Annotated in this window: 55 protein-coding genes (2 of these 55 running past the window's edge); 24 read left to right on the plus strand and 31 right to left on the minus strand. The window is 59.0% G+C overall.

Translation table 11 applies throughout. The annotated features are described in order from the left end of the window. From Q7U39_13550 to Q7U39_13610, 13 genes are all read right to left on the minus strand, one after another. Positions 1–992, minus strand: partial view of a hypothetical protein gene (locus Q7U39_13550; protein ID MDO9118977.1) — the 5' portion only. 70 nt of this gene lie to the left of the window's left edge; 992 of the gene's 1,062 nt are visible here — the first part of the coding sequence; the start codon lies at positions 990–992; the stop codon falls past the left edge of the window. Positions 993–1,191: 199 nt separating this feature from the next. Further along, a complete protein-coding gene (locus Q7U39_13555; GenBank protein ID MDO9118978.1) occupies positions 1,192–1,758 on the minus strand; it encodes a TIGR00645 family protein in 567 nt (188 codons plus the stop codon). Between the two features lie 122 nt (positions 1,759–1,880). After that, positions 1,881–2,543: a hypothetical protein gene (locus Q7U39_13560; protein ID MDO9118979.1), complete on the minus strand. Its 663-nt coding sequence runs from the start codon at positions 2,541–2,543 to the stop codon at positions 1,881–1,883. Between the two features lie 6 nt (positions 2,544–2,549). Next, positions 2,550–6,956, minus strand: a complete 4,407-nt coding sequence (locus tag Q7U39_13565; protein ID MDO9118980.1) for a PAS domain S-box protein — start codon at positions 6,954–6,956, stop codon at positions 2,550–2,552. Positions 6,957–7,163: 207 nt separating this feature from the next. Beyond that, positions 7,164–7,856: a response regulator transcription factor gene (locus Q7U39_13570; GenBank protein ID MDO9118981.1), complete on the minus strand. Its 693-nt coding sequence runs from the start codon at positions 7,854–7,856 to the stop codon at positions 7,164–7,166. Beyond that, positions 7,846–11,400 carry a PAS domain S-box protein gene (locus tag Q7U39_13575; protein ID MDO9118982.1) on the minus strand — a complete coding sequence of 1,185 codons (3,555 nt, stop codon included), beginning with the start codon at positions 11,398–11,400 and terminating at the stop codon, positions 7,846–7,848. Before Q7U39_13575 ends, Q7U39_13570 begins: the two co-directional genes overlap by 11 nt. Positions 11,401–11,771: 371 nt before the next feature. Next, a complete protein-coding gene (locus tag Q7U39_13580) occupies positions 11,772–12,452 on the minus strand; it encodes a response regulator transcription factor (GenBank protein MDO9118983.1) in 681 nt (226 codons plus the stop codon). Beyond that, the gene (locus Q7U39_13585) at positions 12,449–13,147 is read right to left on the minus strand and encodes a sensor histidine kinase (protein MDO9118984.1); all 699 of its coding nucleotides are present in this window, start codon (positions 13,145–13,147) and stop codon (positions 12,449–12,451) included. The genes Q7U39_13580 and Q7U39_13585 overlap by 4 nt, the downstream gene beginning before the upstream one ends. A 355-nt stretch (positions 13,148–13,502) precedes the next feature. Beyond that, complete coding sequence (locus Q7U39_13590; GenBank protein MDO9118985.1) at positions 13,503–14,057, minus strand: helix-turn-helix transcriptional regulator; 555 nt, start codon at positions 14,055–14,057, stop codon at positions 13,503–13,505. Between the two features lie 40 nt (positions 14,058–14,097). After that, positions 14,098–15,303 (minus strand): cytochrome P450, encoded by a 1,206-nt coding sequence (locus tag Q7U39_13595; protein MDO9118986.1) that lies wholly within the window; start codon positions 15,301–15,303, stop codon positions 14,098–14,100. A 67-nt stretch (positions 15,304–15,370) separates the two neighbouring features. After that, entirely contained in the window at positions 15,371–16,726 is a 1,356-nt protein-coding gene (locus Q7U39_13600; protein ID MDO9118987.1) for a beta-ketoacyl-[acyl-carrier-protein] synthase family protein, read from the minus strand. Then, on the minus strand, positions 16,723–18,045 hold the full coding sequence (locus Q7U39_13605; protein MDO9118988.1) for a hypothetical protein: 1,323 nt from the start codon (positions 18,043–18,045) through the stop codon (positions 16,723–16,725). The genes Q7U39_13600 and Q7U39_13605 overlap by 4 nt, the downstream gene beginning before the upstream one ends. 252 nt (positions 18,046–18,297) lie before the next feature. Then, positions 18,298–19,125 carry a LuxR C-terminal-related transcriptional regulator gene (locus Q7U39_13610; GenBank protein MDO9118989.1) on the minus strand — a complete coding sequence of 276 codons (828 nt, stop codon included), beginning with the start codon at positions 19,123–19,125 and terminating at the stop codon, positions 18,298–18,300. A 235-nt stretch (positions 19,126–19,360) separates the two neighbouring features. Between Q7U39_13610 and Q7U39_13615 the strand changes: the two genes are divergently transcribed. Next, entirely contained in the window at positions 19,361–20,446 is a 1,086-nt protein-coding gene (locus tag Q7U39_13615) for an IS630 family transposase (protein ID MDO9118990.1), read from the plus strand. A gap of 96 nt (positions 20,447–20,542) precedes the next feature. On the opposite strand, the gene Q7U39_13620 is transcribed toward Q7U39_13615, so the two are convergent. Then, positions 20,543–20,758: a hypothetical protein gene (locus tag Q7U39_13620; protein MDO9118991.1), complete on the minus strand. Its 216-nt coding sequence runs from the start codon at positions 20,756–20,758 to the stop codon at positions 20,543–20,545. Between the two features lie 109 nt (positions 20,759–20,867). Next, positions 20,868–22,061: a class I SAM-dependent rRNA methyltransferase gene (locus Q7U39_13625; protein MDO9118992.1), complete on the minus strand. Its 1,194-nt coding sequence runs from the start codon at positions 22,059–22,061 to the stop codon at positions 20,868–20,870. A gap of 146 nt (positions 22,062–22,207) precedes the next feature. Here Q7U39_13625 and Q7U39_13630 point away from each other — a divergent pair, with 146 nt between their 5' ends. The 19 genes from Q7U39_13630 to Q7U39_13720 all read left to right on the plus strand — a co-directional run bounded on the left by Q7U39_13630 (position 22,208) and on the right by Q7U39_13720 (position 40,663). Then, complete coding sequence (locus Q7U39_13630; GenBank protein MDO9118993.1) at positions 22,208–23,863, plus strand: thiamine pyrophosphate-binding protein; 1,656 nt, start codon at positions 22,208–22,210, stop codon at positions 23,861–23,863. 127 nt (positions 23,864–23,990) lie between these two features. Next, positions 23,991–25,112 (plus strand): sensor histidine kinase, encoded by a 1,122-nt coding sequence (locus Q7U39_13635; protein MDO9118994.1) that lies wholly within the window; start codon positions 23,991–23,993, stop codon positions 25,110–25,112. After that, positions 25,109–25,750 (plus strand): response regulator transcription factor, encoded by a 642-nt coding sequence (locus Q7U39_13640; protein ID MDO9118995.1) that lies wholly within the window; start codon positions 25,109–25,111, stop codon positions 25,748–25,750. The genes Q7U39_13635 and Q7U39_13640 overlap by 4 nt, the downstream gene beginning before the upstream one ends. Before the next feature lie 174 nt (positions 25,751–25,924). Beyond that, entirely contained in the window at positions 25,925–26,371 is a 447-nt protein-coding gene (locus Q7U39_13645) for a response regulator transcription factor (GenBank protein MDO9118996.1), read from the plus strand. A 51-nt stretch (positions 26,372–26,422) separates the two neighbouring features. Then, on the plus strand, positions 26,423–26,707 hold the full coding sequence (locus Q7U39_13650) for a hypothetical protein (GenBank protein MDO9118997.1): 285 nt from the start codon (positions 26,423–26,425) through the stop codon (positions 26,705–26,707). 13 nt (positions 26,708–26,720) lie between these two features. Continuing rightward, a complete protein-coding gene (locus tag Q7U39_13655) occupies positions 26,721–27,029 on the plus strand; it encodes a hypothetical protein (GenBank protein MDO9118998.1) in 309 nt (102 codons plus the stop codon). 50 nt (positions 27,030–27,079) lie between these two features. Then, the gene (locus tag Q7U39_13660; GenBank protein ID MDO9118999.1) at positions 27,080–27,481 is read left to right on the plus strand and encodes a response regulator; all 402 of its coding nucleotides are present in this window, start codon (positions 27,080–27,082) and stop codon (positions 27,479–27,481) included. A 360-nt stretch (positions 27,482–27,841) separates the two neighbouring features. Then, positions 27,842–28,234 (plus strand): response regulator, encoded by a 393-nt coding sequence (locus Q7U39_13665; GenBank protein MDO9119000.1) that lies wholly within the window; start codon positions 27,842–27,844, stop codon positions 28,232–28,234. 54 nt (positions 28,235–28,288) lie between these two features. Beyond that, positions 28,289–28,738, plus strand: a complete 450-nt coding sequence (locus tag Q7U39_13670; GenBank protein ID MDO9119001.1) for a hypothetical protein — start codon at positions 28,289–28,291, stop codon at positions 28,736–28,738. A 13-nt stretch (positions 28,739–28,751) separates the two neighbouring features. Then, complete coding sequence (locus Q7U39_13675) at positions 28,752–30,068, plus strand: TolC family protein (GenBank protein ID MDO9119002.1); 1,317 nt, start codon at positions 28,752–28,754, stop codon at positions 30,066–30,068. A gap of 53 nt (positions 30,069–30,121) precedes the next feature. Next, complete coding sequence (locus Q7U39_13680) at positions 30,122–31,315, plus strand: efflux RND transporter periplasmic adaptor subunit (protein ID MDO9119003.1); 1,194 nt, start codon at positions 30,122–30,124, stop codon at positions 31,313–31,315. Next, a complete protein-coding gene (locus Q7U39_13685) occupies positions 31,315–34,473 on the plus strand; it encodes a CusA/CzcA family heavy metal efflux RND transporter (GenBank protein MDO9119004.1) in 3,159 nt (1,052 codons plus the stop codon). The genes Q7U39_13680 and Q7U39_13685 overlap by 1 nt, the downstream gene beginning before the upstream one ends. Before the next feature lie 91 nt (positions 34,474–34,564). Continuing rightward, positions 34,565–34,933: a hypothetical protein gene (locus tag Q7U39_13690; protein ID MDO9119005.1), complete on the plus strand. Its 369-nt coding sequence runs from the start codon at positions 34,565–34,567 to the stop codon at positions 34,931–34,933. Then, positions 34,930–35,613: a hypothetical protein gene (locus Q7U39_13695; protein MDO9119006.1), complete on the plus strand. Its 684-nt coding sequence runs from the start codon at positions 34,930–34,932 to the stop codon at positions 35,611–35,613. The genes Q7U39_13690 and Q7U39_13695 overlap by 4 nt, the downstream gene beginning before the upstream one ends. Positions 35,614–35,670: 57 nt before the next feature. Then, positions 35,671–35,985, plus strand: a complete 315-nt coding sequence (sugE, locus tag Q7U39_13700; GenBank protein ID MDO9119007.1) for a quaternary ammonium compound efflux SMR transporter SugE — start codon at positions 35,671–35,673, stop codon at positions 35,983–35,985. A gap of 533 nt (positions 35,986–36,518) precedes the next feature. Beyond that, positions 36,519–37,787, plus strand: coding sequence for a glycosyl transferase (locus tag Q7U39_13705; protein MDO9119008.1), 1,269 nt, complete (start codon positions 36,519–36,521; stop codon positions 37,785–37,787). 12 nt (positions 37,788–37,799) lie between these two features. Next, positions 37,800–39,071: a glycosyltransferase gene (locus Q7U39_13710; protein MDO9119009.1), complete on the plus strand. Its 1,272-nt coding sequence runs from the start codon at positions 37,800–37,802 to the stop codon at positions 39,069–39,071. 40 nt (positions 39,072–39,111) lie between these two features. Continuing rightward, positions 39,112–39,819 (plus strand): mechanosensitive ion channel, encoded by a 708-nt coding sequence (locus Q7U39_13715; GenBank protein MDO9119010.1) that lies wholly within the window; start codon positions 39,112–39,114, stop codon positions 39,817–39,819. Then, a complete protein-coding gene (locus tag Q7U39_13720) occupies positions 39,797–40,663 on the plus strand; it encodes an HAD-IIB family hydrolase (GenBank protein ID MDO9119011.1) in 867 nt (288 codons plus the stop codon). The genes Q7U39_13715 and Q7U39_13720 overlap by 23 nt, the downstream gene beginning before the upstream one ends. 34 nt (positions 40,664–40,697) lie before the next feature. Here Q7U39_13720 and Q7U39_13725 read toward each other — a convergent pair whose 3' ends face one another. Further along, positions 40,698–40,892: a hypothetical protein gene (locus Q7U39_13725; protein ID MDO9119012.1), complete on the minus strand. Its 195-nt coding sequence runs from the start codon at positions 40,890–40,892 to the stop codon at positions 40,698–40,700. A gap of 159 nt (positions 40,893–41,051) precedes the next feature. Here Q7U39_13725 and Q7U39_13730 point away from each other — a divergent pair, with 159 nt between their 5' ends. Beyond that, on the plus strand, positions 41,052–41,561 hold the full coding sequence (locus Q7U39_13730; protein ID MDO9119013.1) for a hypothetical protein: 510 nt from the start codon (positions 41,052–41,054) through the stop codon (positions 41,559–41,561). 24 nt (positions 41,562–41,585) lie between these two features. On the opposite strand, the gene Q7U39_13735 is transcribed toward Q7U39_13730, so the two are convergent. The 6 genes from Q7U39_13735 to Q7U39_13760 are packed head-to-tail and all read right to left on the minus strand — an operon-like array spanning position 41,586 to position 46,199. Then, a complete protein-coding gene (locus Q7U39_13735) occupies positions 41,586–42,029 on the minus strand; it encodes a type II toxin-antitoxin system VapC family toxin (protein ID MDO9119014.1) in 444 nt (147 codons plus the stop codon). A gap of 4 nt (positions 42,030–42,033) precedes the next feature. Beyond that, entirely contained in the window at positions 42,034–42,303 is a 270-nt protein-coding gene (locus tag Q7U39_13740) for a hypothetical protein (GenBank protein MDO9119015.1), read from the minus strand. A 19-nt stretch (positions 42,304–42,322) separates the two neighbouring features. Beyond that, positions 42,323–43,468, minus strand: a complete 1,146-nt coding sequence (locus Q7U39_13745; protein MDO9119016.1) for an LPP20 family lipoprotein — start codon at positions 43,466–43,468, stop codon at positions 42,323–42,325. Beyond that, a complete protein-coding gene (locus tag Q7U39_13750; GenBank protein MDO9119017.1) occupies positions 43,465–44,955 on the minus strand; it encodes a hypothetical protein in 1,491 nt (496 codons plus the stop codon). Before Q7U39_13750 ends, Q7U39_13745 begins: the two co-directional genes overlap by 4 nt. A gap of 14 nt (positions 44,956–44,969) precedes the next feature. Beyond that, the gene (locus Q7U39_13755; GenBank protein MDO9119018.1) at positions 44,970–45,578 is read right to left on the minus strand and encodes a penicillin-binding protein activator LpoB; all 609 of its coding nucleotides are present in this window, start codon (positions 45,576–45,578) and stop codon (positions 44,970–44,972) included. A gap of 54 nt (positions 45,579–45,632) precedes the next feature. Next, complete coding sequence (locus Q7U39_13760; GenBank protein ID MDO9119019.1) at positions 45,633–46,199, minus strand: hypothetical protein; 567 nt, start codon at positions 46,197–46,199, stop codon at positions 45,633–45,635. A gap of 176 nt (positions 46,200–46,375) precedes the next feature. Between Q7U39_13760 and Q7U39_13765 the strand changes: the two genes are divergently transcribed. After that, a complete protein-coding gene (locus tag Q7U39_13765; GenBank protein ID MDO9119020.1) occupies positions 46,376–46,546 on the plus strand; it encodes a hypothetical protein in 171 nt (56 codons plus the stop codon). On the opposite strand, the gene Q7U39_13770 is transcribed toward Q7U39_13765, so the two are convergent. Then, positions 46,543–47,883 carry a caspase family protein gene (locus Q7U39_13770; protein ID MDO9119021.1) on the minus strand — a complete coding sequence of 447 codons (1,341 nt, stop codon included), beginning with the start codon at positions 47,881–47,883 and terminating at the stop codon, positions 46,543–46,545. The genes Q7U39_13765 and Q7U39_13770 overlap by 4 nt on opposite strands. A 252-nt stretch (positions 47,884–48,135) precedes the next feature. Between Q7U39_13770 and acs the strand changes: the two genes are divergently transcribed. Then, entirely contained in the window at positions 48,136–50,025 is a 1,890-nt protein-coding gene (gene acs / locus Q7U39_13775; protein MDO9119022.1) for an acetate--CoA ligase, read from the plus strand. A gap of 260 nt (positions 50,026–50,285) precedes the next feature. Next, complete coding sequence (locus Q7U39_13780; protein ID MDO9119023.1) at positions 50,286–50,756, plus strand: IPT/TIG domain-containing protein; 471 nt, start codon at positions 50,286–50,288, stop codon at positions 50,754–50,756. A 260-nt stretch (positions 50,757–51,016) separates the two neighbouring features. Here Q7U39_13780 and Q7U39_13785 read toward each other — a convergent pair whose 3' ends face one another. From Q7U39_13785 to Q7U39_13820, 8 genes are all read right to left on the minus strand, one after another. Continuing rightward, positions 51,017–51,805 carry a hypothetical protein gene (locus Q7U39_13785; GenBank protein ID MDO9119024.1) on the minus strand — a complete coding sequence of 263 codons (789 nt, stop codon included), beginning with the start codon at positions 51,803–51,805 and terminating at the stop codon, positions 51,017–51,019. A gap of 963 nt (positions 51,806–52,768) precedes the next feature. Next, on the minus strand, positions 52,769–52,930 hold the full coding sequence (locus tag Q7U39_13790) for a hypothetical protein (protein MDO9119025.1): 162 nt from the start codon (positions 52,928–52,930) through the stop codon (positions 52,769–52,771). 16 nt (positions 52,931–52,946) lie between these two features. Then, positions 52,947–53,249, minus strand: coding sequence for a HigA family addiction module antitoxin (locus tag Q7U39_13795; protein ID MDO9119026.1), 303 nt, complete (start codon positions 53,247–53,249; stop codon positions 52,947–52,949). A gap of 8 nt (positions 53,250–53,257) precedes the next feature. Beyond that, on the minus strand, positions 53,258–53,536 hold the full coding sequence (locus Q7U39_13800; protein ID MDO9119027.1) for a type II toxin-antitoxin system RelE/ParE family toxin: 279 nt from the start codon (positions 53,534–53,536) through the stop codon (positions 53,258–53,260). A 182-nt stretch (positions 53,537–53,718) separates the two neighbouring features. Continuing rightward, the gene (locus tag Q7U39_13805; GenBank protein ID MDO9119028.1) at positions 53,719–54,375 is read right to left on the minus strand and encodes a riboflavin synthase; all 657 of its coding nucleotides are present in this window, start codon (positions 54,373–54,375) and stop codon (positions 53,719–53,721) included. Between the two features lie 59 nt (positions 54,376–54,434). Continuing rightward, positions 54,435–55,604: an MFS transporter gene (locus Q7U39_13810; GenBank protein ID MDO9119029.1), complete on the minus strand. Its 1,170-nt coding sequence runs from the start codon at positions 55,602–55,604 to the stop codon at positions 54,435–54,437. Further along, complete coding sequence (locus Q7U39_13815; protein MDO9119030.1) at positions 55,601–56,407, minus strand: hypothetical protein; 807 nt, start codon at positions 56,405–56,407, stop codon at positions 55,601–55,603. Before Q7U39_13815 ends, Q7U39_13810 begins: the two co-directional genes overlap by 4 nt. Next, positions 56,404–57,671, minus strand: partial view of a prolyl oligopeptidase family serine peptidase gene (locus Q7U39_13820; protein MDO9119031.1) — the 3' portion only. The gene runs 49 nt beyond the window's last position; only the last 1,268 of its 1,317 coding nucleotides appear in the window; the start codon falls outside the window, past its right edge; it ends in the stop codon at positions 56,404–56,406. Before Q7U39_13820 ends, Q7U39_13815 begins: the two co-directional genes overlap by 4 nt.

A 57,671-nucleotide genomic window follows, 5' to 3' on the forward strand; every position in this document is an offset into this window, starting at 1 on the left:
GCGGCTGTTTCGAGCGTGGCGGCGACGGTTTCGTTGTTCGTGCCGAACAAGCCCCCGCCGCGCACGGCTTTTCCTGTCAGAGAGGTGACGACAGCTTCAGTTCTGAGGGCCTGGCGCGTCACGGTGGCCAGAGCTTCAAACGAAATGGGCGGGTGAGACGGATCGAAAGCCGGATAGGGGGCGGCCGTCGTCGGCAGACGGAGGGCCGTTGCCTGTTGCACGGCGGGAACACGGAAGGCGGCGTCGAAGAAGGCTTCCAGAAACAGGCGGGTGAGGTCGGCGCTGACCCGTTGTGAGTTGATGGGCGTCGTTGTCGGTTCAACGGCATGGGTCGCGTCAATCTGCGCGGTGGCGGAGAGGCCGGGAAACCGAACGGTGTTCCCCCCGCGGTCCACAAACCCTCGCGAGGTGACTTGGACGATCCCGCGCACCGTTCCTGCGGCGGCGTCGGGGGTAATGGCATAGCGCACGTCGCCGAAGTAGGCCTGGTTGTAGGCGAGGAGGAGTTGAGCAAAGAGCGAGGGGTCTCGCGCCAACGTATCCTCATCGAAATCGAGATGGGTCTGCCAGTGGCGGATTGCGTCGGTGAGCAGGCGGAGTTTGTCCAGATCCAATTTGCGACGAGAAGGGTCAGCGAAATCGCCTGCCATATCGGAAAGGACACGTAAGGATGCCGCGTTGCTTCCGGTTCGATCGAGAATCCGTTCAACCAACGCTTGCACGGGTGCCCGGAGTCTGCCGCCGATCGTGATAGGCGAACTGACCGATCCTGTTGCAGGGGGCTCTGTCGCAATACTGAGCGGCAGGCTGGTTCCGTCATGCGCTTGTCGGATGCAGGCCCGGAATTGTTCAGCCTTCACAGAATCGCCCGCGAGCTTTTCTTCAAACGAGGATCGATGCACATCGAGACTCCCTCGCAGATCAATGAGCGACGACGTGCAGGCGGTCAGAAGCGGAAGGGTCAGGAGTGTGATGAAACCAATGCGACGCATGATGGTCTCCAATCGTGGAGTCTAAGAATGGGGGCACGGTCGCAGATGAGACGAAGAGGTCCGCAAGAGCCATTCCGTGATGTGTCCCGGTGCAAAGACCGGAGAGTCAGGTTTTCACCGGTACGGTTCCGTGCAGATCGACCGGGCGCTCAACAATGGGTCGGGAGTAATACAGCCTTGTATGGGTTTCGATCCCGGATCAGTGCTTTTTATCTCTCTGCATGATCTTGTCGCTCCACGCAAGGAGGATCGCGGAGCCGAGGAAGGTGAGGTGGATGAAGATCTTCCATTTGATATGTTCAATATCTTCATTCGCGATGTTCACGAACGATTTTAAGAGATGGATGCTGGAGATCCCGATCAGTGAGGATGCGAGTTTGATCTTGATGGTACCGGGGTCGATGTGGGTCAGCCAGTCCGGGCGATCCGGATGCTCTTCCAGATCCAACTTGCTGACGAATGTTGCGTAGCCGCCGATGATCACCATGGTGAGCAGATTCGCGACCATCGTGACATCGATCAATCCGAGGACCCCCAGCATAAAGATGGTCTCTTCCTGCTGATTGATGTGCCGGACCATCTCCCAGAGCTCGATCAAAAACTTATAGGCGTAGAGCAGCTCCGCGACGATGAGCCCTCCATACAGCGGCGCTTGAATCCAGCGGCTGGCAAAGACGACGAGTTCAAAGACATGTTCGATCTGGGCAACCGGGGTCCGGTGCGATCGTGTCGGCGTATGGGACGGGGACGAATGCTCGCTGGACATCAGGCCTCCTCAACCAGTCATAGGCCCGCTCAGGGCCACGTGTGCCGCGTATCCTAAAGTGCGTTGTACAACCTGTCAATTCAGCTGTGAGAAGTTGAGCGACTTCGCCGGAGTGTCGCCGGCTACGCAGCGTTGGCGGTGATCGACGGGACGGTCGGTGAGGAGGGCGGCGCCGCGCTTGAATGTGCCGCTGACTGCGCCTTGAGCAACGTGGCCGCTCGTTTTCCGGCCAGACGAATTTGCTCGGCGCCCGTTCGTGCGGGATGGTCCGGCGTGAGTTGCGCGAGCAGAAGATCGGCAAACCCGTTGATGGAGGTCAGGAGATTGTTCAGATCATGGATCAACCGTGGCGGAGCGGCGGCGATGTCGGGGCGCGGTTCATCCGATTTAAGAAGCCCGGCGCGTCCATTCACACGGGCCACGGCCCGTTCAATGGTGCGCGCGTGATCGGCGTCGGTCGACGGGAGCAGGCAGAGCACCTCGTGAACGCCTTGCCGAAGCATGAGAAGCTGAACGGATTCGTCCATCTTCATGACCAGCCCTATGATCGCAGTGGTGGGTGAGGCAGTATGGATCGTGCGCAATTCGGTCCGTGCCGTTGCTTCGTCGACAAGGATCAGATCGACTCGGTGCGACTGGAGATAATCCAGCGCATCGGGAACGGTGGTCACGGATGCCACGTTCAGAGGTTCAGCAAAGTGTGTGTGCATCCATGCGTCGAGGGTCCCGGCAAGGGGCAATCCCGCCCCGATGAACACAAAGGAGGTTGGTGGGTGGAGCATCATCGCTGTCTACGCCGCCGCTCGGTTGTCGGATGGGGGCAGCCACTGAGTCAGTACTCGGTGGAGATCCTGACTCTTGACCGGTTTACTCACAAAATCATCCATGCCCGAGGCCAGGCAGTGTTCGCGGTCGCCGGCCATCGCATTGGCGGTCATGGCGATGATGGGAAGGCGGGTGCCCGGCTGCTCATGTGTGCGGATCATTTTCGTCGTTTCAAATCCGTCCAGTTCAGGCATCTGACAATCCATGAACACCAGATTGTAGTGATGGCGGGTCAGTGCTGCGAGCGCCTCGTTCCCGTTGCTCGCCACATCGACGCGATAGCCGAGTTTCTCCAGCATTTTCACGGCCACTTTTTGATTCACAGGATTGTCGTCGACGACCAGGAGGCGTCTATGGGCGTGAACTTCCGCCACCTGGTGACGGGTGATGAGTGCCGGAGTGGCCGAGGTGGTCTGCTCGTCGGCCTGGGGAACGGGCGACTGTCCCATGACCAGACGTAAGCAATCATAGAGGTGCATTTTACGCACGGGTTTCGTGAGGTAGCCTGAAAATCCTGTTGAATGAGCAACCTTCGCATCGCCTCGGCGACCCAGCGAAGTCAGGAGGACGAGTCGGGTATGGTCGAGGCGGGTATCTGCCCTGATCGCCTGGCCGAGCTGAAGCCCGTTCATGCCTGGCATCTGCATGTCGAGAATGGCGAGATCGAAGGGTTTCCCCTCGGCAGAGGCACGGCGGATGAGGTCCAAGGCCGAGGGCCCACTCTCGGCGCTCTCGTAGTGCATCTTCCAATCGCAGGCATGGTATTGAAGCAGGCTCCGATTGGTGGCGTTGTCGTCTACGAGACAGATGCGCAGGCCGCTTAGGCTGTCGATGGGCGTTGGCATCGGGGTTGATGTGGCGGCGGGAGTCTGCTTGCAAAGTCGGAGGGTGAACCAGACACAGGTGCCGGTTCCAGGAGAGGACTGTAGGCCGATCTGGCCCCCCATGAGTTCCGTCAGCCGCTTGCAGATGGCGAGGCCGAGGCCGGTTCCGCCATATTTGCGAGCGGTCGAGCTATCGGCCTGCGTGAAGGATTGAAAGAGTTTCGCCTTGGCTTCCTCGGTCAGGCCCACGCCGGTGTCGACGATTTCAAAACGCAGGAGGATGGACGCGCCGTCCTCTTCTGTCTTCGTCACCTGCACCAAGATCTCCCCGCGCTCCGTGAACTTAATGGCGTTGCCGATCAGGTTCGTCAGGATCTGGCGGATGCGTCCCGGGTCTCCGACCATGGCATTGGGGGCTTGTGCATCGATCAACCCCACCAGTTCAAGCTGTTTGCTCTGCGCCGTGGGGGCGAGCAGGTCCAGGATGTCCTCAATGGTCGTACGCACGTCAAACGGGATAGATTCGATCGTGAGTTTGCCGGCTTCAATTTTCGAATAGTCCAGGATGTCGTTGATGATTCTCATCAACGACTCGCCGGAATGCTTCAGGGTCTGCACAAATTCTTGTTGTTCAGGCGTGAGAGTAGTATCGAGCAGGAGTCCGGTCATGCCCAGGAGGCCGTTCATCGGGGTGCGGATTTCGTGGCTCATGGTGGCGAGGAACTCGGATTTCGCCCGAATGCCGGCTTCGGCGGCATCTTTGGCATCGATCAGATCCCGTTCCATCTGTTTCCGGCGGGTGATATCGCGGCAGGTACAGAGGATGGTCCGGCGGCCGGTGCCCGGATCTTCCAAGAGGGTCAGCGAGAGATCAATGTGGAAGGCATTTCCGGACTTCTGTTTCCCGACCACCTCGCCTTGCCATTGCCCTGTCGAATGCAGGATCGGGAGGTACATCTGTTCGATCATCGCCGCCCATTCAACGGGGTGCAGCTTTGTCCAGCTTTTGCCGAGCAGATCGTCAACGGTGTAGCCGAATATTGAGGCGTGGGCCTGGTTCATGTAGATGTATTGGCCGGTGTCGTCGAGCAGGGCCATGCCGTCTTGGGCATGTTCGATGGCCTGCTGCAGCCGGAAGCGAGCGGCGTCGTTCTGCTTACGTTCCGTGATATCGGTGATCGAGGCGAGGACCTGGCGTCCTTGCGGAGTATTGACCGGAGTCAGCCCGATCTCAACGGGAAACTCTCCTCCATCCTTGCGGCACCCGTGGAGTTCTCGGCCCTCGGCCATCGGTCGGGACGCACCTGAGGCCATGAACGACATCCGTTGACCATGATGGGCCGTGCGGAAGCGCTCCGGAAGAAGGATCTCCACCGGTTGTCCGATCAGTTCGTCGCGGCGATAGCCGAAGGTCTGTTCGATCCGGGGGTTCGCCAGAGTGATCCTTCCGTCGTCCGCCACCATCAGCATTCCGACGTAACTCGACTCGAATACCTGTTTGAATTGTACTTCGGCGGCTCTCCGGTCGGTGATGTCTTCGGAAATGCCTAAGAGATACTGCGGCGTGCCGTAGGCATCGTACAGCGGGAGTTTCTTGGTCTGCAGGATGCGGATGCCCCGGTGCTTGGTCTTGATCTCTTCCTCGGGAATTTCCAGCATGGAGCCACCGGCCAGGACGGCGCGGTCTTTGCCGGTAAAGAAGTCGGCCTCCTCTGGGGGAAAGAAATCATAGTCCGATTTTCCCAGCAATTCCTCGCGCGAAAAGCCGGTAAGGCGCTCGCCCGCCTTATTGAATTCCACGAAGCGCAGAGTCTTGGCATCCTTCACAAACACCATATTGGGGAGGTGGTCGAACACCGCATGCAGCAACGCTTGAGAGTGCTGCAGCTGCAGCTGATCTTCCCGTCGTTCTGTGATGTCCTGAACCGTGCCCACGGAGCGCAATGGACGCCCCTCGCCGTCATAGGTCGTTTCACCACGTTCCTGCACATACTTGATCCGTCCATCCGGCATCAGTAGCCGATGGACGATCGCATAGGAGGTGCGGTTCTCCACCGACCGCTGGTAGGTCTCATTCACCAGTGCCCGGTCGTCGGGATGGACGGCGTTCAAAAATGCTTCGTAGGAGGCGCTGAACTGCGCCTGGTCGATCTCGAAGATCCGGAAGATTTCATCCGACCACAGCAGCCGGTCATTCACCAGATCCAGCTCCCAGTTGCCGAGATGCGCCATGGCCTGGGCGTCCCGCAGCCGGGCTTCGCTCTCGCGCAGCGCCGCGTCCGTGTGCTTCCTTTCGGTGATGTCTTCCGTGGTGCCGACATGGCCGACCACTTGATCGGTCTCGCTCCTCAGCGGGCGTGAGCGGGCATGCACCCAGCGGATCGACCCGTCGGGCCGTTGCATCCTGAACTCAAGCGAAAATTCTCCCCCAGTCTTCGCGGTCCGACTCCAGGCCGCAGACACTGTGGGGCGATCCTCTGCAAAAACGGCTCGACTCCACCCTTCGCCCAAGCTTTCTGCGAGGGATAGCCCGGAGATCGTCCGCCAAGCATCATTGGTATAGAGATAGCTTCCATTCGCATCGGTTTCAAAGATGCCGACTGGGGAGGTGGCCGACAGGGTTTCAAATCGCAAACTCTGCTCCTGCAGTTCCCGTCCATGCCTGACTTCGTCCGCCAAAGTTGCTGCGAGCCTGTCGGATTGGATTGCAACCGCATGCTCTTGTACGGCCAGAATCGATTCAAGGGTCGCGACACGGTCCTGCAAGGAGGCGAGCTGGTTCGTTGCCAATGCCTGATCGACCGACGAGGTGTTTACGGTCGGGGGAAGGATCAGCCGATTGTGCTCGAATGGCGCCAGGGTCAGTTTGGTTGAGAGGGCGAACGCTTTACAGAGGTCGGCGGTATCTTTCGTGACGGGAACGTTCGCAAAGAGAATCACTGTGAACATTTCGCCGGTCGCGAGCAACCCTCCGAAGCCGAACACGGATTGAATGCCAAACGGCACGACGAATTCGGTCTGGCCCGGCACGTAGGGACTACCGAGCGCCTGTGGGACATGGAAGGCGTTGAAGGTGGTGGCGTATTGATCCGTCAGGAGGGAGGAGCCGGCTTGTTCGAGAAACGGCAGATCAATGCGAAATTGGGCGAAGAGCTGAGAGAACATCGGCAGTTTGGCCAGGGCATCCGGTCCGCTCAGCGGGATGACGCGGAAGCGGCTGGATTGAGCCGGGTGGTTCCAGCCTTCAACGGCTCCCGTGCTGGCAAGCAGAGTCAAGCACTTCATGCCGAGATTGGCAGGTTTGCCTCCAAGGCGGGCATCGGCCAGCGCTTGCAGTTCGGGGCTGAGCCGGTCGTAGGGGTGAGTCTTGAACAGCCGTACGAGGACGCAGGCCGGATCTTCGTCCGGTCCGGTCGTCAGAGTGGTGTAGAGGTATCGTGTAATTCGGTCTGCCGCGATTTCAATGGAAGACGCATCGGCCCCAAGCTGTCGCAAGGCCGCACTGCAAGCGGTCATGTCTTGGAGCCGGAATGTGGAGACGTCGAACATGGCGTCCTCGGGGCGCAGATAGACGGAGGGCTGCGGAGATCCACATCTTTTTCGGATCGAAGCCGGACAAACTTGATGCGGTAACCGTCGCGCAGGCTGGTGAGGATTGCAGGGAAGAGAGGGCTGGATGTCTTGTCAGGTCGTGACCACCCTGTATCGGTGTTTGCCGAAGAATCTTTAGGCGGGCGCGTGCTGGGAAGGCTGGTCTTACGGGGATTGGGAGGGCAGCGGCGGTATAGAGCCCTTGAAACTCCCGGCGTACATGGCGGCCACTTGAGATCGCCGTCCGATCTGGAGTTTGGAGTAGATGTTCGCCAGATAATTTTTTACGGTCTTCTCGCTCAGATCCAGGCGTTGCGCGATTTCCTTGTTGGTCAGGCCTCCGGCGACATGGGGCAGGATGCGCTGCTCTTGGGGGGAGAGGAGTGATCGTTTGGCGGGGAGCTGGCCGGCCGGCAGGTGCTTCATCCACGAGAGCGTATGGGTGGCGAGGCGCGGGTCGATCAAGGGTTGTCCGGCGGCGACGGTCTTGATGGCGCGGATTAGCGCGGCGGAGGCAATGTCTTTCAGCACATAGCCCTGGGCGCCGGAGAGAATCGCTTCAAGGACGGTGTGTTCATCCGCGAAGCTGGTCAGAAAGAGAATACGGATCTTGGGGTGTGCCGAGAGAATCTCGCGTGCGGCATCGATCCCGCTGCCGTCCGGCAGGCGGATGTCGAGCAACACGACGTCCGCCTTTGTGCGACGGCATTGCGCGATGGCATCGGCTTTACTTTGGGCTTGGCCGACCACTTTCATGCCCGGCGTCAGATCGAGCACGGCGCCGAGCCCGATGCGCACCACCTCGTGGTCGTCGACGATCAGCAACCGGATGGGCGAAGATTTTGTTTTAGCAGGCATGGAGCTCTCCTCTTGGGACGTCGATCGTGACTGAGGTGCCGCGGTCGGGCGTGCTGTCAAGCGTGAACTGCGCGCCGATGGTTCTGGCCCGTGCGGCCATATTGGCCAGTCCGTGGCCGCGGCGGCGTTTGCGGCCGGGGTCAAAGCCTGTGCCGTCATCGGCGACGCGCAACCGGATGGAGCGATCAGTCTTCGTGAGGCTGATAGAACGGTGTGTCGCGCCGGCATGGCGGACACTGTTGCTCAAGGCTTCTCGCGCGATACTCAGCAACTGCTCGCCGATCGTCGGGGTGATGGCCGTGAGCGCAGCGGGGTCGATAATCAGCTCGGGCGCGGTGCGAGTTTCCGATGAGCAGGAAGCGGCGAGCTGGTTCAGGGCCACCGTGAAATCCAGCGTCGGCGCCGTGCGGCGGGTCAGGTCGGTGATGAACTGCCGGACTTCCAAGACGAGATGGTTCAACTGCCGGATGGCCTGGGTGACATGCTCCTTGGATTTGCGCGGGGCTTTCCCCACCAGCAATTTTCCCGCTTCGAGCTGCATGCCGACGGCGTAGAGGGATTGGAGAATATTGTCGTGCAGATCCTGGCTGATCCGTTCCCGATCTGCCGAGGCCCGTTTGCGGTCGGTGATATCCTCCACGACCGCGAGCAAGAGCGGCGCATCCTGCCCGTGAACTGTGAGATGACTCGCGCGGATGGACACCCAGATGATTTCGCCGGTTTTCCGGATATACCGCTTCTCGTACGTATAACCCGTTCGTTGCCCTGTGAAAAACTCGTCGGTTAACACCAGATTCTCATGCAGGTCGTCGGGATGGGTGTAGAGCGCGTAGGTATGGTTGATTACTTCCTGTTCAGAATAGCCCGTGAGCGCGCAAAAGGCTTTGTTGGCGCTCAGGATATGCTTGTCGGCATCGGCCACGACCAGCCCCACCGGCGCATCGGCGACGAAGCGCTGCCACCGCTCCTCGCTCTCCCGCAACGCGGCTTCGGCTTCTTTCTTCTCCGTGACATCAGTCCCGACGGTAAGAATGCACCTGGTGCCGTTGAGCTCGATCAATTCACTTGCGACCAGGCAGTACCGCAAGCGCCGGTCTTTGGTTTGGAACGCGAATTCCACGCCCCGGAGAGTTCCCGTTTCCAGGAGTTGCGCGACAAATCTCGTCCGGTCTTCCGGCTTCGGCCACAGTTCAATGGCGATGGTGGTGTGTCCGACCGCTTCATGGCGTTGGAACCCGAAGAGTTGCAACGCGGTGTCGTTGACTTCGATGCAGCGGCCGGTGGCCAATTCGGTGATGAGCACAGGATGGGGACTTGACCGGAAGGCAATCTCGAAACGTTCTTCGCTGATCCGGAGGGCCTGCTCGGATCTGTATCGATCCAATTCGCCGCTCACCCATCGGGCCATTAAGAGGAGAAAATCTTTTTCGGCGGAGGTGAAAGGAGTCGCGTGTGGCGGCTGTCCGAGAAAGCAAATCGTCCCGAAGACGTTATGCTCTTCGATGAGTCTAGTCCCAAGGTATGATTCCATCCCAAGCATCTCATAGCCGGGGTGTGTCCGCCAGCTTGACTGCGCGGCATGTTCGATGGCCACGGGTTGAGCCTCTGTGAGCGTGGCACTGCAGTACGTATCGCATAATGGCATGTGTGTGCCGGGAGCGAAGCGTCGGTCGGGATCCGAGGCGTGGGTAATGATAAGTTGATCTCCCTCGGCCTTTGTCATCAATCCAATGGGAAGCTGAAACCTGCGGCATCCCAATTCCAGGACTGAATGGATCCGCTGATCGAGCGTGAGGCCCGGAGCCGAGGTGGCCTCCTGAAGAGCCCGGATCGCTTGTTCGCTGTCGCGGAGGGCTAGCTCGGCCTGCTTGCGGTCGGTGATGTCCCGCATGAAACAATGGTGTCCGATCATCTCCCCGTTCGCGTTATCGATTCGGACCATCATGACCTGTTTGAAAAAGATGCTGCCGTTTTTTCTGACACCGCGGGCTTCAAATTCCCCCTTGCCGGCGGCACGGAGCTGATCGAAGGCCTGTGCGACCAGCGGGAGGTCGTCGGGATGAACGGTCGGTGTCCAGGATTGGCCGATCAATTCGTCCGGACCGTAGCCCAGCGCTGAGGCGTAGAAGCTATTCACGGTCAGATAGTGTCCGTCGGTCGTGAGTCGGGCAATGCCCGGCATGGCATTCGAAAGCGCCAGGTTGAGCTCCCTCGCCGATTCTTCGGCCAGCTTTTGTCTCGTGGTCTCACGAATGATCGCCGCGACGGTGGGCGAGTGGCTTGCGCCGGCCGGAATCCGGCTGAGTACGGCGGAAAAGTGCCGAAGCTGGTCCTTTAGCTGGAGCGAGTACTCGACCGACTCGGGCGTCCCCGTTTCAAGGACGCGGTGAATGATCGTGCGGTAGTAGTGTCCCGTCTCAGGGCCATGTATCTCGTCGAGCGTATTGCCGACAATCTCCTGCTTGGGGAGCAGCAGAAGGTCGTCGTTGTGCGTCCACACATTCAGATAGACGCCGCGCTCGTCCAGTTCGAACGCCAGATCGTCGAGCGCATTGAGGAACGACCGGAGGCGCTCCTCGCTATGGGTGCGGGCGGCCTGGGCCTGTCGCTGTTCCGTGATGTCTTCACAGACAATGAGAATGATCGGGCTCCCGTCCGGTCCGGTGATGGCCCGTGCCCGTTCTTTGACCCAGAGGAATTGTCCGTCCTTCCTGACTTTTTGGATTTCCCAGTCGAAAGTTCGCCCCGGGCTCTGTGAGCACAGGCGGAGTTGTTCCTGCACGGTAGGATGATCCGCGGCTTGGAATACGGCGAATACCGATTGTCCGACCAATTCGCTTTCGCAATACCCCAACTCTTCTGCCCCGAACCGGTTGACGGAGAGGACCGTGCCGTCAGGCGTCAGGGTGAAGTACATCGTGGGGTTGTGTTCGTAGAGGGCGTGATACCGTTGTTCGCTGGCTTTCAGCGCGGCCTCAGTCTGTTGCCGCCGCTCGATCTCTTCCTGAAGGTCACGCACGGCGCGTTCTAGGCCGGCGGTGCGTTCCCTGACACGATGCTCCAGGGTCGCTTGTAGATCAATCAGGGCCAGCTCGGTTTCTTTCCGTCGGGTGATATCTTCGGTCGTGCCCGCCATGCCTGCGACGCGGCCGTCTGGGTCCAGCACGGCGCGGCCTCGACAGGAGACCCATCGGATGATTCCGTCCGGCGTGACGATTCGATGGTCGAGGTGGTAGGGCTGACGGGTTTCGATCGCGGTCTCGATTGCCGCCTGTAACTGCGGCCGATCTGATTCATGCACGAGGCTCAAGAATCCTTCGTACGTGCCGGAAAAATCGCCCGGTGATAGTCCGAAAATCGTATCAGATTGCGGGGACCACGCGATCTCTCCGGTGGCAAGACGCCATTCCCACGTGCCGATTTCTGCCGCCTCAACGGCACGATGGGCAGGGGAGGCAGTCGATAGCGTGCCCGGTTTCTGCATGATGTTGCCGCTGGGTTGCGTCGCGGTCTCGGATGGTGAGGGAGGGGAGGGACGGTGCATGACGCTTCGTGCCTTGGTTCGCTGGTCAGCCGGGGAGGTCACCGGTCCGCCCCGCCTGGTGATTTATTCAATCCCTGCAAAGGCCCTGACGGAGTGCCTAGCATAGAGCCTGGGACCCCTGAATTTCTAGAGGGCGCGGGAGTCAAAGCAGTGGAATGCTGAAGATCTAGCAGGCTGCGGAAAACCTCGATGGTTGCACAAAACACCGCGACCAACTCACTCGCCGTGTCGGCGCCGGAATAGCCCACAGGATGCGCGAACAGGCCGTCCAGCAAGGCCGCAGCGAGCGAAGGGGCGAATCGTGCTCTGCGCTGTACGTTGAGCCTCTGAACGATGCGAGAACGCCGTTGGCGGACTTTTCCCGCATCCTGCTAGAAGCGGGGGTCTCGCAAGGCCGTCTGAGTCGTTCGGATATACCAGCTCACGGCTTCGGTGCGCCGGCGTACTTGGAGCTTGTCGAAGATATTGGCGAGGTAATTTTTGATGGTCTTGTCGCTTAAGCGAAGGTCCACCGCAATTTCTTTGTTGGTCTTGCCTTCCGCGAGCAGGGGCAGAATGGCGCGCTCTTGAGGGGAGAGGCGTGTGAGGCGATCCTGGGAATGGCCGGCGGCGGCGTGGGATCGGTCGCGGATCCAATGCAAGGTCTGCTGGGCCACGCGCGGATCCAGGTAGCCCTGGCCGCTGGCGACGGTGCGAATGGCCTGAACCAGATCCGTGGTTCGAACATCCTTGAGCGCGTAGCCGTGGGCTCCGCCTTGAACCGCCTCGACCACCATGGCATCCTCCGAAAAACTGGTCAGCATTAGGACACGGGTGGCCGGCGTGGTCGCGAGCAGCCGGCGGCAGGCCGCGATCCCGGACCCGTCGGGAAGCTTCATGTCGAGCAATACGACGCTGGGTCGGAGACGTGCGGTTTCTGCGACGGCATCCGCGACCGACGCGGCTTCACCGACGACGCGGAAATCCGGCTCGAGGTTCAGGAGCGTTCGGAGGCCCTGCCGGACGACTTCGTGGTCATCGACGATGAGCAGCGTAATACGTGCAGGTTTCATACAGGCGCTAAAATCGGTTCCAGTAAAAATTCAGCGGTAATGCGCGTGCCCTGACCAAGCTTCGAGCGGAGCAGCAAGCTGCCGCCGAGTTTCTTGGCCCGCGCTTCCATATTCATCAAGCCATATCCCTTGGGGTGCATGCCGGTTTCGACAAGTCCCTTTCCGTCGTCGCAGATACTGATGCGCACTCGGTTGCCGTGCGTTCTGATCGTCACCTCGGCGTGCGTCGCCTGCGCATGGCGAACGCAATTGCTCAAGGCCTCTCGCACAATGTTCAGAATCTCCCGCTCTTCCTCCCTGGTGAGGATGTCGAGGGCCGAAGATTGCAGACTGAGCGTGATTGTGATGCTGCCGAGTTGCTCGTAACTGCCGGCCAGCTGTCTGAGCTCCTCGGACAGGTCCATGTCCTGCACTGATCCATCCGCAAGCCCCTTGATGATGCCGCGCACCTCGTGAATCAAGCGATTGAGCTGATCCACGGCAAGGCCGTATGAGCGGTCGCCTCTTGGTCGGGGCGCTGTATTGGTGCGGTGGGAGGCCTCTAGGTTGAGGCCGATGGCATACAGCGATTGCAAGACCGAGTCGTGAAGATCTCGGCTGATGCGGTTCCGGTCCTCTAGGAGACTGCTCAACCGCGCCTCTGTTGCGCGCAGCGACATAATCAGGTCGCTGGATGAGCGCGGGGTCTGGCGCATGATCGAATTCGTGCGAGAGCCAGACACTGGGGATGGATGTTCTATGTCCCGTTTCTTTTGATCCGAACCATGAATGAGACGCAGCCCGTTGGAGTCCTTCTCCATCATCAAATTCCTCGCAAGAGATGAGTGCCTTGGAGGCTCCTCTACGCTGCAGGAGCGGTGAACGCTTACCAGGCATCATAGAAGGGTAGGGTGGGGGTGCGTCACCTGGCGCATGCGCCAGGGTGTGCGGAAGGCTGGCCGGCAAGGTCTAAGCGGTAGGGGCGAAAGCCGTTTCAAAATGCTTGCGATGACTAGTCGCTCAAACGCCCGACTTGCCGGACACCTGCCTTCACCCACGTATGCAGCCGCGTCAGGAGGCGATCAGCCCTGCCCCTAATGCCCGTGCTACTGCCTGTGTGCGGGACGTCACGTCGAGCTTCTCGAAGATCCCGCCTACGTGAAAGCGAACGGTTCGCTCACTGAGACCCAAGATCTGTGCGATCTCCCAATTGGTTTTTCCTTCCTTCATCCACAGTAGGACGGTGAGTTCCCTGGGAGACAGGTGGCAGGTGTTGCCGGGACCGTGAGGATGGTTCGGTTCAACGTCGAGTCTGGTTTGAATTTTCGTAAGGCAGGAAAAGAGGTAGCGCACAACACGGGGAGAATAATTTCCCCGCAGTGACGTCGTTCCACCCGCACGGTTTTCGTTCGGAGTCTTGCGCGGTGTAAGCTTGGTGCCGGTAGTCTCGCGGCGCAGCTCGGACAGCGCGGTCATGATTCGCGCCATGTCCCTTTCCCTGTCCGCCTCAAGAATCTGGTGCATGAGAGATAAGGCCATCAGCAGTTCTTCTCTTGAGAGCCCGCCAAATACGTCCGCTACAAGAGATTGAATACGTGCATCGGAGGCCGTCGGTTGGTACTTCATGTGTGTCCTCGTTTCTACGGAACAAACAGGTTCAGTGGACCTATTTCGACGCTCTGAGATTGAGCGGCAATTGTTGGTAGCCGTACACCATCAGGCTTGTGGTTTGGCGAAGGGCCGGCTCGCGGCCTCGTTCGATCACAGGGAAGCGATCAAGGAGCGTATTGAGCGTAATGGAGGCTTCGGCTCGGGCGAGAGGCGCTCCCAGGCAGTAGTGGATCCCCATTCCGAAGGCGACGTGATTGCGCAAATCTCGGTCCAGTCTGAATTCATCAGGATTGGGGAACTCGGCGGGATCCCGGTTCGCTGCGCCGTAGTAGATGGTCACGAGGGACCCTTGTGGAATCGCAACGCCGGAGAGCGCTGTGTCGCACGTCGTAATGCGGGAAAGCCGCTGGAATGGACTTTCGATTCGGAGGGTTTCTTCAATCACTCTATCAACCAGGCTTCGATCTGCTTGCAGTTGCTGCCAGAGGTCAGGGCGGTCAACTAGGATGCCGAGCATGTTTCCGATCAGATTGGTGGTTGTTTCATTGCCGGCGATCAGGGCCAGCATGCAAAAGCCGATGATCTCAGCGTCTGCAAGGGACTCCCCGTCGACATTCGCTTCAACCAGGGCGGTAATGAGGTCTTCCGCAGCCTGTGTTCGTCGAGCGGCCGCCATTTGGCCGAAATACGCCATCATTTCCTGGTTGCTCTTTGCGCGCTCTCCGGGGGTCATTGAGCTGAAGGCGAGGAACGTGTCGCTCCAAAGTTTGAACCTGACGTAGTCCTCTCCTGGAATGCCGAGCATTCGCGCGATCACTTTCACAGGCAAAGGAATCGCATAGGCCTGCATGAACTCGGTTTCTTGCGAGGTCGCCATCTCGTCGACCAACTCATTCACCACGGTCGTGATCCATGGTTTCAGCGCCTCAATCCGCTTGAGCGTGAACGCCTTGTTGACCAAGTGACGAAAACGAGTGTGGCGCGGAGGATCGTCATGAATAAGCGCGAGGCGGGGAACGACTTTTCCCGCGAGCGAATGATTCGATGCGAAGGTTTCATGGTTCCGTAGGGCTCCGTACACGTCGGCATACCTCATCAAGGCCCAGGCCCGCACGGGTTCATTCATGCCGGAGACGGCTCCGGCTGGAAGAAACTCATAGTTCAGGGGCGATTGCTCGCGCAGCTCGTGATACCAGGGATAAGGATTGGCGATCACGTCCGGCGTGGACAGTTGGTCTGCGGTGATTTGTATCGTGCTCATTTTACAATCCTCCCGATGATCCTGAGGGCGACGCGCAAACACACGGGCGCACGTCGATCACCTTCACTCACTGAATCAGATCCGTGCTCGGAGATTTCGCCAACGCCGGCGCCGCAATCGGCTCGTGGTAGAGCGCGCCGACACCGCCATGGATCAGTCTGTCTTGGGACGCGGCGACGTCGACTCCCGATACGGCAATGACGATGTTCTTGCCGCCGAAGCCGAAACTATTAACCAAGGCCCGCTGCATCGTGCGGGACCGTCCCACGCAGGCCACGTAGTCCAGGTCGCATTGAGGATCCGGCTGGGTCAGGTGTAGCGTCGGAGGGATGAATTGATGTTGCAGCGCCAGAACGGTCCCGATGAGTTGAAAGGCTCCGCTTGCTGCAAACGCATGCCCAAGGGCTGATTTAAAGGAACTGATCGGGACGCGATAGGCCTGGGAGCCCATCGCAGCTTTGATCGCCAAGGTTTCAATCAGATCCAATTCAACGGTTCCCAGTCCGCAGGCGTTGATGTAGTCCACCTCTTCCGGAAACCAATGGGCCGCTGCGATCGCGCGCTCGATCGAGCGGCGATGTTCTTTGCCGGTTTCTTCGGGACGAGCCATGGAGTAGGCGTCCGTGGTAAATGCCCAGCCTTCCAGCTCGGCGTAGATCCGTGCGCCGCGCCGCTCGGCATGCTCTGCCTCCTCAAGAATGAGGCATCCGGCGCCCTCTCCCAAGACAATCCCGCAGCGTGTTTGGTCAAAGGGCCGGGGAAGGTTGCGGATGGTTCCGCCCTGGTCCGGCGCCAGAGTTCGGCCTGCATCCATGGCCGAGAAGATGGTGGGATGCAGCGGGGCTTCGGCTCCGCCGGCGATGACGATGTCGACATCATGGCCCTGAATCAAATCGTACGCGCGCCCGATGGCGTTGGCCGTGGAGGAGCAGCCGATGGAGTAGGTTTCGCATTCACCATGGGTCCCCAAGGCGATGGAGACTTCCGCCGACACGGCATTAGGGAACGTGGTGGTCATTGTGAATGGATTTGTATGTTTGTATTGCTTTGCGAGCATCGAATCGTGCGCTTCAAAGGCTTCCTTCAATCCGCCCACCGATGTGCCGAAGCAGACCCCCACACGATCCCGGTCCTCCTGGTCCAGGTCGAGTGCGGCATCTCGACCGGCCATCAGCGCCGATGCCACGGCAAATTGCGAAACCCGACCCATCCGCCGGGCTTTTTTGGGGTGAATGAAATCGGTCGGATCGAAATCCGTGATCTCGCCGGCGAGCGAGGCGTTGAAGGGAGAGGTGTCAAAGCTGGTGATGGGCTTGATCCCGCTTTCGCCACGGCTCAACAGGTGCCAAAACATGCCCAGATCGCAGCCCAGCGGCGAAACGATCCCTAATCCGGTAATAACGACACGGCGACGATGTGTCATGAGAGCACCTCCTCGTGCATCGCCGCCATGGCGGCGCCTTCATCAAGATGGCTCTGATGCCATGCGGTGAAGTGATCCCGTTGAGCCTGGGGAACTGATTCGTTCGGATAGAACTTGTCGTAGAACCCGACGTCGACGTGATGGGCTTGAAAGGCAATGACGGTCTTGAAGGCATCGGCATGGGCCGGGAATCGCCCGTAGGTGCGATAGACGTAATTACAGAACTCAATCACGGCCTCGATCGTACGTTGTTCGTGCGGCACGATTTTCGATCCGCCGTCGGGATTCATCCATGGCCGGCTGGTGGGAGTGGTGTAAATGCCGCCGAGCCCGAATTTTGAGTCGACCAGGCTGAGCACGGCCTCTTCAATCGAAGAGGTGAATGGCGGGCAAGGCCCTTCCCAGAGATTCGCGAGCCCGACGGGGTTCGAACGTACTCCCGCCACGCTCGATGGCTGAAACGAGAAGCCCAGGCCTGAAAATATCTGCGGCTCAAGGCCGAGCAGGTGCCGCCCGCTGCCCACGCTTTGAATGCCGCCGCCGAGGCCGATCGCTTGCGTCATTAAGAACAGGTTCTGGCAAACCAACCCTTGTTCTTGAAGCGCCGTATCGTTGATCGCTGCGTCGAGGTCCCGAAGGGTCATCACCCGGTTTGTGGAAGGATCATCGTGCAGGTGACCGCCCCGACTGCGGCGGAAGGCATCTAGCCCGCAACCGGCGTTGCCGTTGTCGGTATCAACGAAAAAGTAGCCATACTCTTCGCTCAGGAGGACCAGGAGGAGATTGATATAGACCCGCGCCACTTCCGTGACGGGGACCATGTAGAGGGTGCCGGGACGGTTGGTGTACCACTGATTGAACGAGAGCATGTAGGGAAGTCGGCGAGGAATCTCGAGCCGATGTTGCTGCAGCGTCACCAGCTCAGGCGGAATTCCGCTCTCGGGATGAGAGACCGATGACGCAAAATAGACTCCTTCGTCGTCTGTGAGGAAGAGTTTGGTTGTATTGGCGGCACAAGCGCTGGCAATGGTTCTACCCTGGAAGTTCATGATGGCCATTCCTTGGCCATCCTCGCGGCCTGTCCGGCGGACGTATTGCATGTCGGCCAGATGGCGCCCGGTCTCGCCGACGCCGGCGAACAAGAGATAACGAATTTCTTCTTGGCTCAGAGGAATCGGAGGCATGGTGCTTCGGTAGCGGAGGGGCCCCCCGGGCAGTTCCATCCCGCATCCGAACCGGCGTGTCTTGCGTTGCTCTAAGAGATCCAGCAACGTGTGTACTGCAGCAGATTTAGCAATCTGACATTCAGCGGTGATCATGGGCGCCTCCTTGGTTGGTGCAGAAGATAGGGGAAGTACAACAAGAAGGGACCTACCCGGATGGGTAGGCCCCTCAAGTGGACCAGTTTGGTAGATGAGCAAGCGTGCAAAGACACGAAGGGGCTAAGGGGTCCACAACCGGACAAGTGATTTGAGAGGTGTCGGAACGATGGGCATAAAACGGGAGATTGTTGAAGGCTTGGAGAAGCGTTCCCGAGCGGGTAGTACTAAATGAACCGAGGGTGAGGGGGACTAGGTCTTGTTATCAGGTGAGTCGGGGAACTGGATTTCTGTGGACGCATATTGCCATTGCGCGACTGCCGACCAGCGGTTTTCCACTCCTCCGAGTTTCTGATAGATGTTCTTGAGGTGAAACTTAATGGTGTTCAGACTCACTTTCAGGATCATGGATATTTCCCAGTTGGTCTTGCCTTCCGCAACCCAACGCATAATCTCTTCTTCTCGCGCGGTCAGATCTATTCGCTTGGCCGATGAATGAGTTCCCTGAGCCCATGTCGTCGCTCTCATATAGGCCAGATGAAAATGCGGCGCCAGAATCTGCATCATGCTCCGAAGCTTCCAGATCTGGCGTTGGTCGAAATTGCTGAGCGCAAAGTATGTACAGGCGCCAAGGACTCCACGGACGCCAACCGAAAGGCAGGTCTTGACTCCGAAATCAAGCTTCAGATTTGTGACTTCTCTTGGAATGGTGAGCTCCGGGGAGTCTTCACTTGAAACAGTTCCAATCTGGGTACGATCGAGCAGTTGGATAGAGGGGTCTGTGACATAACCTTGCGAGACGTATAGCCCGTTGAGTTCTTTGTTAAAAGATGTGTAGGCGACGTGCAGGGCACGCTTCTGAGTGTTATACGAACCGCACGCAGCAAACTCGTGTGGAATCAACGGGGACACCGCGGAGGCGAGGTTTGGCAGTTGGTCGCGATTCTGCACCCCTCTGACCTGATACATGATTTCGGCCAGATGCTGAAATTCTTTCCGGGACGGGTATTGAAGGCTTTCCGGGCCGCGAAAAATCACTGCACCACCTTTATGCTCTGTCTGCTGCTCTCTCTCCGCCAACTGGTGGGGTGGAGAACGAGGGCATCGAGGGGACACGATAACGACGCATGCTTGGGGAGTGTCTTGCCCCCTTGCTGTGGGACTTGGGGGTGGATATAAGGCCGTTGAGTCCTCATACCGTCATGACCACGAAGGGGGAGTTCAAAGGACCAGACGGATCTAGTGTAGTGATACATAAATAGCTTTACTTATTATACCGTACGGGTATACTCCTCCCCAAGAGGAGGACTGGCCTATGCGCATTGCCCCGTCCCTGCAGCTGACTGATCCCGAACGCCAGCAACTGGCGCAGTGGGCGCGGGGCCGACGGACCCCCGCACGGCTCGTGCTCCGCGCGAAGATTGCCTTGTTGGCCGCCGAGGGCCACACCAACCAACACATTGCCGCCGCCCTGGACACAAGTCGGCAAACCGTGGGCCTGTGGCGGCACCGTGTCGCGACCCAACGCCTGCCCGGCCTCGCCCAGGATGCGCCCCGCGGCGGGCGGCCCCCCAAACCACGCCAGGCGCTCATCGCCCGCATTCTGAAGACCACGACCCAGACGACACCGCCCGGTGCCACCCACTGGTCGACCCGCACCTTGGCTCGGTATCTGGGGACGAATTCCGCCTTCGTGCAGCGGGTCTGGACCGCCCATGGCCTGCAGCCCCACCGGGTCCGGACCTTCAAACTCAGCCAGGATCCGCACTTCCAGGACAAGCTGGAGGATGTGGTGGGCCTGTATCTGCACCCGCCCGAGCATGCCGTGGTCCTCAGCGTGGATGAGAAAAGCCAGATCCAAGCGCTCGATCGCACCCAGCCCGGCTTACCCATGAAGAAGGGCCGGTGTGGGACGATGACCCACGACTACAAGCGCCATGGCACCACCACGCTGTTTGCCGCCCTCAATGTCGCGGAGGGCTCCCTCCTCTCCACCTGTTTGCCGCGTCATCGGCACCAGGAATGGCTAACGTTCCTGCGTCTGATTGATCGCCAGGTCCCCCAGGGCAAGGCCCTGCATCTGATCGCCGACAACTATGCCACCCACAAACACCCCACGGTCCAACGGTGGTTGACACGGCACCCGCGCATTCACATGCACTTCATCCCGACCAGCAGCTCATGGCTGAATCTCGTGGAACGCGTCTTTGGCGACCTGACGGCCAAACAACTGCGGCGCGGCGTGTTCCGGAGCGTCCCGGAACTCATTGCGGCGATTGACGCCTACATGACCCACCGCAATACCCAGCCCACCCCCTTTGTGTGGACCAAATCCGCGCAGGAAATCTTAGCGAAAGTGAATCGGGCCAAGAGCGCTCTGGATAAGACAAGAACAGCATGAATCACTACACTAGAAGACATTGAGGCCGATCAGGCCGATCCTTCTACAGCAACCATTGAGTTACTCGCAACCGCCCTTCGCATCCCACCCTCATGGCTATTCGATACACCCAAATCGTTCGATTGCCTGTTCAATGAGTCCGGCGACGACGAGCCACCGCCGCCCGAACGCACAGACCCCGTCACCGAACGTATTCTGACCGGCTCTCGCTTGGATCGATCGCTGTATGTCATGCTGACGGCGCTGATGCAGGCAGGCGACCCCAAACTGCTCCGTGCAGCGGAAATGAGCCTTCGCAGTCTCGTCAAACAATCACGCCAGGCCTCTGTTCCCTGGCAACAACGGCCCCCGGGTCATTTCGAGCCGCCCAGCGACTAGTTACCGACATCGGCTGATATCTCTTACCCGGATCAATAGCCTGCTAGAAGATTTGCAGGATAAGGCATTTGAGATAGCGCGTCTCGGGCATGCTCGCCAGAATCGGATGATCGCCGCTCTGTCCCCGCTGCTCGATCAATCGGACTTCACGCTTGGCATCACGCGCAGCCAGACGTATGGCATCCCAAAACTGCAATTCAGAGATATGGTGAGAACAGGAACTCGTCACCAGAAAACCTTCCGGCTTCGTAAGTCTGATTCCAAGCAGATTGATATCTTTGTATCCGGTGAGTGCTTTCGGCACGGCCTGCTGACTCCTGGCGAACGCCGGAGGGTCAAGCATGACCATATCGTAGCGCTTCCCGGTCTTGACCAAGGATCGAAGTTCGTCAAAGGCATCCCCGACGCGATACCGGCAGCGTGACTCGACATTATTCCGACGCGCATGCTCCCGCGCAATCACCAGCGAGTCTTCGCTGATATCCAACCCCTCAACCGATGTGGCGCCGGCCAGCGCCGCATGAATCCCGAATGCACCCGTATGGCAAAAGGCCTCCAGCACTTCGGCGCCGTTGGCATACCGTGCCGCCGCCAACCGATTCTCGCGTTGATCGCAAAACCACCCGGTCTTTTGTCCGGACTCCATATCCACACGAAAGATGGCCTGCCCTTCGGTAATCTCGACGGTCGTCGCTCCGTTTCCTTTCGCAAAGCCCCGCTCCAGCGGCAATCCCTCAAGCGTCCGGCTTTTCGGATCATTCCGGAGATAAATCGTCTTCAGGCCGGTCACCTCTGCAAGCAGCTCGGCCAGCATCGCTTTTCGACGGTCCATCCCGAACGCCAGCGTCTGCATGACGAGCGCCTGATCGTAGCGATCCACAATCAATCCCGGCAGACGGTCGCCTTCACCGTGGATAAGCCGGTACGCCGTCGAATTCGTCACGATCCGCTGTCGCAACCGCACCGCCTGACGCATCCGCTCAAGCCAGAACGACTCATCGATCGGAATGTCTTCAAACGTGAGAAAACGAACCCGGATTTTGGACTCCGGGTTGTAAAACCCTCGGCCGTAAAATCGTCCGGCAGGCGTGACCACATCGACCACGTCACCGGCAACCGGCTGGCCTTCGATCTTCGCCACATGGCCGGCATAGAGCCAGAGATGGCCGGGCCCTTCCCGGCCCATCTGATGGAGTAACGTCACGCGCGCAGTGGATGCTTCAGTTTGTATTATCATGCGTCACTTATCCAACCTGGCGCCATCAAAGGTCAAGAGGATTCCCAGCCGTGCACATCCGAGCCAAGGGAACGCTTGACGCTGCCCGGTCAGTATGGTGAGCTATAAGTAGTAACTCGCTTGCACTTGTTTTCCGGAGGATACAGATGACGCAACCGGCGACGATCGGAACGGCCGTCCTAGCCCGGCTTCATAGGCTGGGAGTCCGGCATATCTTCGGGATTCCCGGTGACTATGTCCTGTCGCTCTATCAATTGATCGAGGCCTCTCCGATTACACACATCGCGACGACGCGGGAAGACTGTGCGGGCTTTGCGGCAGATGCCTATGCCCGCATCAACGGCATCGGCGCCGCCTGCGTCACCTATTGTGTCGGCGGGCTCAACACCGTCAACGCGATCGCCTGCGCCTACGCAGAACGCTCTCCCGTCGTCCTGCTCACGGGATCGCCGGGACTCTCCGAACGCACGCGCACACCCTACATGCACCACATGGTCAGAGACTTCTCCACCCAACGGGAAGTCTTCGAACACATGACCGTCGCCGCCATCACGCTCGACGATCCCCTCACTGCCGAGCGAGAAATGGATCGGGCCTTCGCCGCGCTGCTCCGGTATCGTCGCCCCATCTACATTGAAATCCCGCGCGACATGGTGCATACGCCTCTGAGAAGCACCGGCAAACCGATCTGCATTGAAGACGAGCCCAGCGACCCGGCGGCACTGGCCGAAGCCATCGGCGAAGTCCGCGCGATGTTGTCGGCTGCTCAACGCCCAGCGATATTAGTCGGAGCCGAAGTCGGACGATTCGGCCTGCATGACGATCTCGCACGGCTGGTCGAACGGCTGAACATTCCCATTGCGTCCACCCTGCTGGGAAAATCCGTGATTCGAGAAGACCACCCGCTGTATGTCGGTGTGTACGGAGGGCTGATCGGACGGGATGAGGTCCAGCGGTTCATCAATGAGTCCGATTGTCTCCTAATTCTCGGATCGATTCTCTCCGATGTCGAAGATGTGGATGCCCACTCCCCGCTCATGACCGAAGGCCGGACCATCCACGCCACCGCCGACCGTGTCGCCATCAAACATCATCGGTATGAGGCCATCCGGTTCCAAGACTTTGTGCAGGTGCTCGGCGACGCTCCGCTCCCCAGCTTCCCGTCACGTCCTCTGCCGGTCCAGTCGATCCCCGTCAGCCCACCGTTGGATCCCAAGGGGCCGATCACGCTGCGCGGACTATTCAGCCATCTGGACACAGTTCTGAACGATCAGACCCTGGTGATCGCCGATGTCGGAGAATCGCTTTTCGCCGCCGCCGACCTGCACGTCCATCGACGCTTCGAATTCCTCTCTCCCGCCTACTACACTTCCATGGGTTTCGCGATTCCTGCCGCGCTCGGCGCCTCTTGCGCCGACCCGAGCCTCCGCCCGATCGTGCTCGTCGGGGACGGGGCGTTTCAGATGACCGGAACGGAACTGTCCAGCTGCGTGCGCTACGGACAGGCCCCCATCGTGATCATTCTCAACAACCACGGCTACTCCACCGAACGAGAAATCCTCGAAGGCCCGTTCAACGATATTCACGAATGGCAGTACGAACGCATCTGCGATCTGGTAGGTGGAGGTGTGGGCTCCCGCGTCACAACCCAACAGGACTTTGAACAGCGCGTCGCCGCCGCGCTGGCCGCCCCTGCACAGATACACGTGCTCAACGTGCTGCTGGATCCGGCCGATCGCTCCCCCGGCATGGTCCGTCTGGCACGTCGCCTTGGCAAAAAACTTTCAACGGATAAGCCCTAGAACTTCGAGGGTACCAGGGCGATTGAGCCGGCACGGCGCTCGTTCGGCACCAATTTTTTCCGCCGACACACCGCTCCCGGCTTGAATGGCCCGGCCACGGGGAGGATAATTCACAGCACGGACACGCATGAAATATACACCTCCACAATGGGCTATTTCATCGGGCGTGGCTGCACTGACGGTCGGACTCTTGGTCATCGACCTCCACACACCGCTCGGCGTGGCCAATCATATCCTCTATCTCGGCCCGGTACTTCTGTCGCTGCTTTCTTCACAACGGTGGTATCCATATATGATCGCCGGCACCGTCACGGCCTTGATCATCGTCGCAGGGCTCCTGAGCGAGAACCCGCATGACGTTCCGTTGTGGGTACCTATTTCCAATCGGGCGTTCAGTATCTGGGCCATGTGGGTGCCCGTCTGGCACTTTGCCCAGCGCCGCAAGCACGAACTCCTCCTCCAACAGATGAACGCTGAGCTGGAAGAACGGGTACAGGATCGCACCCAGCAACTCGCCAGGGTCAACGAGGCGCTGGTCGCCGAGATCACGGAACGTATGCGCACCGAGCATTCCCTCGAATTCAGCCGACTCGAATTAAAACGGCTGGCATCACAGCTGATTCAGGTCCAGGAGGATGAACGACGAAGAATTTCACGCGATCTCCACGATGATATCAACCAGCGGCTCGCGCTCCTGTCCATCGAACTGGAGGGAATTCAGCGGCAGCTGCCGGCGCTCACGCAGCCGCTCGCCCAGGCCATCCGATCGATTTCGGACCGCGTGGCCGAGCTCTCCGAAGATGTGCGCCATCTCGCCTATCACTACCACCCCTCGATCCTCGACGACCTCGGCCTCTCCATCGCCCTGCAGCGACTGGTGGAGGATATCGGTTCCCGCAACCATCTTGAGACCCATATCACCTGCCACGATTTGCCGAAATCGCTTTCGCAGGACGTGGCAACGTGCCTGTATCGCATCGCGCAGGAAAGCTTGAACAATGTCGTCCGCCACGCGAAGGCGACGCGGGTCGACGTTGCCTTGACTCAGTCCCGCATGGGACTGCTCTTCACGATCGCCGATAACGGCGTTGGATTCCCCCAGAATCTTCGGCGACCTGAAGCAGGAGGTCTCGGTTTATTGAGCATGAAGGAGCGGGTGGCCCTGATCGGAGGCACGTTGACGATCGACACCGTCATCGGCAGCGGCACAACGCTTCACGCCAGCATTCCCTTGATGGAGGAGATGTGACAAAACCCCGAGTGCTTCTTGCTGACGACCACACATTAGTCCTGGACGGCTACCGCAAATTACTGGAGGGATCCTGCGACATCGTCGGGGCCGCAGAAGACGGCCGCACGCTGCTGAAGATGGCCCACCAATTCCAGCCAGACATTGTGACCCTCGATATTTCCATGCCCCATCTGAACGGCATCGACGCCGCCCGCAAACTCCACAAGGATTTGCCGGACACCAGAATCATCTTCGTCACCATGCATGCCGACCAGGCGTATGTGAACGAAGCCTTTAAGGCCGGCGCCAAAGGCTACCTCCTCAAACGCTCGGCCGGATCGGAACTCGTCCAGGCTATTCACGCCGTCATGAGCGGACATAACTACATTACCCCACTGATAGCAAAGGGATTAGTGCAGTCTGTTGTGACCGGACGAACGCCGTCTACCAAGCGCGGCGATGCATTGACGCCGCGCCAGCGCGAAGTGTTGCAACTAGTCGCGGAAGGGAACACCGTGAAAGAAATTGCGACCGCCCTCGACATCTCTCCTAAAACCGTCGAGTTTCACAAGACACACTTAATGGATCAGCTGGATCTCCACACCACGGCCGAGCTCACCCGGTATGCCCTGACCCACGGGCTCATTTCATCGTAACTCCCGTTCTGCCGCTACTCCCGGGCTTTCGCCGGGAAAACCCAGGGATTTCCCCAGCCCTACCTGGGGACCTGTCTAGTACTGTCTCACCTCTCCAGGGCTTAGACTCCCACCTACGGAGCGTAGCCAATCGGGCACGTGCGTTCCGCACCATCATCTCCATGGAGGTGCGCCATGAAACGGACTCGAATCCTGCTGGCGGACGATCACCCGCAAATCCGAGAACTCCTCCGCGTCATTCTGGAACCGGAATTTAGAGTCGTCGGCGCAGCGGAGGATGGCGAAACACTCTTGCAATATGCCCAGAGCCTGCAACCGGATGTGATCATCTCCGACATCAACATGCCGAAAGTAGACGGCCTCCAAGCCGCGCGGCTCCTGAAAGATATCGCCCCCCACTCACGGGTCATCTTTCTGACCGCCCACGCCGAATCTTCTTATGTGGACGCCGCCTTTGCCGCGGGGGCAGTCGGCTATCTCATTAAAGGCGCAACCACGGACTTGGTCGGCTCGTTACGGTCCTTGATCGACAGCGTTCGCGCACAGAATATCGCACCGTCCATCCCCCCGAGGCCGGCAAGACCATCAGCCCCGGCGACGGGAGTACGACCGGCCCACTAGGTTGGGTTGGAACACGGCCAGATTGATCGGATCACTTGAGAGGGAACCGCAATGGCTATGCGAATGACACTCTGCGGATTTTGTCGACGTCTCACCGGCGAAAAGGTCGAGGCAAGTCCAGCCAACGGCGAGCAGGAGGCAGGGCCATCGAAGGACGCTCCGCCCCTCCCGGAGAACGTCAAGATCGAAGAGGCCTATTGCCGTGACTGCGAGCGGTTCTACGACCAACTCCTCACGTTCGGTCGAGGATACCTCCCCTCTGTTGACGGGGATCAGCCGGAGCCTCCGGCCCGTGCGATCCCGCAGCCGGCAATGACAACAGGATTTCGGGCATAGAGGACTCATCCGTATGGCCACGTCCGCACAGAAAAATGGATTCGACATGGAGACGCACGCCGGCCGCACATGCGCCCGCTGTCAGGGTCCGACCGTTTCAGAAGTATTTGTCGATTGGACATCCGGAGGGGGACATCTGTCGTTTCCCGGACAACGGTGTCTGCTCTGCGGGGACATCACCGATTCGCTCATCCTCTCCCATCGTGCCACCCGCCCCAGGCCAGGTGCCTGCAAAGCACGACCCCCGCGGGGACAGTCCCTCGGGGCGGTATCGATCGGAGCAGAACGCCTGCGCCACTCCAACGGGGACCATCCGCAATGAGACTGGCCTCCTTGAACCGGCACGACATGATGACAAAACAGGAACCCCATTTGTCGACAGAATCATCGGTGCGGCGGCGCATCCTCGTCATCGATCATGATGATGACGTCCGCCTGGCTGTCTGCAGCCAGTTGGCCCAGTGGGGATTCGAGGCTGAGGGGGAAGACAACGGCGTATCGGGACTCGCACGTCTCGCTCAAACAGCTCCCGCCTCGGCGTTCGCAGGCATGCTGCTCGAAATGGATATGCCGGTCCTCGGCGGCATGGCCGTCCTCCAGGAAATGAAGGACCGCCATCCAACCGTCCCGGTCATTGTCATGGCGCGCACGCCCCACATCGACAAGCTTCGAAGCGCGGTCAGGATGTGGGCGCAAGAATACCTCGTGAAACCCTTTGACCCGGAGCTTTTGAAGCTGAAATGCGCCTCGGTGTTCTCCAGACCGCCGCACTGAACGCAAAATGAATGGCAGACCGTCTCCAGCACAGTCAGACCAATGGGTGACCGAAGACCAACGGCCAATCACGTGGCATCGACTCATAGCGGTGCCTCCTGAACGGGATTCGTCGAAAGCAATCGGGCTCCCCTTGGTCTGGCTCTGGATGCGACACAATGCCACGTACTAACCCCAAAGGAACAGTCACCGTGTTAGTCGACCCAGATCCCCCTGAGTAGACCGCCACCGAGAGCTCAGACACCGGCCGGAATCGACGGAACGATCGCCCAAGCCAGTCCTGACACTGTTCACGAAACATCCACAGCCTCTGGGAAGCCAGGCTCGATTGCCCTGCTGTGGGTACCAGGAAGATTACACATGACCGACCGAACTGATGCGCCGAACACCCGTACGATCCTCGTCATCGACGACGATCCCGATATTCGCAAGCTCCTCCGGCTCGCGCTTGAAGAAGCTGGCTATGACGTTCGGGAAGCCCAAGAAGGAGATGCCGGATTGGCGATCGCCAGACAGGAAGAGTGCGCTCTGGCGATTGTGGATCTGTTCATGCCCGGCAAAGAAGGACTGGAAACGATTCTCGCCTTACGGCGTGCGAGGCCGCAGATCAAACTGATCGCCATGAGCGGGGGAAGCGGCCAGACCGATATGTTGCCTGCGGCTAAATCGTTTGGCGCCGACCGGACAATCCATAAACCCTACGAGCTCGACACACTACTGACGTCGATCGCCGCGCTGCTCTCACAACATTGAACTCCATTCGGTCGATACAGCAGCCGGCGCTTACTGCGCACAGAAAGGGATGCCATGTATAGAAAGAATCCGGGGTTCTCCGTCACTCATCGCGCACTCCGACTAGTGGGGCTATTCATGGGAGCCGGGATCCTGGCGGCCTGCGCCGCAGCTTCACCCAACGCTACTCCGTTGCGGACTCACTACATCCACATTCAGGATGCCGTCAGCCCACAGCGCTTGGATGTCCATGTCGGAGACGAAGTACGGTGGCAGAACCTGCGTCAGGAGCCGGTCAAGATCGGCCTACTCAGTCAATTGTCAGAATCAGGCGTTTCCTGCCAGACAGGTTTCTCGCGTTTCGGGGCGCTTGATGATACCGCCACCATCCCGCCCAATGCGTACGTGAGCCTCTGCTTTGCCCTTACTGGCTCGATTCAATATAATATCTGGCTGAATCCTCAAGATCCGTTCAGAAGCATGACTCCCACCGCAAAAATAGTGGTGTCCGCCAGAGCAACCTAACGATGGAACTGATATGCTGACAGCTCTCACCAGAGTACTGTATATGAACATTCGCTCAGGTCTTTTGCTCGCAGGCCTCGTCGCGGCACTATCTAGCGCCGCGATGCCGGCTTCGCTTGCCTTCGCGTTGGAACCGGCCCCATCGGCCTATACACTCGACTCGATTCTCGACCTGGCCTTGGCGAGAAATCCGGCCGTATCGTCCGCAGAAGGGACTATCGATCAGCAGCGCGGCCAACAGACCGCCGCCGGCGCCTATCCGAATCCTACCGTCACCGGATACATGGGCTACGGTGAAGTGCGGGACACCGGTCGGGCCAATATCCGCGAATCCCTCCAACGTGAAACGCTCACCGAATACAACGTGACCATCGGACAGCCATTGGAATGGCCGTCGATGCGAAAGGCTCGCCAAGGGGTGGCAGACGCGGGACTGGCGACCGCCAACGCCGGCATGTCGGAAACACGCTTGCACCTGACCACTCAAGTCAAGGTCGCCTTCTACGACCTATTGCTGGCCCAACGGGATGCCGCGCTCGCCCGGCAAAATCTGGAAATCGTCGAAAGCGTCGCCCGGATCGTCAAGGCGCGGGTGAAGTCAGGAGAGGCGCCGCAGTTCGAATCGATCAAATCCGAAGTTGAGGTTCTGAAGGCCAAACAACAGCTCGCCCGCGCCGAAAACGCCGTCCGCATCAACCGGGCGGTGGTGGATACCCTGACCGGCGGCGCGCTCGGACCAACCTATGTCATTCAGGGCGACTTCATGGGCATGTCGAAGGAAGTCCACCTTGACGGACTGATTGTCCGCATGGGCACCCAGCATCCGACCATTGAACGGCTGCTGAAATCGGTCGAACAATCAGACTGGAAAATCGAATTTGAACGGCAATCAAGAATTCCCAGCGTGACGGTCAACGGCAGCTATTGGCGCGAGATCGGCCGGGAAGCGGTGCAAGGAGGGCTGTCCATCCCGATGCCGCTCTGGTACCGCCGGGAGGGAGAAATCGCCGCGTCGTTAGGGTCCAAGCGACATCATGAAGCCGAGCTGCTGCGGACGCGCAACGAACTGGCGAGGGCCATTTTCCAGCATTATCAAGATGCCCGAACGACGGCCGAATTGATCGACGTGTTTGACAAGGGCTTGCTGAAACAAGCGCAAGAAGCCTTACGACTCGCTCAGTTTAGTTTCCAGCAAGGGGCGTCGAGCCTGCTCGACGTCTTTGATGCTCAGCGCGTGCAACGCCAGATCCAGATGGACTACGCCCAAGCGCGGTACGAATTGTCGGTCTCCCTGGCTCGCCTGGAACGAGCCGTGGGAGGCGCCCTATGACCTCGTCTGCACCATGTCGCACCCGACCCGGCACACCGGAGAACACTTCCGTGATGAGCTCACCATTGCACGTCCAACTTCATCTCCTTGCAGGCCTGCTGGTCGCTGCGCTCCTGGCTCATTCAGGATGCAACCAGGCGCCGGGCGATGCCGCCGTGGCCAATCGGCCCGGCGCCGACTCAGCCCCCGGCATCGTTGCCCTGACCGCGGAAGAATCCGTCCGCATCGGGCTGGTCGTCCAGCCGGCGACTCGCAGCGATTTCCGCACCTCTCGGGACTTTCCCGCGATCCTACAACCGAATGAACGCGCCATGGCGGACATTACAACCCTGGTCCGCGGGCGGGTCGTGGACGTCTACGCAGACTTGGGGCAACAGGTCGAAGCCAACGCCCTCCTAGCCATCCTCTACAGCAGCGACCTGGGCCTGGCACAATCCGCCTATCTGAAGTCGCGCGCCAAACTCCATGTCGCCGAGCAAGCCTACGCGCGGGCCAAGTTCCTGCTGCAGGAACAAGTGATCGGGGAAGCGGAAGCCCAGCGACGGCAGGCGGAACTGTTCAGCATGCAGGCGGAAGCCCATGAAGCGCGCGATCACCTGAAGCTCCTCGGCATGAACGAGGGAGAATTCCGCCGACTCGACAAAAGCCGGGACATCCGATCCCATGTGCCGATCGTGGCCCCCTTTGCCGGCCGCATCATCGGACGCAACCTGACCAGAGGAGAGGTCGTCGAGACCACCGAGAAGCTCTTCGTGGTCGCCGATCTTTCCGAAGTCTGGGTGCGGGCCAACATCCCGGAAAAAGACATTCCGTTCGTCCACACCGTCCATGCCTCCGGTGGCAGGCAGGCCGAAGTGCGCATCAATGCCTATCCGAAGGAAACCTTCAAGGGAACGATCACCTATGTCGGCGACGTCCTGGATCCCTCCACCCGCACGATGCAGCTGCGGCTCGAGCTTCCCAATCCCGAGGGACGGCTGAAACCGGAGATGTTCGCCACCATCCGCCTCTTCTCTGAATCGCAGCCTGACCGGTTGGCCGTACCGGAAGCCGCGCTCCAACGGGACCAGAACCGGACGTTCGTCTTCGTGCAACGCAACGTAACCGAGTATGAAGTCCGCGAGGTCCAAGTCGGAGAATCCAACGGCACCCATAGCACCATCCTCGGAGGCCTCACCGAAGGCGAACCGGTCGTCACGCACGGCGCCTTCATCTTGAAATCCGAGTTCTTGAAGAAACAAGTCTGATGGTTACCCGCCTGCTCGACATTTCACTGCGCCAGCGCATGCTCATCGTGATCTTCGCCATCATGCTCGGCATCGGGGGACTCTATTCCTTTCGCACCATCCCGATCGATGCCTTTCCCGATGTCACCAGCGTGCTGGTGCAAGTCGTCACCAAGGCGCCCGGGTTGTCTCCTGCCGAAGTCGAACGGCTGGTGACCTATCCGATCGAACTGCAACTGACCGGCGTCCCCGCGCTTATGGAAATGCGGTCCCTGACCAAGGTCGGGCTGTCACTGGTGACCATCGTGTTCGACGATGCGATGGACATCAACCTTGCGCGCCAGCTCGTGCTCGAGCGTCTGATCGAAGTCAAGGAGCAGCTCCCCCCGGGCACAGAACCGATGCTCGTGCCGAACAGCACGGGATTGGGCGAGGTCTTCCAGTACTACCTGGCCGGCGCCCGCGCTCCCGCCCTGGACGAAGCGGTAACCCACCAGCAGTTGATCGATCAACGCACCCTCCAGGACTGGGTTATCCGGCCGCTGCTGAAGAGCACGCCCGAGGTGATCGATGTGAACTCCATGGGCGGCTTCGTCAAACAGTATCAAGTGCTGGTCGAGCCGGCCATGTTGCGCAAATACAATCTGACTCTCCGCGAGGTCTTCGACGCCGTGGCCAGCAATAACGCCAACGCCGGCGGCAACATTCTGGAGAAACACGACGAGAAATATATTGTGCGCGGGATCGGCCTGATTCGGTCGCTCGAAGACGTCGGGCGCATCGTCATCAAAGAAGCCGGCGGCACGCCGGTCTTTGTGAGCGACGTGGCGCAGGTGTTGATCGACCATGCGGTCCGGCACGGGGCAACCGTGCTCAACGGAGATCGCGAGGTGGTCAGCGGGATCGTCCTCATGTTGCGCGGGGGGAACGCGCGTGACGTCGTCGAAAGCATCAAGGCGCGCATCGACGACATACACCGTCTGCATCTGCTGCCGGACGGATTGCGTATCGTGCCGTTCTATGACCGAATCGAATTGATCACGTCCGCTTTGAATACGGTGTATAAATCTCTCGCCGAAGGCGTCGTGCTGGTCGTCGTGGTGCTGGTGCTTTTTCTGGGCAATCTGCGCAGCGCACTGATCGTCGTCGCAACCCTGGTGCTGGCCCCGCTGGCCACGTTCATCGTCATGGGCCAAGTCGGACTCACGGCCAATCTCATGTCGCTGGGCGGGCTGGCGATCGCCATCGGCATGATCGTGGACGGCTCCGTGGTCGTCGTCGAGAATGTGTACCGGCACCTCTCAGAGCACTCGTCCGCTGCCGTCCCGCGCCTGGAGCTGATCACCAGATCCGTCAAGGAAGTCGGACAGCCGGTCGTTTTCGGAATCCTGATCATTATTCTGGTATTCCTGCCGCTCTTGTCCCTGCATGGGATGGAGGGCAAGATGTTCAAACCCCTCGCCTACACCATCATGATCGCCCTGCTGGCCTCCCTGGTGCTGTCGCTCACGCTCTCGCCGGTCCTTTGCTCTCTCATGTTGAAGCGAGGGAGCGAGGAAGACCCCTGGATCGTCCGCTGGACCAAGCGCCTCTATGCCCCGTCGCTCCGGTGGGCATTGGGACATACCAGCATCGTGCTGGTGGGCGCAGTGGGCTCGCTGCTCGGCAGCCTGGCGCTGTTTCCGTTCCTGGGAAGCGAATTTATCCCGATTCTCAACGAAGGAACCGTCGCCCCGCAAACGATCCGGTTGCCGAGCGTCTCCCTCCCTGCGTCTATCGAAATCGAAAAGCGTATGCAGCAGGCTATGATGGAATTTCCGGAGGTGGAGATGGTCGTCTCGAAGATCGGACGCACGGAACTGGGAAACGATCCGCAGGAACCGAACGAAAGCGACCCCGTCGTCCGACTCCGCCCGCTGGACCAATGGACGACCGCCCGGACGATGCCTGAATTGATGCAGAAATTCCGCGAGCGCTTGACGAGGATCCCGGGCGCGACGTTCCTGATCAGCCAGCCCATCCAACAGCGGGTCGACGAGCTGATCTCCGGCGTCCGGACAGAAGCGACCGTCAAGCTGTTCGGGGAGGATCTGGAGATCTTACACAGCAAGGCCGAGGAGATCGCCGGCCAGCTGAGCTCCGTGCGCGGGGTGCGGGATATCAAGATCGAGCAACTCTTCGGACAACCCTATCTCACCATCGACATCGATCGCGGCAAGATTGCGCGCCACGCCATCAATGTGTCCGACGTGCGGGACATCATCGGCACCGCGATCGGCGGCGAAGTCGCGACTCGCGTCTACGAGGGGCAGCAACGATTTGAACTGCTCGTCCGATTCCCGGAGCAATACCGGAACAGCGCCGAGACGATCAGCAACATTCTCGTCACCGGAAGGGACGGAGCCCTGATCCCTCTCGCCGACCTGGGAAGCATCCGCCTGGAGGAAGGCCCCGGCCGGATCAGCCGGGAAAAGCTCCAACGGTATGTCTCCATCGGGTTCAATACGATGGGACGCGATATCGGCAGTTTGGTCGCTGAAGCACAGCAGAAGATCGCCACCCAGGTGGTGCTTCCCGCCGGCTATACCGTCGCCTGGGGAGGCTCGTTCGAAAATATGGAGCGCGCCATGGCCAAACTCCGGCTCATCGTCCCGATCACGATCGGATTGATCTTCCTGTTGCTGTACTCCACCTTCGACTCGCTGCGTCAGGCCGCTCTCATCATTTTGAACCTGCCCTTCGCACTGATCGGCGGGGTGGTTGCGCTCTGGCTGACCGGTGAATATCTCAGCGTGCCGGCCTCGATCGGGTTCATCAACCTCTTCGGCGTGGCCGTGCTGAACGGCATCGTGCTGGTCTCGTGCATGAATGCCCTGCGCGAGGAAGGCGCGTCGCTGGATGAAGCCGTGATGTCCGGGGCGTTGCTGCGCCTGCGACCGGTCCTCATGACCGCCCTGGTCGCGTTGCTGGGGTTGGTCCCTCTCGCCTTCGCCCATGGAATCGGCTCGGAGGTTCAGCGCCCGTTGGCCATCGTCGTCATCGGCGGACTGGTCAGCTCCACATTGCTGACGTTGATCGTCCTTCCGATCCTCTATCGATGGATCGAGGGCCGTACCCCACAGGACACTCCGCCGACCGACAGCCGCCCCATCATCGAATCAGCCCATGGAGGGCAATAGCCCTGGTGCAATCTCATCTGGTCGTTGGAACGTTTCAACAACCTGCGCATGACAAGCGCTTCGTGAAGGACAACCGGACGGTCTCCATACCATGAACGTGCGACCCACGATCAAGCAGGAATGGTCCCTATTGGTCAGCGACGGCACGTCGGTGGCCTTTCTTGTCTTCGGACAGAGATGGCTGGGGGATCTTTCGCACCAGACGTGGTTTGCACTCATGTTCGTGTGGCTCTTCACCGTCATCCTGCTGTCGGCCTTTGCCGTCGTCCGCCATGCCGAAAGCCTGGCGACGAAACTGGGGGAACCGGGGGGGACGCTCATTCTGACGCTGGCCGTCACCGGGATTGAAGTCATGATGATCGCCCTCAATGGAATGATCGGCTTTTCCCTCCTGCTGGGAGGACTGCGGTATCACGAACAAACCTACAATCTGCAAGAGCGAACGCCTTCCTGGCGGTGATCATCCCCCTGGCCGTGCTTGGCCTGGTCCTGCCCAATTTTACGGTGTCTTCTCCGGGGCCGACCTTATCGCCTCGCCAATCGGCCTTTTTGCTCATCATGTCGATCGGACTCTATGCGGTTTTTCTCGCCATGCAGATTTCCCGCCATCGGAATTACTTTATGGCGCCGGCCTCACTCGAACCGACGGAAGCCCCTTACTTCAAATGCTCGTCCGACGACCAAGACCGCTCGGTGTTACACCTGATGCTGTTGCTGGTAGCGCATCTACTGCCTGTCGTCATTCTGGCCGGACAGATTGCGGTCCCTATTACCCACGCCATCCACGAATTACACGCTCCCGCGGCCTTGGCAGGGGTGCTCGTATCAGTGCTGGTGTTGTCTCCTGAGTCGATGAGCGCGGTGCGTGCCGCGATGGGCAATCAACTGCAGCGCTCCGTCAATCTGCTGTTGGGATCGGTCCTGGCCACCATCAGCCTGACGATCCCCGCTGTCCTGACCATCGGATTTGTGATGGATCAGACCATCATCCTCGGGCTCGATGCCGTCGGCATGACCTTATTGCTGCTGACGCTCGGTCTCAGTCTCCTGACCTTTGCCAGTGCCCGCACGAACGTCTTGCTCGGCGCGGTGCATCTGTTGCTCTTTCTCGCGTATGTCATGCTGATTTTCGAACGCTAAATGGCCGGCTAAAGTCGGAGAATTGTGCCTGAAACCGTGACGAAGGAGACGATATCGATGGAGTGGATCTACCTGATCCTGGCTGGTCTACTTGAAATGGGTTGGGCGATCGGTCTGAAATACACCGAAGGATTCTCGCGGCCATGGCCCAGCCTCGGAACGATTACTGCCATGATCGCCAGCTTCTATTTTCTTTCTCAGGTACTGCGGACCATTCCTGTCGGCACGGGCTATGCCGTATGGACCGGGATCGGAGCGGTGGGAACCGCGCTTCTCGGCATGGTCATTTTGGGGGAATCAGTCGCACCGCTACGACTCCTGTCGCTTGCGCTGATTGTGCTGGGCATGATGGGACTCAAGTTGAGCGCGTAATCGGCCCCCCACATCGCCCATCACTCACCACAGGCTCATCAAACGCCGACAAGTCCCGGCTGCCGTACCCATCGCCGTCCAAGCCAGGGCACTCTTTTCCCTAGCCTCGGGATTCACCTAGTTCACCACCGCACCCCTGACTGTTATCCTGTAGCGAATACTTCCGCACTGAGGTGCCGATTGCCTCGTAACAGAGGAGTCGCGACGCCTCAAAGCAAGACTGTGGCCTGCCTCACGGAAGACGGCATACCGGGCTCCGTGAAGGCATCATTCTCATAGAGGTTGACTGAGGTGAAGGACTTCACCGTCAACTCTTCACTGGCCATACAGAAATCACCCCTTAGTTTCACCCGGCGAGGAGAACTTTTCTCAGTAATATCTCTAGGAGATCAAGGCATTAGTATCACCCGGTCGTTACTTCACTAGTTAGGGAACCAGAGCGGCACAGGCGTTGCTTCTTAGTTAAGAAGGCGATCAAGAGCTTTCCCCGTTCCAGCCCACTTGCTCGCCCAAGACGTACAGGGAGGAACCGTATGTCAGACTTCCATCAAAACGGCGTTGTGACCGTGCTCCACCGCCTCGGACGGCCGAACCTCGAACAACTGGAGGCGGAACTTCAGCGGCACGCATCGACGAATCCGATTGCCCTGGTCCTCCCTTCCCTCTACTCAGAGCTCCAGCGCCCGGCGCTCAGGAAGATTGTCGAGACGCTGACTGAGGTACGGTATGTGAACGAGATCGTCATCTCTCTGGACCGGGCTTCGGCGCTGGAGTTCCGCTTGGCCAAAGAATACTTCTCGATTCTCCCGCAGCGCGTCCGGGTAATCTGGAACGACGGAAGCCGCATTCAGCAGATCTTGAAGCGCCTGACCGACAATGCCATCGATGTCGGCCTGGCCGGCAAAGGTCGCGGCTGCTGGACCGCCTTCGGATATGTACTCGCCCGCCACCAAAGCAAAGTGCTCGCCCTGCACGATTGCGATATTGTGAGCTATGACCGGCAGTACCTCGCCCGGCTCTGCTATCCCATCGCCAACCCCAATCTTGGATACGAATTCGCCAAAGGCTACTACAGCCGCATTACCGACCGGCTTCATGGCCGCGTGACCCGGCTCTTCATGACTCCGCTCCTCCGCAGCCTCCAGCAGCTGGTCGGCACACATCCCCTCCTGACTTTTCTGGATAGCTTCCGATATCCGCTTGCCGGGGAATTCGCCATGGTCAGCGATCTCGCCTGGATCAACCGCATTCCGGGAGATTGGGGCCTCGAAGTGGGTGTTCTCGCCGAGGTGTACCGCAACTGCGCGCTCCGCCGCGTCTGCCAGGTCGACATCGCCGACGCCTACGAGCATAAGCACCAGGAACTCTCGGCGGATAATCCTGATGCCGGGCTGTTAAAAATGTCGGCCGACATTACCAAGGCCCTCTTCAGAAATTTGGCCAGCGACGGCGTCATTCTCTCCGACGGCCTGCTGAAAACCCTCAGAGCCACCTACCTTCAAGCCGCGCAGGATGCGATCAGCCGCTACGAAAACGACGCGATGATCAACTCCCTCCAGTTCGATCGCCACCAGGAACGCACCGCCGTCGAAGTATTTCTGAAAGGCATGAAGCTCGCTACTCAGAGTTTCATCGAAGATCCGCTCGGTGTCCCCATGATCTCCAACTGGAGTCGCGTGGTGGCCGCGGTCCCCGATGTCTTCGGGCTCCTGATCGAGGCGGTCGAGAGTGACCATGAGTGGGAACCGGCCGGCGAGCTGGCCCATGGCGACCATCACACCCCGCTCACAAGAGTCTCGTAGCACGCTCGCGTGATGCCCATGCTGCATTCGACCATCACTCCCTTGGCCGCCCAGACCGAAGTCACGGTCGAGCAGATCGGCACGGCAGACCTGCTCGTCGGGGTTCCGAGCTACAACAACGCCGACACGATCGGCCATGTTATTCGGGCCATACGGGCCGGCCTCGCTAAATACTTTCCGGACCGTCGGGCCGTCCTGGTGAACGCCGACGGAGGATCCACTGACGGAACCCCCTTAATTGTCGCCGACACCTTGGTCGATTTTGGTGTGCTGTTCATCGGCGACCGGCAGAGCCCCCTCCATCGCATCGTCACGCCCTACCATGGAATACCCGGCAAGGGAAGCGCGTTCCGCACGATTTTCGAGATCGCCAAACGCCTGAACGTCCAGGCCTGCGCAGTGGTGGATTCGGACCTTCGTAGCATCACACCCGAGTGGGTGGAACTGCTCCTTCGCCCCATCGTGCAGGAAGGCTTCGACTACGTCGCGCCTTTCTATCAACGCCATAAGTACGACGGAACGATTACCAACAGTATTGCCTATCCATTGACCCGCGCGCTGTACGGCTATCAGGTTCGCCAACCCATCGGAGGTGACTTCGGATTTTCCGGCGACCTGGCCAGGCATTACCTGAACAAACACGTCTGGGAGTCTGAGGTGGCCCGCTTCGGTATCGATATCTGGATGACCACGGAGGCGCTGACCAGCGGCGCGCGGGTCTGCCAAAGCTTTCTGGGCGCGAAAATTCACAATCCCAAAGACCCGGCAGCCGATCTTTCCGACATGCTCGCGCAAGTCACCGGCGCCCTGTTCAGCCTGATGGAGACCCATCCCGCCACATGGATCCCCGTGAGAGACTCCAAGCCCGTGCCGCTCTTCGGATTTCAATACGAAACGGGCGTGGAACCGATCCATGTGAACGTCGAGCGAATGCTGGAGGTGTTTCAGCAGGGGCTGCAGGACCTGCAGCCCATCTGGAGTCGCATGTTGTCGGAGGACAGCCTCGCCCGACTCAACTCTTTGCAGGGAGTTGCTCCGACGGCCTTCCGGATGCCGGATGCCCTCTGGGTCCAGGTGATCTATGACACGGCCCTGTCCTATCACGCCGGAGTGCTTCCGAAAGACCACCTCCTGAAAGCGCTCACGCCGTTGTATCTCGGCCGAACCGCCTCGTTCGTTCTGCAGACACAGGGGCTGACCACCCGCGAGGCGGAACATCATGTCGAATCCCTGTGCCGGGCCTTCGAGGCCCACAAAGAATATCTCGTGACACAGTGGCCGTGAGCAGCGGCTACGCCCGGCATGGGGAGTAAAGGAGGGTATCATGACATCACAGTGGATCGAGACGCTACTGGAACCCGTGACCGTCCTCGGCCGGCAAACGCTGGCGATCGTCCCCAATGTGTTGGCCATGAGCCTGCTGCTGCTGGCAGGCGTCGGCACCGCCTGGTTCGTCGGCCACGCGGTCGAACGGTTTCTCCGGGTGATCGGACTTGACCGAGTCAGCGATCGGCTGGGCCTGACTTCCACGTTCCTGCGCGGCGGGATTAAATCGGCCCCCTCCCATCTCATCGGACGAACGATCCACTGGCTCGTTCTGCTCTTCGCGTCGATCGCCTCGCTTGAAGCCTTGCACATCGACTCCGTCAGCCGATTGACCCATGCCACCGTCGCCTATATCCCACATCTCGTCATCGCCACGCTGATCGGAATTGCGGGCTACCTGATCGCCAACTTCGTCGCCCAAGGAGTCCTGATCGCTGCGGTCAATGCCGGCCTCCCGCCGGCCCGCCTGATTGCCTCGGCGGCCCGCTGGGCGATCCAATTGCTCAGCGTCGCCATGGCTCTTGAGCAACTGGGCATTGCGGAACACATCGTGGCCGTCGGATTCGGCATTACCTGGGGCGGCATTGTCCTTGCCGCCGCACTGGCGTTCGGATTGGGAGGCAAGGACCTCGCACGGTCATTTCTTGAGCGTCGGCTGGCTGCTCCGTTGCACGGACCGACTCATGACGATGTTCACCACCATTGAGGCCCCCATGCGTCCTCGCTATCTTGTCTTCACCGATCTGGACGGATGTCTGCTCGACAGCCGGACCTATTCGTTCGACGCAGCTCGACCGGCCCTCGAACGACTCCAGGCGAACCACATTCCCGTGGTTCTGGTTTCCAGTAAGACGCGGGCGGAGATCGAGCCGCTTCGCCAGCAACTGAATCACCAGGGTCCGTTCATCGTCGAAAACGGCGGCGCCGTATTCGTGCCTCTCGGCACCTTTGATTTCCCCCTGGACCGCGCCCGACGACGGTCTACCTATCACGTCATCGAGTTTGGAACGCCCTACGCCCTGTTACGCGATGTACTCAAGCAGATTGAGGAAGCCGTCGGTACGCCGTTGATAGGATTCGGGGATCTTTCCATCGATGAGATTATGGAGCTGACCGGACTATCCAGGGAAGCTGCACTACGGGCCAAGATACGCGAGTACGATGAGCCCTACCTGGTACAGGGCCCCGCCACGCTGGCCACCGAGGTCTGCCGTCAGATCATCACGCGAGGATTACAATGGACGAAGGGCGGGCGCTTCTTTCATCTGACGGGACTGAACAACAAGGGGCAAGCCGCCTTGAGACTGCTTCATTGCTATAAACGGCAATGGAATCTCGATGGAACACCGGGCGAGGTTGAAACAGTAGGGATCGGGGATAGCCTGAACGATCTCCCCCTCCTGCTCGCGGTGGATCACCCGGTGCTGGTGCAGAAGCCGGACGGATCGTACGACCACGACATCCATGTCCCCCAGCTGATCCATGCCCCGGGCATCGGACCCGTCGGGTGGAACCAGGCGATTCTGAATCTGCTACGACTCGCAGCCTAGCAGCCGCGCGACCCTCTCTGAATAGGTGTGTCCCTCAGGCGGACTTTTTCGACGCAAACACCGCCGCATCACAGGAGAGATACTTGATCTGCTTGATGGGGACCAGGATCATTTCCCGCGGCGACTCCAGATAAATAAACTCCTGGTCTTCCGACAACCGATGACTGACCGCGTCCTTGATCAGCAACTCCTGATTGTCCACAAACACCACTTTGACCCAATACTGCACGATCAGCTCCTTCCGACAAAAAACCGGCGATCCGGCTATACCACGACCCCTTCAAAGCCAGAGGATTATACTGATCCCTTCAAGACTGTGGCAACTTGCCAGCCATAGCCGCTCGTGAGTAGAGTAGCAATGCAGAATCATGTCTTCGAGGAATGTCTGATGGCCAAGTCATTGCGAATCAGCGGGTTGACGGTGCTCTTGCTCGCCGGCCTCACGATGTCCCCTCTCCCGAGCGACGCGCAGGTGGTTGGAGACGAGGCTGAACTGGGTCGGCTCCAGTCGAAAGCCGAAGACGCGATCGGGAATGACGATGCGGATGGAGCCGCGATGATGATGGGGCGGGCCGCGTTGCTCGCTGCTCAACTCGGCAAGAGAGAGACCGGATGGAAGACGGCATACCGCAAGGGCCAGGAAGCGCTCTTCAGATCACAGGAACATACCTACCGGGCCATGGCCCTCTTTCGCCGAGCCGGCGGTCAATTGCCGGCCTCATCGGGAGTCTGCGGCAGCCTGGCCCTCGGTCATACCGCTCTTACTCACGTGGCTGAGGGGAAGGAACCTTCTCCCCAAGACACCCGCCTCCTGGAGGAGGCCAGGCGTCTTCAGGAATCTGCGGAAAACTGGAACCAGGTTATCGTATCCCTGGTTGCCGAATACCAATGTTCGTAACTCCCCGAAGCCGTGGGTCTGGCCTTAGTCGTCTTCCGGGTTGATGATGTGCAGGCCCGCCGTCTTTGACGCCGCCAACAGCTGCGCGTCCGCACTCACGACGGTCAGTCGCAACGGCTTCAACTCCAACGCCAACGCCAGATGCATCACTTGCGCAGCCCGGAGAAAGGGATACTCCAGGACCAACTCTTTGGTGGCCAGATACGTCCCCATGGTCGGCGCAATAAACTCGAACAGTCCGGCCTTCGATTCCAGCTCGAATTTATACAACACCGAATAGCAATCGTCCCGGGTGATCTCTCCCTGTTGAGCGCGATTGGAGAGCGTGGCGTAAAAGTCCGTAACCGTCCAGGTCGGCAGAATAGCGACTTTGCCACGCTTGACCATCAGCTTGTTGACGACGCGAGTACCCCGCTCCATGCTGTAGCGTTTGACGAGCGCGGTGGAATCAAAATAGTAGTATGGCATCCTGTCACACCCTCCCCTTCATGATCAGGGCGGCCAGGGGACCCTGGAGTTTTGAGAGTCGATCCTGCAGCTCGTCCAGCGGCACTTCCTCGTACCCCTGCTTGCGCAACGTATCGGCCAGATTGCCTTGATTGAATGACGCGGTGTCGTCCTTCAACCGGTCGCCCAGCTTGCGCTTCGCCAACCGGCTCGACAGTTTCCGTCCGGGCTTCGTCAGCCCGCGTCCGCGGCTCCGTGGGGCGCGGCCCATCGCTTTCTCTGTAGACTGTGTCACAGTGTTGGTTTCCTCCTCGTTAAAATGGGCGTGGGCTCGATAACGCCGGATTCGCCGGTGTGGATTCTCGCGGACACCCGGCCGGTGATGGCACCTGGGCCGGCAATGACGCCTCTCCAAATACATGAGATGCGATCGCTTTGGCAAGGTCTGAAGAAAATTCTTGTTGGATAACCCGTAGGGCTTTCGCCGTGGCTTCGCGGTCGGACAGATGCCCTTCCTTCCCGCCGCGCGAGACCGCGCCGACCACGCGCTGCGTCGCGGACTCCACCACATCGAAGTCGCTGCACCACCGCACATACTTAAATTGCGGATCGCGCACATCGATCGGCCAGACACGCACGGTGCCACGCACCAGCAATTCGCTGCCGGCCCGTTGGGCGGTCACATGCAATCCTTCCCGAATCAATCCTTCAGCCAGGGAACGCTGGATCGGCTCCGCATGATCCCCGGTCACCTCGACCGCAATAACCAGGTTGGTCGAGAGAAACTGATCCAGTTCATTCGACAATTCATTCACACGATACGCGGCCGGAGTCCCCTGGCCGGAAGAACGAATGACGCGCAAATCTGCATTGAATGCGTCACGCATCACAAGATTTCTTGTGGCACGCCGCAGGTTTCGCACTTTGGTCAACTTATCAGTGGTCTGCCGGGCTTCGAGCAGATCGGTCTCAATCGCCCGATCCAGTTCTCGCATCTTATCCATCATCGCCGCTTCGCCCTGGCCGCGATGCATCCCCGCCAAGGCATAATGCACCCCCTGATGCCGGTCGTACCAGGTATCCAGAATCTTTACGTTCTCGAGAACTTTATCGGTAGAGACGTTGGTCACCTGATCCAGGGTCAACCGCCGTTCCGTATTGGTACTGCCGTGACGTTCAACCAGCAGGTACGACTCCCAGTCCTTGGCCTGCGCCGCGACCTCGGCCTTAAAAATTCTGGCGACGGCTGCATAGGCCTGATCGGTTGCCGCACCCTTGTTCGTCGCCTGGCCCTGCCCAAGCAGATATTGGCTTGAAGAAAATTCGGCCGTCGCGCCATCCACCCAGGCCGGCTTCGATTTCCCCCCGAACCACGTACAACCCGAGAGGGCGATGCCTCCGATGAACAGCATCACCAGCGGCAAGACGACATCACGCCTGAGTCTGACCGGACCCCTCATTGAATCACCCGTTGAATCATGACCGCAGTTTGTCCCCGGCCCAGAATGAGTGTCCGACTACTCTCCGTCGTCGGACCGTTTGCTTGCCCAAGCAGCTGCACCGACGCCGCATACTGCCCGGGCTCGACCCAGGCGCGAGCGATGTGAATTTCATCGGGGAGCGTCTGCCAACTGCGCTTATCGGCCTCTTCCGAGGCCACGGCAAGTCCCTTAGTCAGAAGCCCGACGATGAGCCCCACCCAAGGGGCGGCATCTTTACCCGCCGCTTGCTGAGCCCCGCGTGTGGCTCCTTCCGCCATCGCAAACTTGACGGCGGCACGAGCCAAGGCCTTGACCGTAATGCCGGGCAAACGATCGGAAAGACTCTTATCTGCCAGCGCGGAGATGTCCTGCCCCAACTCTGAGGACACCCTCACCTGCCGACCGGTCTCGCCGACCAACGTCAGCTGCTCCACGGGTACCTGCGTTTTCTGCGTCACCAATCGGGGCAACGCCACGCGCACGACACGACCATTGAGGCCATACAGGACACTATCGACCCCGCGGTTCTGATGCCGCGACGACTGGGAGAATCCACGATTCAACAACACGAGCTGCAAGGCATCCAGGCTGATCGGCAAGTCAAGAAAGCGGTCCTCCTTACGAGGGGCGCGGCCATTATAGCTGATCAACACCACTTGAGCGAGGTCTCGCTGCGCCGCGCTGGCCTGCCACGCCGTATCAGGGAAGAGCCGCCGATACTCCTCAAACTCATTCGTCAAATGAAGCGCGTCAGCGGTCCGCAAGAGATCGGCACGGAGTTGAGCCGGGACTGGCGTGCGCGCCCAACCCCGGTTGGCTTCGTACGCATCATAGGCCTTCCGATAGGCAATGAACGCGTTATTCACATCATCTGTCGCCTCATAGAGAATGCCCGTCAGATATCGGGCAAACCCATCCTCCCGATAGCTCGCCTTCTCCTTGACCCTATCCGAAAGCACGTTGAGCCGGTGATCGATCCGGCGGGCTTCCACCAAGGCTTCCTGAAGCTGCCCCTGCGCGGCGTAGTTCAGCGCCTTGACGACATTGATCATCACATGTTCGTAGGGTTCCCCTTCGTACGACAGCGCGTTGTCATTGGTGAGAAAGGCGGCGGCTTCGGAGCGGATAGTCCTGGTATAGAGCCGCTCCACTTCCTCCTCTGCCTGCTCCAAAACGGCGCTGCTCTGCTGGTAGTCGCCGGCCAATTGCAGCGTCATCCCGCGATCCATGCCATATAACAGGCGGCTCTTGTCCCCGTAGGATTTTTCAGCTTGTTGAACAATCGCGGCCGCCTGCTTAGCATCGCCCGCGGCCAGGCTCTGCTCAATCAACAGGTAGCGATCGACGGAAGGACCGCACGCGGTCAACAGCAGCAGCCCGGCGAGGAGAGCGAATAGAAGGGATGAACGGACAACGCGCCACGGCGCCAACAGACTGTGGGAAACACGTGGGGAGAGAGGGCTCAACAGAGTCCTGGAGCCTAGAAAATGGTTCGCTTCTTTTCGATGACCTTCTTAATCTTCTTCTGCCCATACCAAACCTTGGCGTTGCTCTCCAGATCGATCATCTGGAGATCCACTTGATAGAACACGGCTTTGGTCGCATCCGCTTCGTCGAGGATCGTCGAAATCGTCCCCTTCATCATGTAATCGGCACCGATTTCTTTTCCGGGAGCTTTTTGGGTATCTTCGCGGGAATACATCGCCTGCTCTTTGCGCTCGGTCCGCAATTCATCGCGCTCACCCTTGCCGGCGACGAACGTGACTTTCTGCGAATTCGTCAGCTCGCGCTCAAGGTCGGTCACAAACGTCTGGACGCTGATGTGCTCGTGGCTGCTGTTCAGGATCGTGCCGACCACCACAACAGGCTGGCGATGCTTCGCTTGCGTGAAGTTGCCGAGCCATGGGTAACTCAGCGATTCCTTCACCATGGTCTCAGCGACCATCCGCGAGTCGGTATCGTTCCAGCGCCCGCTCAGGTCAGTGACCACCCCGGCATCGATACGCGTGACTTTCGTTTCGTGCCCGCAGCCTGCCAGAGTCAACACCGACACCGCTCCCAGCGCCAGCCATCCAGACTTCATCACCATCACCCCGTCCCTCCGCTGAAAATCTTCTGAGAAAAAGAGAATGAAACCGGCCGGCTATCGCGCCAACCGCTTGTCTTCTTCCTTCTCCAGCCGGTCGAACATCTTGTCGGCATTCTTTCGGACAAAATCGCGCACCTGCGCATTGAGTTCTTTCGCCTGCTCCAAGTTGTTCTTCATTTCTTCGAGGTTCAGCTTGGTAAGGACGTAATAGGTATTGGTCTTCTCGTCTTTATATCGATCGATCGGACGCACGCCGCTCAACGTCGCCGTCGTGACCGTCTTGATCGCCCGCTCGACATTCTGCTCTTCCGTGTTTCTGGTGAAATCGCCGGCTGTCGTCGACGCGGCGTAATCTCTCATCAGGTAACCGGTGTACGTTTCAAAGGTCTTGGCTATTTCAGCGCGCGCGCGATTCTCTGCCGTATCCCAGGCCAACGGCTCGTTCCGCACACCGACCACCGCCCCCACCCCATAGAACGCCTTGCTATCCTTCTCGTTGAAGGCTCCCGACCCCTTTTGCACCCACTTTGGAGGGCCACCACAAGCGGCAAGTCCGACCAGGAGAACAATGGCAAGCCCGCTGCCGGCCAGTCTCGTAAAACGCCCTTGCGATGTAGCCATGCGATCCTCCTTCATGACGAGAAATTGAGTACGTGGTGCGTGAAACGTTTCGAAAATTCGCGTGAAATCATGCTAGCATGCGACTTTACTTCAGTCAACGCAACGGCGTATGAACGGTTGACGAGACTGCGCCTATTCAATCCACCCGGTGACGATTTTTAGGGGAGGCACACACTGTGGCCGACGTTCAAATAGAAGACGGCATTATCAAGATCGCCAGCTTGGAGATTCAGGATCCCAAGGCCGCCGCGGTCCTGGCAGAATATCCGCAAGTGCGCTGGGCCGAAATCACGAGACGCGCGCTGAAGATCGGATTGGGCTATCTCAAGGGTGGGGGAAAAGACTAGGGCTTCCTCTGAGCGTCAGCCTGACTGACTGCCGCTCGCGCACGGGAATCGGTTCCGCCCAACTCGACATAGCGGCGAAACGCCTCGACGGACTTTGTCTGATCCTTCAGATGATCGGCATAGAGCGTACCGAGCGAAAAATAGACATCCTGATAACCGGCATTCACCTTCAGCGCCTGCAAGAGCGCCTGTTCGGCCTCCGGGAAGCTCCCCCGCTTTTCATAGATCAACCCCAACGTGTAGTACGAGTCAGGATTCGTGGGCGCATGCTTCACGGCCAGTTGGCCGGCGGTCAATGCCTCGTCAAGGTTAGGCAGAATCTCCAGCCGTACGTAACTTTTCAGCACATAGGCTTCGCCGAATTCGGGATTGAATTCAATCGCGCGATTCAGTCGTTCGAGCGCTTCCTCGACGCGCTTCCCCTCCTGGAGCAACGCAAACGCCTGATCGTATTGCGCCTTCGCCGCCTGTTGCCGTTCAGCCGGCGTCTGGGGCCCCGCGCCGAGCACAAACGCCGTCTTGCGCCCTTCGATGAGAATGATATCGCCATCCCCGTCCAGCCTGGCGGATATCGGATGCTGCTGCCCCTGCGTGACGGCGGGAAGCTCCTTCTCAAGGTACGCGCCCAACTCGGACGCCATCAGCCAACCGTTCTTGTTCAGATCCGCCGCACCCTGCAACCCCGTCAGAAGCGATTTCACGAACAGACTCGCATCCCCCACGCGCTTGGACACTTCTCCCTTATCCCCGGCCGTAATCACCTGCATCGCACGGCGTTCCGTGTCGTCCTCCGGTGTCAAGCGGCCTTCGAGCGACAACTGCTGCGGTGCCGTGGCTTCCCATCCCCGAACCGCGGTATCAAGAATGAGCAGGGTATGCTTCGCCGCCAGGCGTCGGGTAAATTCCTTGAGCTGGTCAAAGGTAATGGACTTGGCGACATTATTGATCTGCGCATCCGACGGAACCAGGTAGCCGAGATCCTTCCCATCGGCATCTTGCGTCACTCCGGAATGGCCCACGTAGAACAGCACCAGACGATCCATCCGCCCGACCTTGCGCGGCAACATGTCCGACAAGAGCTGCTGTAGATGCCGAAAGCTGGCATCCTTGTCATAGACCTCAACCACTTCGTCGAAGCCCATCTGACGAAAGGCCTGTGCCACCGTCTTGGCGTCCGCCAAAGCTCCGGGAATCGAAGGAGCCAGCAGATAGTGCTCGACCCCGACGATGACCGCCCAGGACTTATAGTAGAGCCCTTCCGGTTTCCCTAACTGGGCGGAGGCCGGAGAAACTCCGCTCAATCCGGCAAGCCAGAACAGCCCGATACCAAGACTCATGGCACACAAGTTTCGAGTGAACATAGTTGTGATAGATCGAAGAAAAGTTCGCATAAGCAGCTGATGTTGAGCCTACCCTCGGGCTGTGACGGCTGTCAAGGAATTGACCTGGCCAACCCGTTCATTTCAAAGACGCACTCGCCATAGGGTAGATCCCCGTACAAATGTATGGGTTGCAGGGGGAGGCCCCTTTCTCCATAATCATCATATCCGTGCCGAGACGGTTATCGACGAAGGGGAGGCATGTGCGTCATGAGTGAGAAGATCGAGACACTACTGAAGGAAACCCGAACGTACCAGCCTAGCGCCAAGACCAAAGCCGCCGCCCATATTAAGGACTATGAATCCGAATATAAGAAGTCGATTGCCGATCCGGAGGCGTTTTGGAGCGGCGTCGCCAAGGAGCTCGACTGGTTTACGCCCTGGAGCAAAGTACTGGAATGGAACTACCCCTTCGCGAAATGGTTTGTGGGAGCCACCTGCAACATCTCCTATAACTGTCTTGACCGGCACGTCAAAAATGGCCGGAAGAACAAAGTCGCCGTCATCTGGGTCGGCGAGAACGATACCGAGCGTGTCTTCACTTACGGGCAGCTCTACCGCCAGGTCAACCGCTGCGCCAACGCCCTCAAGAAGCTGGGCCTGAAGAAGGGCGACCGCGTCACCATCTATCTCCCGAAAGTTCCCGAGCAGATTGTCGCCATGCTGGCTTGCGCCCGCATCGGTGTGATCCACAGCGTCGTCTATTCCGGGTTCAGCGCCCCGGCGCTGGCCAATCGCATCCACGACGCCGAGTCTCATCTGGTCATCACTGCCGATGTCGGCTACGACCGTGGGAAAGTCATTCCCCTCAAGTCAGTTGTGGACGAAGCGTTGAAGACCTGCCCGACGGTCGAGCGCGTCGTCGTCGTGCGCCGGCAAAAGCCGGAAGTCTCGCTTGCAGCCCCCAAAGAAATTGACTGGCACGAATGGCTGAAAGGCGAATCCGCTGAATGTGAAGCGGTCAAGCTGGACGCCGAAGATCCGCTCTATATCCTGTATACCTCCGGTACGACCGGTAAGCCCAAAGGCGTCGTGCATGTCCACGGCGGCTACATGGTCGGCACCTACATCACATCGAAATATGTGTTCGACTTGAAAGACGATGACGTGTACTTCTGCGTCGCCGATCCGGGCTGGGTCACCGGCCACAGTTATATCGTCTACGGCCCGCTGTTGAACGGCGCCACAATCCTCACCGCCGAAGGCAAGCCGGACTATCCGAACCCCGGCCGCTGGTGGGATTTGATCGACCGCTATGGCGTCTCGATTTTCTACACGACGCCGACGGCAATCCGCCTGCTCATGCGCTATGGAGAAGACTGGCCCAAGAAGTACGATCTCTCAACCTTACGCATCCTCGGCAGCGTCGGCGAACCGATCAATCCGGAAGCCTGGGAGTGGTTCCATCGCGTCACCGGCGGCGACAAACCCATCATGGACACCTGGTGGCAGACGGAAACCGGCTCGATCCTGATTACACCGCTGCCGACCGTCCCCTTGAAGCCCGGCTCCGCCACGCGGCCGTTCCTTGGGATTGAAGCTGATGTCGTGGATCGTGAAGGCAACAGCCTCCCGGCCAATGCCGGCGGATTTGCCGTCATCAAGAAACCCTGGCCCTCCATGATGCGCACCATCTACAAAGATCCGGAGCGCTACAAGACTTACTGGAATACCATCCCGAACTGCTACACCGCCGGCGACGTCTGCCATAAAGACGCCGACGGCTACATGTGGTTCATGGGCCGCGCCGACGACGTGATCAAGGTTGCGGGCAACCGGCTGGGCACCGCCGAAGTCGAGAGCGCATTGGTAAGTCATCACGCCGTCGCCGAGGCCGCCGTCATCGGCAAACCCCACAAGACTGTGGGCGAGTCCATCAAGGCCTTCATCATTCTGAAACAAGGCGAAATCGAAAGTCCTGCCTTGATTCAATCGATCAAAGATCAAGTGATGAAAGAGCTGGGGAAAATCGGGGTGCCGTCTGAAATCGATATTGTGCAGTCACTCCCGAAAACCCGTTCGGGGAAAATTATGCGGCGCGTTCTGAAGGCCAAGGAACTCGGACAGGATCCAGGAGATATCTCGACGATCGAGGAGTAGCATCAGCAAAGACAGTCCTTGGATGCCTCAATCGCCTCAGGATGCTCAAAATGGCCGTCCAGCAAGGCCGCAGCGAGCGAAGAGGCGAGGCGTAATAGCCGGTACGTTGAGCCTTCGTGAAGCGAGAACGCCGCTGGCGGACTTTTTCAGCATCCTGCTAAACGACAAGCCGTTCCGATCCGCCGCCACAAGCGCGGCTGCAGTCCACCCCGCACACCGATGGCTCACCCCCGGTGAGCTCTCATACACGAGGAGACGTCATGCGAAATCGAAGCCTACTGGGAAGAGTGTTTCTCTGTGCTGTGCTTGGCCTGGGGATGGCCCTCAGTGCACCAAGCTATTCGGCGGAACCTGAAAAGCCGACCGCCAAATCCAAGCCTTCAGCCGCCACCAAGGCGACAGCGAAAAAAGTGACCGCCACCAGCACGAAGTATCAGAGCGCCGAAACCGCCGGAAAGGCCACGGCCTGCTTCGGCATAGCTCCCAGCATCGAGAAAGTGAGTCCGGATGAGGGCAAGGCCGGCGACAAAGTGACGATTACGGGAACGAACTTCGGAAACAGCGACTGCTTGCGCAGTATTTCGTTCGGACCAGGCCACGCCGCCACATTCAAAATCGAGAGCGACAGCAAGATTTCCGCAACCGTCCCCAGCGGCGGACGCAAAGGCCTGGCGATGCTCACCGTCACGACCGCATCGGGCGAAGTCTCAAAAACGTTTCTGGTGAAATAACCGCTTGAAGTTAGATCCCCGTTCTTAACCACGCACAAGGTTGAGAACGGGGCGCGAGGTTTCGCTAGTCCGCGTCTTCCTGACAAACTTTACATTCGATCTCGATGAGTGGTTCGACGGGCACATCCAGCCAGCACACATCCAGATTACTTAGAATTTCCCCATTCGTCCTTCCAACGCTCGTCATAACCGGCAACAAAAAAGCGGGGTGACGGAAGCGCACGGTTTTTAGTTGTCCGGGTTGAAGACGTTGTTAGGCCTCATGAAAGATCTGCCAAGAGCTCCGGCAATATCTTCTTCTGGGCTTTCTCCGCATTCATCAAGACCATAGCACTCAGCGCCTTTATCGCTTCGCCGCGGGAACCGAACATGATTGCATGAAACTTAACGATTGGTTCGATTTCGTAGGCCCCCTTTCCAGCCACTGCATCTTCGACCACTTTGTTGATTCTTTCGATATCTGTGCAGGCAGATTCCTCCAATTTCGTGTATTTGGGATCCCCCATGCCAACACCTTCATTCTCTTCTGTTGACATCCTCACGACGATTGCTCGAATGATAGTGTTCCAGACCATGTTGTGCACTCGCATCTCAGTTTTGCGCGCTGCATATCGCATTGATGCGTAGACAGAAGCGCAACAATTCCAGTTGAGAGACCTCCCGTTTCCCTCAAGAGGGGCGAACAGATTTGTTTTCTCTGCGTAGTTCTTGTGCGCTTCAATCGCAATATCCAGTTCGCTTATGTGGATGCCGTACTCGTACTTGTCGGGTTTGTTGTGCTGCGGCTGAACTGGGGTATTTTTCGGAGACGGCGAGGTTGCTACTGGTGCCTCTGTCGGTCGGTTAATCTGCCTTATGACCTTCTTATTCAAGAATGCACCGAACCCTTGCCATGATCCAAACCCAATAAACAACAGGACGGCGGAAATTAGAAAGGAAATAGCCCAGCCGCGACTGTCATCAAGTCCATATTCGCCAATACCGTATAGCTGGATTATGGCGACTATCAGGCCGACGCCAATAAGTACGGCTCGTTGATATTTGTTCATCGTGTACGAGCCCCCTGAGGCCTAACAGTGCTTAGACGGATCCGCATAAGAGCGGAATCTGCTAATTTCTGCCTGTATAACACGCCGCTGACCGACGAAATTGTTCTCTGACCTCAATTCTTTCGAGCTTCGGTGGCATCATTATCAGGGGCCTAACACCCTGTCTCTCAACCGCGAGCTGTACCCTTTGTCACTCCGAATCAGCTCCAGCCTGCAGTTCCGACCATCGGCTGTAGTAGCCCGTTAGATGCAAACTGAGACACCATCGTGGTCCAGCGTCGCCATCATTACCTTAGCGGTTGGTGCAAGTTTATGAAGAACAGCTTCTAGGTCCTCAGTAGCTCGAGCGCCGAGTAGAATTCTCCGAATACGACCCACGACGGGAAAGTACGGTTTGCTACTGAATACGCGGTGCTCACACTCATACTGCCAATGCTGAGTCTTGCAAGATAAGACCTCTTCAGGTCTGGCACCACCTAGAATAGTCGTGCCCCACTCTCGCAGGTTCTCAACATATGAGACCTTCCGCACGTTTTCCTCGATTCCGGAAAAATCTATCTCCACCGCCACGCCTCTGTGGCTACCCGCGTAGAGCGACCACATCCTGATATCCGAAGAGGTATCGGACAAACTACAGATGCGTTTGTTTCCCGTCCAAGCAGCTAAGTCTTCAACGCTACTTAGCCTCTTCTCACCTGGTGAATTAAAGTCGAGCCACAACGGCCTCGGCACGGTCGAATAGAACTGTCCCTCGAACGGATCATTAAGCTCACCGTATTCGGCGCAGTACAGACGCTCATGCATTATGATATCGAGCAAGTATTCCAATGGTGACGGAGGTTTGTATTTATATAGAAGCACGGCACCCCTATTCTGAGCCCAACAATGTTTAGGCCGATCCGTATAGGAGCCGGATCTGCAAACTTCTGTCCGTATACCGCGCCACTATGGCCCCTTCAAACTTCAGATCAATCCCCGCTTCTGGAGATAGTCTTTATCGATCACGGGGGTTTGCTTCGGTGCCACCTGCCCTCGCTCTTGGAGCAGGCGTTCGACATATTTGCCGATGAGGTCGGATTCGAGATTGACGGGATCATTCACCTGCTTGAGGCCCAACGTCGCCACTTTTGGACATGTGCCCTCAGGCAACATACTGCTGGATATGCCGCTCGATTTCTGGCCCAATCGTACGCTTGGCCACTCGCAGGTCAAACTCCCCCTGGAGTCCGATCCAGAGATCCGACGACGTTCCCAAATACCGGCTGAGCCGAAGCGCGGTATCGGCTGTGATGGCGCGCTTTCCATTGACGATCGCGCTAATCCTACCTGGCGACACATGGATCTCGCGGGCAAGCCGATTGATACTGATGTCCATTGGCTTCATGAACTCTTCGAACAAAATTTCACCTGGATGTATCGGCTCCAGCAACCGTTTGCGCGCCATAGTGCACCTCAATGGTAGTCCACAATCTCGACATCACGGGCATCGCCCTGAGCCCACACAAAACAAATCCGCCACTGATCGTTAATTCGAATGCTGTACTGCCCCTTTCGGTTTCCACGCAAGGCTTCCAAGCGATTTCCTGGGGGAACGCGCAGATCATCCAGTGATTTCGCCCGATGGAGCAGCAACAGCTTTCGTCTGGCTATCCGCTCAAATGCGTGAAAGCTCGGCACATCTTCATCGGCAAACAACGACTCGGTCGCCTTTGACCGGAATGAGCGTATCATCGGCGTCAGTCTATTCCGCTACGCGGCATAGGTCAAGCAGACGCACTCGCGTTGATCCCGTGTGCCTGGCAAAACCTCGACTTCCCCTCGCCCCTCCTTACGAAGGAGGGGAAAGTAACGAGGTATTATCAGGGGCCGCCGAAGAACGTAAGCACAGAACGTACGCAGGACCGCTGAGGGCGTCAAATCAACCCACGTTTTTGCAGATAGTCTTTATCGATGACAGGGGTCGGTTTTGGCGCCACCTGCCCCCGCTCTTGGAGAAGGCGTTCGACGTATTTGCCGATGAGGTCGGATTCGAGATTGACGGGATCGTTGACCTGTTTGAGGCCCAACGTTGTGACTTTGGCGGTATGCGGAATGATGGCGATGGAGAATCCGTGGTTGCTGACCTCATTAATTGTGAGGCTGATGCCATCGACCGTGATCGAACCCTTCACGACACAGTAGCGCAGAATGTCTGGCGGCGCTTCGATGGTGAAGATCACGGCATTCCCGTCTTGCTGCCGGCTGCGAATCGTTCCGACACCATCGACATGCCCGGCGACCAGATGCCCGCCGATGCGCTCGCTCAGCTTCATGGCCCGTTCGAGATTCACGGGCGTTCCTGCCGTAAGCAGACCCAGCGTCGTCACCGAGAGTGTCTCAGGAGACACTTCCACCGTAAAACTGCTGTCGCTTTTGGAAATCGCTGTGAGACAGATCCCGTTCACACTCACACTGTCGCCGATCTTGAGATCGCTCATGACGGTCGACGCCAGCAGCGTCATCCTCGTCCCGGCCAGTGTCTTCTCCAGCGAAATCACTGCGCCCATTTCTTCGACAATGCCGGTGAACATCCGTCTCTCCTCACGATAATGTCCAACAATCGCGCTCGCGGCGCCATTATAGCACCAGCTTAGCGGTTCCTCATCGTCAGCCAGAAGACTCCGGCGGCGGCGACTTGCAGGCTCGCGATGATCGTGAAGGCCCCAGCGTAGCTCATATTGGCAATCAGAATACCTGCCAGCAACGGTCCGCTCGCGTGGCCGATGTCGCCGATGGTGCCCTGCATGCCCATTCCAGCCCCCAACGTCTTGAACTCCGAACTATCCGCCACGAAGGCGGAGGAGGAAGACGACACGACGGCTTCGCCGAATCCGAATCCGGCCGAGAGCAACAGCAACCCAGCAAAGATTGAGACATGCGGCATACAGACGAACGTGGCCGCGCAGATCAGCAGGCCGATGATGATCAAGGGCTGCCGCCCCACCCGGTCGGATACGCGTCCCATGATCGGCTTGGAGAAGAATGATGTGCCGGCCTGCACACTGAACAAGAGCCCGACCTCGCCAGGATTCAACCCCACCGTGAGCCCATAGAGCGGAAGGAACGCCATGAGCGCGCCGTTGGCGATCATCTTGGCGCCGTCGGTCGCGCTGGTGATGAGCACCTTGCGGTTCCGCGCCACAATCACGAATCCCTTCCACATCTCCGCCAGCAGCGGCCGCATCCCCTTCTGCTGCACGCGCGGCGTCGCCACATCCAAATGCATACTGTAAAACAGCACGATCGCGATACAGCCGCAGACCCCGGCAGTCACGAACGCGAAATCGAAGCCTGCGACATGGGCAAGATACCCGCCGATAAACGGCCCGAGCAGCGCCCCCGACTGTGTGCAAGCCGTGTAGGTCCCCAGCGCCGCCCCCCGGCGTTCACGGTATAGTTCCGCCACTGTCGCCAGTGCACTCGGGGCAAAGATGGCCGTCGCCAACCCATGCACGAACCGCAGGATCGTCAGGCTATTCAGGTCCGTGATGAAGAGATAGAGAAACGGCGGCAAGCCGAACGCCACAACCCCGATGCGCAACAAAAACTTCCGGCCGTAGATATCCGACAAAGCGCCGGATGGCAGCTTGAGCAGCACCCCGGTCAAGGTCGACACTGACACGATCAGCCCGATCCGTTCGGGGCCTGCCCCGAGATGCTCGGCGAACAAGGCCAACACGGGCATGCGCACCATGTTGTAGCTGATAAAGCAAAAAATCCCGACGGTGCAGATGAGGAGAAAGCTGCGCGATGATGTCATCGAGAGGCCGGTCCTTTTTCATGGATGTTGCCGATCCTGGGCATACCAGCCAGCGCCTGTTTCAAGAAAGCTACGTCCTCAGGCGCTAACGGTGGCGGATCGGTCGCCTCAAAGAGGACACGATCAGGATGCCGCCGCATTTCCATCCCTAACCGATTCACTGCGTCCACCCCCTTCATCAGTTTGCGAGAGACCGTGCGCCCGACCAGCGGACGCAGCAGCGACACGAGTCCGGCCAAGACTCGATTATCCAGCCTGGTATAGGACACCAGCGTCGTTTCGACGGCCTCCTGACCGGCAGTATCCTTCACCTCCGCCATGCTGAGCATCACGACAGCCTTGCCGGTCAAGTGCGGCAGCAGTGTACTGTGGTGCGACCCTTCCAGATAATACAGGCGATGACGCGGATCCTGATAGACCAGTTCGACCAATCCTACCGTCCCTTCACCGTCGTCCCCCCAATAGCGGCCGGACCCCCGCGCCTCGGCTTTATACAGCCCTAACTCCAGGCGATTCACGAGCGCCGCAGCGATGGGCGGCCGATCCAACAAATACACATAGACCGACTCCGGCAGCGGCGTCAGCACCGGCCCGACTTTGTTGGCGGTTGTAAAGTCATCGATGATCAGCTGGAGACGGCAGACCCAGGCAGGATCGAGTCGCTCGACAGGGAACGCGACGCCCGCATGCTGAGAAGCAAGCCAGCAGGGCTCTGCGAACACAGGCTGAGGCAGGATGCCGACAAGGACGCACAACAAGACGATCACACGGACGTCGATCCGGATAGCAACGACCCTGCTCATGGCGCGGGCTTCGACACCTGAATGGGCAGCTGCACCGTAAAGAGTTGCCGCGGATCTTTGCGCGCCCGCGCCTGGCGCAGGAGCGTCTCGACCGACGGCGTGACCATTCCTTCGAATGAGACCTGCTTGTTCGTCACGACGGTGACCGGCTTGGAGACATCCACCAATTGATCGTTCAGAAACAACGTGTAGCGTTGCACGAGCCCGGCCTCGACTTCGATACGATTGGACGCGGTCACTGAGGCATCCAGCCTGGCGTAGCGCTTCTTCCTGGTCAACTCATCGCGCTTTGACACCAGATCGTCCGCAAAGGCGGCGATCGGATCGGTCGCGTCGATTCGCACCCAGCCGAACGGTTGAAAATGACTGGCCTCACGGACCACCGTCAGCGCGGTCGGCAACGGGTTCCGGTGTTGTGCGTTCATCCAGGTCACCAGGTCCGGCAACTCTTCGCGCGGAAAGAAATGCCCGCCGGCCATCGGATGCTCGCGTTCATGTTCACGATAGATGTGGGGATAGCCGATCGCCGCGAGCTCGCGCGAAATCGTCCGGCTCAACTCCACCGGCATCACCTGATCTTTCGCGCCATGAATGATGTAGACCGGCGTGCTCCGCAAGTTGGCAAGAAACGGCATGAGGACGCCGTCGAGGCCGCTGGCCATCGGAGCCAGACCGGCAAACCGTTGCGCATGATGCATCCCGATCAACCAGGTGCCGATCCCGCCGTTCGACATGCCCGTGAGAAACACCCGGTCCGGATCGACGTGATACTGCGCCTGCACCCGTTCGATGACGGCCAGCACGAGGTCCTCCGCTTGCCTGGTAAACCAGGCGCCGGACGGATAGGTCGGACAAACGAGAATATAGTCATCGCCTAAGCGATTCTGCCATCGTTCAAGATAGGCCTCACCGGAAAACCCCGCCCCGTGCAGACAGACGACCAGTCCATATCCCTTGCTGGGCTGATAGGTGAGCGGAACCGAGAGCGCATAGTGATACGTACGCTCGCGCACCGCAATCCGTTCCTCCGCCATCGTCCCGACCGGCATGGCCTGATAGGTTCGCCCGGTCTGGATGGCGCGGCTGATCAGGTCAATCGTCGCGTCAGGATTGGCGAGTAGTCGTTGCAGCACGACTTCCGCTTTCGTGCTATCCGCTTCGTCGAGGTAAGAAAAGACGTCGGCCGCGAGCGGCTGATTCGCAGGCTGGGGCTCAGCAGACCAGACCGGCTCGCCCGCTGCGGCAAGGCAACACCAGACCAGCA

This window comes from Nitrospira sp., assembly GCA_030653545.1.
Taxonomy (GTDB): Bacteria; Nitrospirota; Nitrospiria; order Nitrospirales; family Nitrospiraceae; genus Nitrospira_D.

Excerpts from the sequence above, each read along its gene's own strand:
- Q7U39_13555 (MDO9118978.1), bottom strand. The coding sequence starts at position 1,758 with ATGTCCAGCGAGCATTCGTCCCCGTCCCATACGCCGACACGATCGCAC.
- Q7U39_13560 (MDO9118979.1), bottom strand. The coding sequence starts at position 2,543 with ATGATGCTCCACCCACCAACCTCCTTTGTGTTCATCGGGGCGGGATTG.
- Q7U39_13565 (MDO9118980.1), bottom strand. The coding sequence starts at position 6,956 with ATGTTCGACGTCTCCACATTCCGGCTCCAAGACATGACCGCTTGCAGT.
- Q7U39_13570 (MDO9118981.1), bottom strand. The coding sequence starts at position 7,856 with ATGCCTGCTAAAACAAAATCTTCGCCCATCCGGTTGCTGATCGTCGAC.
- Q7U39_13575 (MDO9118982.1), bottom strand. The coding sequence starts at position 11,400 with ATGCACCGTCCCTCCCCTCCCTCACCATCCGAGACCGCGACGCAACCC.
- Q7U39_13580 (MDO9118983.1), bottom strand. The coding sequence starts at position 12,452 with ATGAAACCTGCACGTATTACGCTGCTCATCGTCGATGACCACGAAGTC.
- Q7U39_13585 (MDO9118984.1), bottom strand. The coding sequence starts at position 13,147 with ATGCGCCAGACCCCGCGCTCATCCAGCGACCTGATTATGTCGCTGCGC.
- Q7U39_13590 (MDO9118985.1), bottom strand. The coding sequence starts at position 14,057 with ATGAAGTACCAACCGACGGCCTCCGATGCACGTATTCAATCTCTTGTA.
- Q7U39_13595 (MDO9118986.1), bottom strand. The coding sequence starts at position 15,303 with ATGAGCACGATACAAATCACCGCAGACCAACTGTCCACGCCGGACGTG.
- Q7U39_13600 (MDO9118987.1), bottom strand. The coding sequence starts at position 16,726 with ATGACACATCGTCGCCGTGTCGTTATTACCGGATTAGGGATCGTTTCG.
- Q7U39_13605 (MDO9118988.1), bottom strand. The coding sequence starts at position 18,045 with ATGATCACCGCTGAATGTCAGATTGCTAAATCTGCTGCAGTACACACG.
- Q7U39_13615 (MDO9118990.1), top strand. The coding sequence starts at position 19,361 with ATGCGCATTGCCCCGTCCCTGCAGCTGACTGATCCCGAACGCCAGCAA.
- Q7U39_13625 (MDO9118992.1), bottom strand. The coding sequence starts at position 22,061 with ATGATAATACAAACTGAAGCATCCACTGCGCGCGTGACGTTACTCCAT.
- Q7U39_13630 (MDO9118993.1), top strand. The coding sequence starts at position 22,208 with ATGACGCAACCGGCGACGATCGGAACGGCCGTCCTAGCCCGGCTTCAT.
- Q7U39_13635 (MDO9118994.1), top strand. The coding sequence starts at position 23,991 with ATGAAATATACACCTCCACAATGGGCTATTTCATCGGGCGTGGCTGCA.
- Q7U39_13645 (MDO9118996.1), top strand. The coding sequence starts at position 25,925 with ATGAAACGGACTCGAATCCTGCTGGCGGACGATCACCCGCAAATCCGA.
- Q7U39_13650 (MDO9118997.1), top strand. The coding sequence starts at position 26,423 with ATGGCTATGCGAATGACACTCTGCGGATTTTGTCGACGTCTCACCGGC.
- Q7U39_13655 (MDO9118998.1), top strand. The coding sequence starts at position 26,721 with ATGGCCACGTCCGCACAGAAAAATGGATTCGACATGGAGACGCACGCC.
- Q7U39_13665 (MDO9119000.1), top strand. The coding sequence starts at position 27,842 with ATGACCGACCGAACTGATGCGCCGAACACCCGTACGATCCTCGTCATC.
- Q7U39_13670 (MDO9119001.1), top strand. The coding sequence starts at position 28,289 with ATGTATAGAAAGAATCCGGGGTTCTCCGTCACTCATCGCGCACTCCGA.
- Q7U39_13675 (MDO9119002.1), top strand. The coding sequence starts at position 28,752 with ATGCTGACAGCTCTCACCAGAGTACTGTATATGAACATTCGCTCAGGT.
- Q7U39_13680 (MDO9119003.1), top strand. The coding sequence starts at position 30,122 with ATGAGCTCACCATTGCACGTCCAACTTCATCTCCTTGCAGGCCTGCTG.
- Q7U39_13685 (MDO9119004.1), top strand. The coding sequence starts at position 31,315 with ATGGTTACCCGCCTGCTCGACATTTCACTGCGCCAGCGCATGCTCATC.
- Q7U39_13690 (MDO9119005.1), top strand. The coding sequence starts at position 34,565 with ATGAACGTGCGACCCACGATCAAGCAGGAATGGTCCCTATTGGTCAGC.
- sugE (MDO9119007.1), top strand. The coding sequence starts at position 35,671 with ATGGAGTGGATCTACCTGATCCTGGCTGGTCTACTTGAAATGGGTTGG.
- Q7U39_13705 (MDO9119008.1), top strand. The coding sequence starts at position 36,519 with ATGTCAGACTTCCATCAAAACGGCGTTGTGACCGTGCTCCACCGCCTC.
- Q7U39_13710 (MDO9119009.1), top strand. The coding sequence starts at position 37,800 with ATGCCCATGCTGCATTCGACCATCACTCCCTTGGCCGCCCAGACCGAA.
- Q7U39_13715 (MDO9119010.1), top strand. The coding sequence starts at position 39,112 with ATGACATCACAGTGGATCGAGACGCTACTGGAACCCGTGACCGTCCTC.
- Q7U39_13720 (MDO9119011.1), top strand. The coding sequence starts at position 39,797 with ATGACGATGTTCACCACCATTGAGGCCCCCATGCGTCCTCGCTATCTT.
- Q7U39_13730 (MDO9119013.1), top strand. The coding sequence starts at position 41,052 with ATGGCCAAGTCATTGCGAATCAGCGGGTTGACGGTGCTCTTGCTCGCC.
- Q7U39_13735 (MDO9119014.1), bottom strand. The coding sequence starts at position 42,029 with ATGCCATACTACTATTTTGATTCCACCGCGCTCGTCAAACGCTACAGC.
- Q7U39_13745 (MDO9119016.1), bottom strand. The coding sequence starts at position 43,468 with ATGAGGGGTCCGGTCAGACTCAGGCGTGATGTCGTCTTGCCGCTGGTG.
- Q7U39_13755 (MDO9119018.1), bottom strand. The coding sequence starts at position 45,578 with ATGGTGATGAAGTCTGGATGGCTGGCGCTGGGAGCGGTGTCGGTGTTG.
- Q7U39_13760 (MDO9119019.1), bottom strand. The coding sequence starts at position 46,199 with ATGGCTACATCGCAAGGGCGTTTTACGAGACTGGCCGGCAGCGGGCTT.
- Q7U39_13770 (MDO9119021.1), bottom strand. The coding sequence starts at position 47,883 with ATGAGTCTTGGTATCGGGCTGTTCTGGCTTGCCGGATTGAGCGGAGTT.
- acs (MDO9119022.1), top strand. The coding sequence starts at position 48,136 with ATGAGTGAGAAGATCGAGACACTACTGAAGGAAACCCGAACGTACCAG.
- Q7U39_13780 (MDO9119023.1), top strand. The coding sequence starts at position 50,286 with ATGCGAAATCGAAGCCTACTGGGAAGAGTGTTTCTCTGTGCTGTGCTT.
- Q7U39_13785 (MDO9119024.1), bottom strand. The coding sequence starts at position 51,805 with ATGAACAAATATCAACGAGCCGTACTTATTGGCGTCGGCCTGATAGTC.
- Q7U39_13795 (MDO9119026.1), bottom strand. The coding sequence starts at position 53,249 with ATGGCGCGCAAACGGTTGCTGGAGCCGATACATCCAGGTGAAATTTTG.
- Q7U39_13800 (MDO9119027.1), bottom strand. The coding sequence starts at position 53,536 with ATGATACGCTCATTCCGGTCAAAGGCGACCGAGTCGTTGTTTGCCGAT.
- Q7U39_13805 (MDO9119028.1), bottom strand. The coding sequence starts at position 54,375 with ATGTTCACCGGCATTGTCGAAGAAATGGGCGCAGTGATTTCGCTGGAG.
- Q7U39_13810 (MDO9119029.1), bottom strand. The coding sequence starts at position 55,604 with ATGACATCATCGCGCAGCTTTCTCCTCATCTGCACCGTCGGGATTTTT.
- Q7U39_13815 (MDO9119030.1), bottom strand. The coding sequence starts at position 56,407 with ATGAGCAGGGTCGTTGCTATCCGGATCGACGTCCGTGTGATCGTCTTG.